The sequence below is a fragment of the Lysinibacillus sp. ZYM-1 genome, from assembly GCF_001308875.1.
Lineage (GTDB): Bacteria > Bacillota > Bacilli > Bacillales_A > Planococcaceae > Lysinibacillus.
This window is the reverse complement of the sequence record NZ_KQ465123.1, coordinates 1-57,088: the sequence shown is the minus strand read 5'-3', so window position 1 is coordinate 57,088 and position 57,088 is coordinate 1. Positions and strand designations below refer to the sequence as shown.

65 protein-coding genes, 1 pseudogene and 2 riboswitches (1 of these 68 cut by a window edge) are annotated in these 57,088 nt (G+C 37.3%); of the genes and pseudogenes, 21 read left to right on the top strand and 45 right to left on the bottom strand.

Features of this window, described 5'->3' with window-relative positions:
* The 3 genes from AO843_RS14925 to AO843_RS14915 all read right to left on the bottom strand — a co-directional run.
* Positions 1–756: the 5' portion of a CobW family GTP-binding protein gene (locus AO843_RS14925; protein ID WP_054611887.1), read on the bottom strand. It extends 147 nt beyond the left edge of the window; the window shows 756 of its 903 coding nt (coding positions 1–756); it begins with the start codon at positions 754–756; its stop codon lies beyond the left edge, outside the window.
* Between the two features lie 71 nt (positions 757–827).
* Positions 828–2,342, bottom strand: a complete 1,515-nt coding sequence (locus AO843_RS14920; protein WP_054611886.1) for a lmo1851 family serine protease — start codon at positions 2,340–2,342, stop codon at positions 828–830.
* 319 nt (positions 2,343–2,661) lie between these two features.
* Entirely contained in the window at positions 2,662–3,435 is a 774-nt protein-coding gene (locus AO843_RS14915) for a GNAT family N-acetyltransferase (protein WP_231630161.1), read from the bottom strand.
* A 128-nt stretch (positions 3,436–3,563) separates the two neighbouring features.
* Between AO843_RS14915 and AO843_RS14910 the strand changes: the two genes are divergently transcribed.
* A complete protein-coding gene (locus AO843_RS14910) occupies positions 3,564–3,839 on the top strand; it encodes a hypothetical protein (protein WP_054611884.1) in 276 nt (91 codons plus the stop codon).
* Positions 3,840–3,895: 56 nt separating this feature from the next.
* Here the strand turns inward: AO843_RS14910 and AO843_RS14905 are convergent, their stop codons facing one another.
* The 5 genes from AO843_RS14905 to AO843_RS14885 form a co-directional block, all read right to left on the bottom strand.
* Positions 3,896–4,642, bottom strand: coding sequence for a polysaccharide deacetylase family protein (locus tag AO843_RS14905; protein WP_054611883.1), 747 nt, complete (start codon positions 4,640–4,642; stop codon positions 3,896–3,898).
* Positions 4,643–4,894: 252 nt separating this feature from the next.
* A complete protein-coding gene (locus tag AO843_RS25170; protein WP_231630160.1) occupies positions 4,895–5,173 on the bottom strand; it encodes a hypothetical protein in 279 nt (92 codons plus the stop codon).
* The gene (locus AO843_RS14895; RefSeq protein WP_054611882.1) at positions 5,157–5,651 is read right to left on the bottom strand and encodes a hypothetical protein; all 495 of its coding nucleotides are present in this window, start codon (positions 5,649–5,651) and stop codon (positions 5,157–5,159) included. Before AO843_RS14895 ends, AO843_RS25170 begins: the two co-directional genes overlap by 17 nt.
* A 145-nt stretch (positions 5,652–5,796) precedes the next feature.
* Positions 5,797–6,222, bottom strand: coding sequence for a 3-hydroxyacyl-ACP dehydratase FabZ (fabZ, locus tag AO843_RS14890; protein WP_054611881.1), 426 nt, complete (start codon positions 6,220–6,222; stop codon positions 5,797–5,799).
* Between the two features lie 75 nt (positions 6,223–6,297).
* Positions 6,298–6,543, bottom strand: a complete 246-nt coding sequence (locus AO843_RS14885) for a hypothetical protein (RefSeq protein WP_054611880.1) — start codon at positions 6,541–6,543, stop codon at positions 6,298–6,300.
* 204 nt (positions 6,544–6,747) lie between these two features.
* Between AO843_RS14885 and AO843_RS14880 the strand changes: the two genes are divergently transcribed.
* A complete protein-coding gene (locus tag AO843_RS14880; RefSeq protein ID WP_231630159.1) occupies positions 6,748–7,020 on the top strand; it encodes a LysE family translocator in 273 nt (90 codons plus the stop codon).
* Between the two features lie 162 nt (positions 7,021–7,182).
* Here the strand turns inward: AO843_RS14880 and AO843_RS24865 are convergent, their stop codons facing one another.
* Positions 7,183–7,347, bottom strand: a complete 165-nt coding sequence (locus AO843_RS24865; RefSeq protein WP_197278933.1) for a hypothetical protein — start codon at positions 7,345–7,347, stop codon at positions 7,183–7,185.
* Positions 7,348–7,488: 141 nt separating this feature from the next.
* Between AO843_RS24865 and AO843_RS14875 the strand changes: the two genes are divergently transcribed.
* On the top strand, positions 7,489–8,331 hold the full coding sequence (locus AO843_RS14875) for a copper amine oxidase N-terminal domain-containing protein (protein ID WP_054611879.1): 843 nt from the start codon (positions 7,489–7,491) through the stop codon (positions 8,329–8,331).
* Between the two features lie 93 nt (positions 8,332–8,424).
* Positions 8,425–8,604 carry a hypothetical protein gene (locus tag AO843_RS14870; protein WP_054611878.1) on the top strand — a complete coding sequence of 60 codons (180 nt, stop codon included), beginning with the start codon at positions 8,425–8,427 and terminating at the stop codon, positions 8,602–8,604.
* 53 nt (positions 8,605–8,657) lie between these two features.
* Here the strand turns inward: AO843_RS14870 and AO843_RS14865 are convergent, their stop codons facing one another.
* The 3 genes from AO843_RS14865 to AO843_RS14855 form a co-directional block, all read right to left on the bottom strand.
* Positions 8,658–9,041 (bottom strand): VOC family protein, encoded by a 384-nt coding sequence (locus AO843_RS14865; RefSeq protein ID WP_054611877.1) that lies wholly within the window; start codon positions 9,039–9,041, stop codon positions 8,658–8,660.
* A 69-nt stretch (positions 9,042–9,110) separates the two neighbouring features.
* Positions 9,111–9,389: an ArsR/SmtB family transcription factor gene (locus AO843_RS14860; RefSeq protein ID WP_054611925.1), complete on the bottom strand. Its 279-nt coding sequence runs from the start codon at positions 9,387–9,389 to the stop codon at positions 9,111–9,113.
* A 183-nt stretch (positions 9,390–9,572) separates the two neighbouring features.
* Positions 9,573–9,896 (bottom strand): universal stress protein, encoded by a 324-nt coding sequence (locus AO843_RS14855; protein ID WP_255350378.1) that lies wholly within the window; start codon positions 9,894–9,896, stop codon positions 9,573–9,575.
* A 2-nt stretch (positions 9,897–9,898) separates the two neighbouring features.
* Between AO843_RS14855 and AO843_RS14850 the strand changes: the two genes are divergently transcribed.
* Positions 9,899–10,360, top strand: a complete 462-nt coding sequence (locus AO843_RS14850) for a helix-turn-helix domain-containing protein (protein ID WP_082389485.1) — start codon at positions 9,899–9,901, stop codon at positions 10,358–10,360.
* Positions 10,361–10,382: 22 nt separating this feature from the next.
* Here AO843_RS14850 and AO843_RS14845 read toward each other — a convergent pair whose 3' ends face one another.
* Complete coding sequence (locus AO843_RS14845) at positions 10,383–10,853, bottom strand: Lrp/AsnC family transcriptional regulator (protein ID WP_054611875.1); 471 nt, start codon at positions 10,851–10,853, stop codon at positions 10,383–10,385.
* Positions 10,854–11,055: 202 nt separating this feature from the next.
* Between AO843_RS14845 and AO843_RS14840 the strand changes: the two genes are divergently transcribed.
* On the top strand, positions 11,056–11,931 hold the full coding sequence (locus AO843_RS14840; protein WP_231630165.1) for a DMT family transporter: 876 nt from the start codon (positions 11,056–11,058) through the stop codon (positions 11,929–11,931).
* Positions 11,932–11,958: 27 nt separating this feature from the next.
* On the opposite strand, the gene AO843_RS14835 is transcribed toward AO843_RS14840, so the two are convergent.
* The 5 genes from AO843_RS14835 to AO843_RS14815 form a co-directional block, all read right to left on the bottom strand.
* Entirely contained in the window at positions 11,959–15,018 is a 3,060-nt protein-coding gene (locus tag AO843_RS14835; RefSeq protein ID WP_054611873.1) for a hybrid sensor histidine kinase/response regulator, read from the bottom strand.
* 211 nt (positions 15,019–15,229) lie between these two features.
* Complete coding sequence (locus AO843_RS14830; RefSeq protein ID WP_054611872.1) at positions 15,230–15,562, bottom strand: hypothetical protein; 333 nt, start codon at positions 15,560–15,562, stop codon at positions 15,230–15,232.
* Positions 15,563–15,706: 144 nt separating this feature from the next.
* The gene (locus AO843_RS14825; protein WP_054611871.1) at positions 15,707–16,900 is read right to left on the bottom strand and encodes an MFS transporter; all 1,194 of its coding nucleotides are present in this window, start codon (positions 16,898–16,900) and stop codon (positions 15,707–15,709) included.
* Between the two features lie 368 nt (positions 16,901–17,268).
* Positions 17,269–17,841, bottom strand: coding sequence for a histidine phosphatase family protein (locus AO843_RS14820; RefSeq protein WP_054611870.1), 573 nt, complete (start codon positions 17,839–17,841; stop codon positions 17,269–17,271).
* A 234-nt stretch (positions 17,842–18,075) separates the two neighbouring features.
* A complete protein-coding gene (locus tag AO843_RS14815) occupies positions 18,076–18,510 on the bottom strand; it encodes a hypothetical protein (RefSeq protein ID WP_054611869.1) in 435 nt (144 codons plus the stop codon).
* A 158-nt stretch (positions 18,511–18,668) separates the two neighbouring features.
* Between AO843_RS14815 and AO843_RS14810 the strand changes: the two genes are divergently transcribed.
* From AO843_RS14810 to AO843_RS14800, 3 genes are all read left to right on the top strand, one after another.
* Entirely contained in the window at positions 18,669–19,148 is a 480-nt protein-coding gene (locus tag AO843_RS14810; RefSeq protein ID WP_054611868.1) for a DUF6530 family protein, read from the top strand.
* 20 nt (positions 19,149–19,168) lie between these two features.
* Positions 19,169–20,545, top strand: a complete 1,377-nt coding sequence (locus tag AO843_RS14805; protein WP_054611867.1) for an MATE family efflux transporter — start codon at positions 19,169–19,171, stop codon at positions 20,543–20,545.
* Positions 20,546–20,908: 363 nt separating this feature from the next.
* Positions 20,909–22,087, top strand: a complete 1,179-nt coding sequence (locus AO843_RS14800) for a Ger(x)C family spore germination protein (RefSeq protein ID WP_054611866.1) — start codon at positions 20,909–20,911, stop codon at positions 22,085–22,087.
* Positions 22,088–22,114: 27 nt separating this feature from the next.
* On the opposite strand, the gene AO843_RS14795 is transcribed toward AO843_RS14800, so the two are convergent.
* Positions 22,115–22,675: an AAA family ATPase gene (locus tag AO843_RS14795; protein ID WP_054611865.1), complete on the bottom strand. Its 561-nt coding sequence runs from the start codon at positions 22,673–22,675 to the stop codon at positions 22,115–22,117.
* Between the two features lie 43 nt (positions 22,676–22,718).
* Between AO843_RS14795 and AO843_RS14790 the strand changes: the two genes are divergently transcribed.
* Complete coding sequence (locus AO843_RS14790) at positions 22,719–23,024, top strand: hypothetical protein (protein WP_054611864.1); 306 nt, start codon at positions 22,719–22,721, stop codon at positions 23,022–23,024.
* 119 nt (positions 23,025–23,143) lie between these two features.
* Positions 23,144–23,344 (top strand): hypothetical protein, encoded by a 201-nt coding sequence (locus AO843_RS14785; RefSeq protein WP_054611863.1) that lies wholly within the window; start codon positions 23,144–23,146, stop codon positions 23,342–23,344.
* 14 nt (positions 23,345–23,358) lie between these two features.
* Here AO843_RS14785 and AO843_RS14780 read toward each other — a convergent pair whose 3' ends face one another.
* A complete protein-coding gene (locus AO843_RS14780; RefSeq protein WP_054611862.1) occupies positions 23,359–23,835 on the bottom strand; it encodes a hypothetical protein in 477 nt (158 codons plus the stop codon).
* 155 nt (positions 23,836–23,990) lie between these two features.
* Here AO843_RS14780 and AO843_RS14775 point away from each other — a divergent pair, with 155 nt between their 5' ends.
* The gene (locus AO843_RS14775) at positions 23,991–24,686 is read left to right on the top strand and encodes a hypothetical protein (protein WP_054611861.1); all 696 of its coding nucleotides are present in this window, start codon (positions 23,991–23,993) and stop codon (positions 24,684–24,686) included.
* A 52-nt stretch (positions 24,687–24,738) separates the two neighbouring features.
* On the opposite strand, the gene AO843_RS14770 is transcribed toward AO843_RS14775, so the two are convergent.
* A complete protein-coding gene (locus tag AO843_RS14770; RefSeq protein WP_054611860.1) occupies positions 24,739–25,776 on the bottom strand; it encodes a serine hydrolase domain-containing protein in 1,038 nt (345 codons plus the stop codon).
* A 174-nt stretch (positions 25,777–25,950) separates the two neighbouring features.
* Here AO843_RS14770 and AO843_RS14765 point away from each other — a divergent pair, with 174 nt between their 5' ends.
* A complete protein-coding gene (locus AO843_RS14765) occupies positions 25,951–26,652 on the top strand; it encodes a DUF421 domain-containing protein (protein WP_054611859.1) in 702 nt (233 codons plus the stop codon).
* Positions 26,653–26,696: 44 nt separating this feature from the next.
* On the opposite strand, the gene AO843_RS14760 is transcribed toward AO843_RS14765, so the two are convergent.
* From AO843_RS14760 to AO843_RS14725, 7 genes are all read right to left on the bottom strand, one after another.
* Positions 26,697–28,250 carry a collagen-like protein gene (locus AO843_RS14760; protein WP_054611858.1) on the bottom strand — a complete coding sequence of 518 codons (1,554 nt, stop codon included), beginning with the start codon at positions 28,248–28,250 and terminating at the stop codon, positions 26,697–26,699.
* A gap of 165 nt (positions 28,251–28,415) precedes the next feature.
* Positions 28,416–29,054: a DUF2306 domain-containing protein gene (locus AO843_RS14755; protein WP_054611857.1), complete on the bottom strand. Its 639-nt coding sequence runs from the start codon at positions 29,052–29,054 to the stop codon at positions 28,416–28,418.
* A gap of 125 nt (positions 29,055–29,179) precedes the next feature.
* Positions 29,180–29,635, bottom strand: coding sequence for an HTH domain-containing protein (locus AO843_RS14750; protein WP_054611856.1), 456 nt, complete (start codon positions 29,633–29,635; stop codon positions 29,180–29,182).
* A gap of 19 nt (positions 29,636–29,654) precedes the next feature.
* Positions 29,655–30,068, bottom strand: coding sequence for a GNAT family N-acetyltransferase (locus tag AO843_RS14745; protein ID WP_054611855.1), 414 nt, complete (start codon positions 30,066–30,068; stop codon positions 29,655–29,657).
* 627 nt (positions 30,069–30,695) lie between these two features.
* Positions 30,696–31,259: a signal peptidase I gene (gene lepB / locus AO843_RS14735; RefSeq protein ID WP_054611853.1), complete on the bottom strand. Its 564-nt coding sequence runs from the start codon at positions 31,257–31,259 to the stop codon at positions 30,696–30,698.
* Positions 31,260–31,333: 74 nt separating this feature from the next.
* Positions 31,334–31,894 (bottom strand): hypothetical protein, encoded by a 561-nt coding sequence (locus tag AO843_RS14730; protein WP_054611852.1) that lies wholly within the window; start codon positions 31,892–31,894, stop codon positions 31,334–31,336.
* A 925-nt stretch (positions 31,895–32,819) separates the two neighbouring features.
* Positions 32,820–33,026, bottom strand: coding sequence for a hypothetical protein (locus AO843_RS14725; protein WP_054611851.1), 207 nt, complete (start codon positions 33,024–33,026; stop codon positions 32,820–32,822).
* A gap of 308 nt (positions 33,027–33,334) precedes the next feature.
* Between AO843_RS14725 and AO843_RS14720 the strand changes: the two genes are divergently transcribed.
* Positions 33,335–33,619: a hypothetical protein gene (locus tag AO843_RS14720; protein WP_054611850.1), complete on the top strand. Its 285-nt coding sequence runs from the start codon at positions 33,335–33,337 to the stop codon at positions 33,617–33,619.
* A gap of 11 nt (positions 33,620–33,630) precedes the next feature.
* Here the strand turns inward: AO843_RS14720 and AO843_RS14715 are convergent, their stop codons facing one another.
* On the bottom strand, positions 33,631–34,101 hold the full coding sequence (locus tag AO843_RS14715) for a GNAT family N-acetyltransferase (protein ID WP_054611849.1): 471 nt from the start codon (positions 34,099–34,101) through the stop codon (positions 33,631–33,633).
* 205 nt (positions 34,102–34,306) lie between these two features.
* On the opposite strand from AO843_RS14715, the gene AO843_RS25600 reads away from it, so the two are divergent.
* Positions 34,307–34,507, top strand: coding sequence for a YjcZ family sporulation protein (locus AO843_RS25600; protein ID WP_054611848.1), 201 nt, complete (start codon positions 34,307–34,309; stop codon positions 34,505–34,507).
* Between the two features lie 152 nt (positions 34,508–34,659).
* Here AO843_RS25600 and deoD read toward each other — a convergent pair whose 3' ends face one another.
* Entirely contained in the window at positions 34,660–35,367 is a 708-nt protein-coding gene (gene deoD / locus AO843_RS14705; protein ID WP_054611847.1) for a purine-nucleoside phosphorylase, read from the bottom strand.
* 111 nt (positions 35,368–35,478) lie between these two features.
* Positions 35,479–35,697 (bottom strand): YozE family protein, encoded by a 219-nt coding sequence (locus tag AO843_RS14700; protein ID WP_054611846.1) that lies wholly within the window; start codon positions 35,695–35,697, stop codon positions 35,479–35,481.
* A gap of 249 nt (positions 35,698–35,946) precedes the next feature.
* Between AO843_RS14700 and AO843_RS14695 the strand changes: the two genes are divergently transcribed.
* Positions 35,947–37,788 carry a methyl-accepting chemotaxis protein gene (locus AO843_RS14695; RefSeq protein ID WP_054611845.1) on the top strand — a complete coding sequence of 614 codons (1,842 nt, stop codon included), beginning with the start codon at positions 35,947–35,949 and terminating at the stop codon, positions 37,786–37,788.
* Between the two features lie 224 nt (positions 37,789–38,012).
* On the opposite strand, the gene msrB is transcribed toward AO843_RS14695, so the two are convergent.
* The 5 genes from msrB to AO843_RS14670 form a co-directional block, all read right to left on the bottom strand.
* Positions 38,013–38,441: a peptide-methionine (R)-S-oxide reductase MsrB gene (gene msrB, locus AO843_RS14690; RefSeq protein ID WP_054611844.1), complete on the bottom strand. Its 429-nt coding sequence runs from the start codon at positions 38,439–38,441 to the stop codon at positions 38,013–38,015.
* The gene (msrA, locus tag AO843_RS14685) at positions 38,434–38,967 is read right to left on the bottom strand and encodes a peptide-methionine (S)-S-oxide reductase MsrA (protein ID WP_054611843.1); all 534 of its coding nucleotides are present in this window, start codon (positions 38,965–38,967) and stop codon (positions 38,434–38,436) included. The genes msrB and msrA overlap by 8 nt, the downstream gene beginning before the upstream one ends.
* Positions 38,968–38,979: 12 nt before the next feature.
* On the bottom strand, positions 38,980–39,561 hold the full coding sequence (locus AO843_RS14680; protein ID WP_054611842.1) for a YpmS family protein: 582 nt from the start codon (positions 39,559–39,561) through the stop codon (positions 38,980–38,982).
* Positions 39,562–39,565: 4 nt separating this feature from the next.
* A complete protein-coding gene (locus tag AO843_RS14675) occupies positions 39,566–40,495 on the bottom strand; it encodes a GDSL-type esterase/lipase family protein (RefSeq protein WP_231630158.1) in 930 nt (309 codons plus the stop codon).
* A 301-nt stretch (positions 40,496–40,796) separates the two neighbouring features.
* Positions 40,797–41,639 carry a DegV family protein gene (locus AO843_RS14670; protein ID WP_054611840.1) on the bottom strand — a complete coding sequence of 281 codons (843 nt, stop codon included), beginning with the start codon at positions 41,637–41,639 and terminating at the stop codon, positions 40,797–40,799.
* Between the two features lie 274 nt (positions 41,640–41,913).
* Here AO843_RS14670 and AO843_RS14665 point away from each other — a divergent pair, with 274 nt between their 5' ends.
* On the top strand, positions 41,914–42,549 hold the full coding sequence (locus AO843_RS14665) for a PAQR family membrane homeostasis protein TrhA (RefSeq protein ID WP_054611839.1): 636 nt from the start codon (positions 41,914–41,916) through the stop codon (positions 42,547–42,549).
* A 45-nt stretch (positions 42,550–42,594) separates the two neighbouring features.
* On the opposite strand, the gene AO843_RS14660 is transcribed toward AO843_RS14665, so the two are convergent.
* The gene (locus AO843_RS14660; RefSeq protein ID WP_054611838.1) at positions 42,595–43,080 is read right to left on the bottom strand and encodes an HIT family protein; all 486 of its coding nucleotides are present in this window, start codon (positions 43,078–43,080) and stop codon (positions 42,595–42,597) included.
* A 57-nt stretch (positions 43,081–43,137) separates the two neighbouring features.
* Complete coding sequence (locus AO843_RS14655; protein ID WP_054611837.1) at positions 43,138–43,614, bottom strand: dihydrofolate reductase; 477 nt, start codon at positions 43,612–43,614, stop codon at positions 43,138–43,140.
* A 161-nt stretch (positions 43,615–43,775) separates the two neighbouring features.
* Between AO843_RS14655 and AO843_RS14650 the strand changes: the two genes are divergently transcribed.
* Positions 43,776–44,693 carry an alpha/beta hydrolase gene (locus AO843_RS14650; RefSeq protein ID WP_054611836.1) on the top strand — a complete coding sequence of 306 codons (918 nt, stop codon included), beginning with the start codon at positions 43,776–43,778 and terminating at the stop codon, positions 44,691–44,693.
* Between the two features lie 62 nt (positions 44,694–44,755).
* Positions 44,756–45,952 (top strand): class I SAM-dependent rRNA methyltransferase, encoded by a 1,197-nt coding sequence (locus AO843_RS14645; RefSeq protein ID WP_054611835.1) that lies wholly within the window; start codon positions 44,756–44,758, stop codon positions 45,950–45,952.
* An 89-nt stretch (positions 45,953–46,041) separates the two neighbouring features.
* Here AO843_RS14645 and AO843_RS14640 read toward each other — a convergent pair whose 3' ends face one another.
* From AO843_RS14640 to AO843_RS14630, 3 genes are all read right to left on the bottom strand, one after another.
* Positions 46,042–48,027 carry a S9 family peptidase gene (locus AO843_RS14640; protein ID WP_054611834.1) on the bottom strand — a complete coding sequence of 662 codons (1,986 nt, stop codon included), beginning with the start codon at positions 48,025–48,027 and terminating at the stop codon, positions 46,042–46,044.
* A gap of 70 nt (positions 48,028–48,097) precedes the next feature.
* Entirely contained in the window at positions 48,098–48,778 is a 681-nt protein-coding gene (locus tag AO843_RS14635; protein ID WP_054611833.1) for a precorrin-3B methylase, read from the bottom strand.
* A 51-nt stretch (positions 48,779–48,829) separates the two neighbouring features.
* Positions 48,830–49,825, bottom strand: coding sequence for an ABC transporter substrate-binding protein (locus AO843_RS14630; protein WP_054611832.1), 996 nt, complete (start codon positions 49,823–49,825; stop codon positions 48,830–48,832).
* 221 nt (positions 49,826–50,046) lie between these two features.
* A riboswitch (cobalamin riboswitch) is annotated at positions 50,047–50,233 on the bottom strand.
* Positions 50,234–50,408: 175 nt separating this feature from the next.
* Here AO843_RS14630 and AO843_RS14625 point away from each other — a divergent pair.
* Positions 50,409–52,349, top strand: a complete 1,941-nt coding sequence (locus tag AO843_RS14625) for an elongation factor G (RefSeq protein ID WP_054611831.1) — start codon at positions 50,409–50,411, stop codon at positions 52,347–52,349.
* A 151-nt stretch (positions 52,350–52,500) separates the two neighbouring features.
* Here AO843_RS14625 and AO843_RS14620 read toward each other — a convergent pair whose 3' ends face one another.
* The 3 genes from AO843_RS14620 to AO843_RS14610 all read right to left on the bottom strand — a co-directional run bounded on the left by AO843_RS14620 (position 52,501) and on the right by AO843_RS14610 (position 55,371).
* Entirely contained in the window at positions 52,501–53,259 is a 759-nt protein-coding gene (locus AO843_RS14620; RefSeq protein WP_054611830.1) for a hypothetical protein, read from the bottom strand.
* Positions 53,260–53,491: 232 nt separating this feature from the next.
* Positions 53,492–53,674: riboswitch (cobalamin riboswitch) on the bottom strand.
* 299 nt (positions 53,675–53,973) lie between these two features.
* Entirely contained in the window at positions 53,974–54,156 is a 183-nt protein-coding gene (locus AO843_RS14615) for a hypothetical protein (RefSeq protein ID WP_054611829.1), read from the bottom strand.
* 195 nt (positions 54,157–54,351) lie between these two features.
* Positions 54,352–55,371 (bottom strand): hypothetical protein, encoded by a 1,020-nt coding sequence (locus AO843_RS14610; RefSeq protein WP_054611828.1) that lies wholly within the window; start codon positions 55,369–55,371, stop codon positions 54,352–54,354.
* Between the two features lie 884 nt (positions 55,372–56,255).
* Between AO843_RS14610 and AO843_RS14605 the strand changes: the two genes are divergently transcribed.
* A complete protein-coding gene (locus AO843_RS14605; RefSeq protein ID WP_054611827.1) occupies positions 56,256–56,684 on the top strand; it encodes a hypothetical protein in 429 nt (142 codons plus the stop codon).
* Positions 56,685–56,799: 115 nt separating this feature from the next.
* On the opposite strand, the pseudogene AO843_RS24560 reads toward AO843_RS14605, so the two are convergent.
* Positions 56,800–56,979 (bottom strand): annotated as a pseudogene (locus AO843_RS24560) (PH domain-containing protein); the annotation flags it as partial.
* Positions 56,980–57,088 lie beyond the last annotated feature (109 nt).

The window sequence follows — 57,088 nt, the reverse complement described above, 5'->3', positions numbered from 1 at the left end:
ATATCCTTTCATACGATAAATCGTTTCAGGCAATGCTCGAACCCATTCTTCAAATTGCTCCTGGGTAAACTCCATACCCGCAAATTCCACTAAGCGTGAGCCAAGCTGCATGGAAGCAATAGGTGCTTTTACAATATCAGCTTTATCTGTCTGTGCCGTTGCCTTTAAACCCTCTAATAATGATAATGGTACACGGCCATTCGTCGTTTGCAAAATAAAGGCATTGGGATTCAAGCTTTGTAGCTCATAAACAATTTGTGCTTGCTCTGCCTCAGTTAATAGATCTGTTTTATTCGCTAACAATAAGTGTGCATGGCGAATTTGTTCCATAAATAATGAACGTACTTGCGGTGTAAGCGTGTCACGGTGAAGCCACAGCTTTGAATCTGCCACTGTCACAATCCCTTTGATGTTCAGCTTATCAGCAAACAATGGGGAATAAACCGCATCTAACGCCTCGACAGGATGGGCAGCACCGGTAGTTTCAATAATTAACACATCAAAATCACTATCTAATAGAAGAGATTGAATTTGTGCCTCCGTTTTTTCAGCACCTGAACAGCAAATACAGCCTTCTAGCATCTCTTTGAGCGGAATATCTTTCTCCACGGCCTGAGAGTCAAATGGTAGCTTACCAAGTTCATTCATAATAACCGCGGGTTTTAAATTCCTTTCTTTTAGTTGGCGAATCACATCTGTCAGCATGGATGTTTTGCCACTTCCTAAAAAGCCACTAAATAGGTATACGTCCTTCATTCTCTTCTTCCTCCTATAAAAAAAGCTGTCGCAGATGCCGTGAAAGACGACTGTTGCGACAGCTGTACTTGTTAGTTTGTAGTTCCCTCAGTCTTATCTGCTGTTCCTAAAAGAAGCTCTTTGGCTTTTAACAACTGAGGATCATCAGCTTTCATTTTTGCACGTAAAGCATCCATTAATGCATACGTTGTATTTCCTGTTAAAATACCTGTCTCTTCAAGATTATTCGCAGCTTGTAATTGTTCTACAGCATGCTCCGTATTGTCATCGTAAAGACCATCGATTTCACCAGGCTCGTACCCTAGTACTTGAAGCATCTCCTCTGCCGCCTTCACAGTTTCCGATTGCATGCCTGCCTTCATTTCTATAGAAGCATTCAAGTATGGTAATGCAGCATATGATGGATAGGCTACCTTGACATCAGGTTCAATTCCTTTTTCATTAATCCAGTTACCGTTTGGCGTTAACCATTTACCTGTTGTAAATTTCAGATTAGAGCCATCTTTTAGCGGTGTTACATTTTGGACAGTGCCTTTACCGAATGATGTTTCACCGACAACTTTAGCACCAACAGATTCTTTTAAAGCACCCGCTAAAATCTCTGAGGCAGAAGCACTACCACCATCAACAAGAACTGTAATTGGTAGGTTATACTTTTTACCAGCAATCGCATTTGTGATTTCTGGTTCTGCATCTTTTTCTTGTACCTGCACAATGGCTTTGCCTTCTGGTACAAATAAATTAGAAATATCCACTGCAGCCTTTAAGTAGCCACCAGGATTTTGACGTAAATCTAAAACTATGCCCTTCATGCCTTTGCCTTCGTACTCAACTAGGATTTTTTCCAGCTCTTGGGCAGATTGTTCACTAAACGATGTAATTTGAATATGGGCAATATTGCCATCAAGCATTTCACCATAAACAGTTTCTACTGGGATTTCATCACGAACAATTGTCATTTGAATAGGCTCAGTATTTTCGCCACGTTTCACCGATAATTTCACAGGCGTTCCCTTTTCCCCGCGAATTAACGCTACTGCTTCTGTGGCACTGAAACCTTGAATGCTTTTCCCATCAACCGTTAAGATGATATCTTTTGGTAATAAGCCTGCTTTTTCAGCAGGGGAATTTTTGATAGGTGACACAACTGTAATATAACCATTACGTTCTTGGATTTCTGCACCAATTCCTTGGAAGCTAGAAGATAAACCAGAATTAAATTGGTCCGCTTCTTCCTTTACCATAAAATCAGAGTACGGATCTCCTAAAGCGTCGAACATGCCATTTATTGCACCATCGACTACTTTTTCATCTTCAATATCTTTGTAATAGTTATTTTTCAGTAAATCAAATGCTTCATATAATTTCGTAAATTCCGCACGTTCTACCGGAACTTTCACTTCTACTACTTTCTTATCACCAAATGTTAACGCAAAAATCGTTAAACCGGCAGTAATAAGAATTGTAAAGAACATTAGCATGATGAACTTAAACGGTTTTAATTGTATAAATTGTCCTGCCGGCTTGATTTCAGCTGGCGTGGGCTCTTGCTGCTGTTCTGTACTTTCTTTTTTCTGTTCATCCATCTTGACTGTCACCACTCTCATATACACTAACTTGTTGTCACACTATTACCATCTTAACAGGTTATACAGAAGACGAAAAGAAAAAGACTGTCAAAATTTCATAACAGAGCTTGTCTCATCATGCCTCCAACCTTCTAGCATCCTAGTGCCCATGGATCCATCATTTCCCTATAGAAGCTTTAGGTATATAATGGTACTGCTTTTTAATTTTACTCATTTCCTAGTAGCAGTCAACTAAAAAATCAATTGAATCATAGAAATGCTATAAGATAATAACGTGCCAGTGACAAAAAAAGTTGCAAATCATGATCAAAATTTTTTACACAGGTTCTTCCATTAGCTTCTGAAGTCTCTTATAGACAGAATGAATGGTTAATCGATGGAAAGAAATGAGCTGTCCTTTATAGATAACCGAAAAGATCCCATAAGGGGTCGGCGATTTCTCCATCAGCTCTTCCCTGCTTTGAAGATCGATCAACTCGACCGAGATCCCAAGTTTATGGGCAGCCGCTAATATATTCTCCGTCGCGACTTCCACATAGGGACATTGAAAAGAACGGAGAATAGTCAAGTTTTGAAAACGCGTCAATCGCTCTTGCCAATTTTCAGGAAAATACGGGTGCGCACCATCATTATTAAATGGATAAACCAATAATTCAAAATGAAAGGGTGCGGTAGTTATTAGTTGGAATTCGTGCTGTAAAAATAAATCCTTACTAGGTGTCCATGAAGTTTGGTCATTTGTAAGCACAGCCACTCCTTTTTTGCCACGTTGTTTTGCATCTTCTAAACATTTTTTCAATAATTGTGTACCGTAGCCCTTGCCGACAGCGCTTACCCATAAACAATGAATGATTACATAGTCATCCGCATGTATAACCCTTGAGGAATACTCTGCGTCCGTATACTCTATAAAACCTACTTGTTTACGATCTTCCAATAATTGAAAATAACGTAAGCTCTTTTCAAATTGTTGATTTAGCCATTTATTTTTGCCTTTATAGCCTTCAGCATCTTTCTTGCTCCGTAAACAGTAACTGCCTATTCCCTCCAACAATTGTCCGTTCATTTCAACAATCTCTACATGTGTCAAAGGCCTCTCCTCCATTATTTAGTGTTTCTGCTAATTTTACCATTTCTTGCGAATCATATAAATCGTTCTCCTTTTCTCTTATTCATGCATATGATGCAAGTAATGACAAGTGTAAGGAGGAAGAAAATATGGGAAGAAATAATAAGCCCAGCCAAAACAATGATTCCCTCGAAATTTATGCAGCTAAGTTAGCCTATATCGGCGCTGCCATTTCAACACTTGGAGATGGCATACAAACCATTGCAGCAGGTCTTGCCCTAGAAGTACTTCAAAATGCTAATAACGATTCTTCTCAAAGTAATAATAATGGTGATGGTCAATCAAGCGTTCAAATTGATAATATGCAGAAGCAAATCGATTATTTAATTGGTGAGCTCAAGCACATCAAAAAAATGTTGAAATAACCTTTACATAAAGAGAAAGCGCAACGAAAAGTAGTGTTGAAAGAAGGCTCTCAACACTACTGCTTTTTTTCCATTTTTTTATAATTCATCTGTACTTCAAGCAATTCTGAAACAGTCACAAAGCGATAACCCTGTTTTTCAAGCTCCGGTAAAACTTGCTCTAGCGCCTTCACGGTTTGTGATCGGTTACCCCCACCATCATGAAATAAGACAATATTACCTGCCTTTACTCCTTTTAATACGGTATTTACAATTCGATTGACTCCGGGGCCTTTCCAGTCAAGTGTATCCAAATGCCAAGACCACATCACGACTTTATAGCCCTCTTTTGCGATTGCATCAATCATCGCATCTGAAAATTGACCTTCAACTGGACGGAATAAGGTCGGCCTAAAGCCGGTAATACTATAAAGAGTGGCATTGGTTTGATCAATTTCCTTCATTAAATTCGAAACATTTGTTTTTAAAGGGTGGGTAAATGTATGGTTGGCTAATTCATGCCCCTCATCGTACATTCTCGATATAAGTTCAGGATTTTTTTCCGCATTTTGACCGACAATAAAGAAGGTTCCTTTTGCATGATATTTTTCCAATACATCTAGAATATCGGCTGTGTACTTACGGTGTGGTCCATCATCAAAAGTGAGGGCGATGATTTTCTCATCTGTTTTGATTTCCCAAAGTATTTGGCCTGCTTCTTCATAATGCCTTCTTCCTTTATTGTCATATGAACTCGCTTTGACATAAAAAAACGAAACCGTAATCAGACATAGCGGCAGTAAAAACAGTAATAATTTTTTCAAATCTTCACGTCCCCAAATATTTTTTCGTACTTTATTATTTGAGGATTTCGAAAAAAAATGCTTAAGTTTCGATAAATATCATGGTTCCATTAAAATGTGCTTTTTCACATGGTGTTCCAAATGGTCGAGATAATCTTGGATAAGCCATTCAAGTGTGACCCATTGCGGTTGACCAATATCACATGTTCGAGATAAAGTTTGCGTTGTAAGTTTTTCCAACATTTCCATCATTTTTTTGTTTAAGCTCGTCCATCATAATAAAATGTCATCTATTGGAATTTTTTGATAGCCTTGTAGCTCGACCCATTGGACTTGGTCGTATGTAGTCACTACGTATGGTGAAGTTTCATACTGGATCTTTACAAATCGTTCAAGGTTGACGAGAGCAGAATCGCATAAATGACCTAAAAATTCTTTTTTAGACCATTTATTCGGAGCAGGTCGTTGGGTCATTTCCGTTTCTGTCATGACATGAAATGCTTCTGGCACTTTAAGGAGCCAATATTGTAATTGCTCAATTATGCTTTGCATGTTTGTCATCCCCTGCCTGATAAATTGTGATGTAATAATCTAATAACGCAATTACATCTTGCACTCTCTTATGTTCTTTTTCAATTTTATAGGAAATAAATAGAATGGCGACATTCAAACTTACTATAGCCAATGCCACAATTTGGACAAGCGAATGCCCCATCATAAATTTACTATTTATCGTAGCAGCAATTAACGTAAAAACAGACAAAATGACCCCACTTAATGTGATGAAAATAGGCTTTAATCGCAAAATTTCATCCGCCTGAAGCCTTAACATATGGATTATAAAGCTTAGCTCTTGCCTTGTATATTGTTGTTGAAAAATAACAAAATAAGAATGATATATATCTTGGTGAAGCTTTTTATGGAGAATCTGTTTATGCATTTTTTGTACAAAATGATCACAAAAATCGTTATCCAATGCTTTCTCTGGCCTTAACAGTTCTTCTTTACTTTCAAAAATGGCGACCCTCAATCCCCTTCATCCTCCCATTTTGTTTACTGTCAGTCCATTTATTATATGAAAGAAAGTTGGGGGTGTAGTACGCCTTGTGGAAAGTCTCTTGCTATTTTTACATGCCCTTTGAATCTTTCCTTTATCAGTTTATTCAGCTAATTGGTTAATTCCCAAACGCGAAAACAAGTTCCATTTCACAAACCAACTCTCCATCGACCGTTGCAATGCCCTTACCTTTACCGATTGACCCTTTTACGCGTGTGATATCTACTTCAAGACGTAATTGATCCCCTGGCTTCACTTGTTTTTTAAAACGACATTGATCAATACCTGCCAATAATCCGAGTCTCCCCTCATTTCCTGCCTTTGTCAGCATTATCACCGCGCTAACTTGCGCTAGTGCTTCCACAATCAGTACGCCCGGCATCACAGGATACTGGGGAAAATGACCATTAAAAAACTCCTCATTGATGGTCACATTTTTAAGCCCTACTGCTCGTTTTCCTTCCTCTAATTCATCAATACGATCCACCAATAGGAACGGATAACGGTGAGGCAAAATTGCTTGTATTTGTTGACTAGTTAACATGTTCATACCTCCAACTATTTTTATTACCTTATTCTATCACTAAATATTAGTAGTTGGTATTAAAAAATAAAAAGACTAGCCAAACAATGATTGACCTACAATCAAAAGTATAAAAATAGCAGTGCCAAATGAAAGAATACTAATCACTGATTTTTTGGCTCTTCGCCATTCTCTCAGACCGATGAGAAGGAAAGAAAATCCTACAAAAGCTAATGAAATTGGTAGTAACGTAAAATCTTTTGTTGAAAGACAATAAATGCTGATAATCAAGATGATCACACAGAATAATAGCTGTAAACTATAGGATAAATTCAATTTCATGACATCACCCACCCTCGAATATATTTTCTGAATTTTTTTTCATTCAATTTTCTTCGGTTTCGTGAGGAGCATTTGTATCCCTAAATACACAAGATAAGCTACACCAACATATTTCACCACTTCAAAGGCAGTGGCTGATCCAACATAACGAGCAATCTGTTACAGTCCAACTGCTAACACTGGGCATTACATTTGTTGTGATGAGTGCATCAACCTACTGTCGAACAAAGCCCTGCGAGTACCTCATTCCGCCAAGGCTTTCTAGCAGAAATATTAAATCCAAAAACGGCATTATTTTTCCTTGCCTTTTTACCACAATTTATCTTGTATACGATTCTACTAGCTATTGTAACAAGCTTTATTGGTGAAAAAATCTTTACTAAAGCAAGTGGAAGCTCCCGTTGGCTTGAAAAAACAGTTGGCTTTGTCTATATCGGTCTAGGCGTCCGACTAGCCTTACAAACACAAAGCAAATAAATTGCGAGAAGAACCCGAGTCGGTGTTCTTCTTTTTTTTGAAGGGAAATTGCCGAAGACTGCCAATATAATTCTAGAAACAAACTATTATATCAAACAAAGGATAATAATGTAAAAAATAGAAGCTTATAGATCAAAGCGATCTATAAGCTTTCGGCACCTCTTACTGTTTCGGTGTATTAGCTGTCAAAGGGTTAGCATTAGCCACTAATTGAACAGGTGTTGTCGTTTGTTGATAGCTATCCTTCTGTCCTTGGTTCGATTTCCCATAGCCTTTCATGACAGCAAAAAGAGCTGCACCAACTATTCCCCATGTTAAAAATTTCACAAAAAAACCTCCTTTCGAGCTTAGTATTCGATTTCAAAAACGCTTTATACACTGTTAAAAAATAATAAATAGTAAACTATCATTATAGTATTAGAATTTTATGGTAAAATAAGGTCACTAAAATAAAGGAGACTAAATACAATGAAAAAAATCTTCACAGGCCTATTATTAACATCTATATTATGGACGGCATCTCCTGCTGATGCGGCAACGACCCAAATCAAGATTGACGAAGTTGTAGTGAAAACAGATGCAACACCTGAGCTTAAGAACAATCGAACTATGGTACCATTACGTGTAATTAGTGAAAATTTGGGTGCACAAGTTCAGTGGAAGGATTCCAAAATCACCCTTTCAAAGAACCAGTCAACTATTATTTTAAATCTCAATAGCCAGACAGTGATTAAAAATGGTAAAACCGAGCATTTGGATGGAACGCCATACCTTAAAAACAATCGTACTTATGTACCAATCCGCTTTATTGCGGAAACATTTGGCAGTCAAGTTGATTACAAACAAGGTATTGTCAATATCGCAACGAAACCACTACTAATTGGCAATCAAAAAATAAAAGCCCTTCACTATGAATATCACATGACAATGGGTGGAATCATTCAGGAAATCAAGGGCAATAGCTATCACCATGATATGTTCGAAATCTTCCAACAAAAAGGAAACAAAGTAGAGGCTCCTAAGGACTATTCTTGGCAATTGAATCTTGACACACCTGGATCCTATTATAAGCTTGGACAATATGATTTTATGAATACTGACAATAAAAGTATTCAACAGTTCGACATCTATTCCTTAAACCAAGCATTCCCTGATGAATTATTAGAAGGTTTTCCAAAGGTTCTTCTCCATGATGTTAGCAACAACAGCTGGTATATATTCTCAGATAGTGCAGTGCAATCTATTCAACAGCTTATTAATCGTGCAACCAACAATGGCTTTAATAAAATCATTAGTAACACGGTCGTTTAATAAAAAATTTTAAATAGCAATGATACTAAACATAATCTGTATGAAAATGTGCAAAATATTCATATCAACGATTTATTGATGGAGGTTTGCCTCATGCAGAAATTACTGTCAGTTAGTCTAGTGTTACTATTTCTATTACTTTTAGCAGCCTGTTCATCCGAGGAAGCGCCACCAAGTGAAGAAGCTGAAGCTAAAGAACAGACCGTGAATGCCGTGCCAAAAGAAAATCTCGATCTATTGGATGATGACCGAGGTTTAGCAATACATGAATAGATAGAAAAAGCGTGTTTTGAAAATACCACATCAAAACACGCTTTAATATTGGATTACTTTTGGATAATCTGAATAAGGTTGCCACAAGTATCGTCCAAGACCGCTATTGTGACAGCCCCCATTTTTGTTGGGGCAATCGTAAATTTCACACCTTTTTCTAGTAAACGCTTATGCTCTTGATGAATATCCGCCACACCGAACATTGTGGCCGGGATACCATCAGCAAATATCCTCTTTTGATATTCCTTAGCCGCAGGATGCTCATCAGGTTCCAGTAAAAGTTCCGTTCCATCTTGATCATCTGCCGATACAAGTGTCAGCCATCTAAATTTCCCTAACGGCACATCTTCCTTTTTAACAAATCCTAGCTTTTCTGTATAAAATGTCAGTGCCTTTGCTTGGTCTGTTACGAATAAACTGTTAACGATAATATTCATTCGATTTAGCCTCCTATGCTAGTTGTAGTAAATGGCTTGTAAGCCCTACTACTGTTCCATTTGATAAAATTACTCTATCCATCTCTTCAGTAAATCTTTAAGTGGTTCATTGTTAAAAATAACAACTCGATATTTGCCCTTTCGTCTAGAAGTGACAAGTCCTGCCCCCTCCAAAACAGCAAGATGTTTGGCAATGGCTTGTCTCGAAATGGAAAGCTCATACTTCATGAGAAGACGTACCGTTAACTCATATAATGTCATCTCATTTCGTTCTGAAAGTTCGTCTAATATATGCCTCCGAGTCGCGTCTGCAAGTGCTTTGAATATAGCTTCTTTATCCCAATTCATATATTGATTATAGGCAACTACAAGGTTGCATGTCAAACATAAGCAACCTTCCAGTTGCCTGTTTGAGTGTTTACTTGGAATAGAGTGGGTTCTCACCTTTTCTCTCACGTTTGTTATATCACATTAAAAAAGCTGCCACCTACACGATTGTCATTCTAGACAACCTGTTGGGACAGCTGAGATTTATTTAACAATTAAAGCAGGGCATTGGACGCGTTTCATCACTTTATGGCTCACACTGCCCAGGACCATTTCCTGGAGACTATTTAACCCACGACTACCGATAACCACTAAATCCACTTGTTGTTCATGGGCATAGCGAATAATTTCCAAGCCAGGTTCCCCTTTTAATATCGTTATGTGATATTGGATGTTGGCTGCAAGTAATGCTTGTTCGACGGGGGCAATTTTTCGCTGACGTGCTAGTTCCACTTTTTCAATCGAACCTGCTAGTAAAAGCTCATTCTTCACTTTTTCGACATTGACTACATATACAACATCGACCAAAGATGTTAGAGGATTTATTAATGATCATCCAATCTGGAGATGAAATTGTCGTTGAAAATCTCGTTGTGCTAGCGGACTCCTTTCATCAATTATTAGATGTCTTAAACGTATTAGCAAAAGATCAGGTAAAGATCACTTTCCTAGAAGAACAACTTTCCAATACGACCCTTTTACAATTAAATTTAGTGGAGACCGTTGCGCTCTTTTCAAATCTGCAAACCCAATTGAAAAGCCATGCAACAACTTTTGGATTGGTTGCAGCAAAAAAGGCCGGAAAAACGATTGGACGACCCAAAAAATCAGATGAAAATTTACGTAAAGCATTTGCTATGTATCAAAGTAAAGCCTATTCACTAATGGACATAAAAAACGAAACAGGTATTAGTAAATCCACTTTATATCGTTATATTGATGATGTGACTAAAAGTTCAAATGAAGACGAAAAACACAGCAAGTTTGAGTAGGATACTCACACTTGCTGTGTTTTTATAATGGTAAAACCGTGGAATATTTGATCTCCCGTAAGGATAAATTTGTTTGAATTCTAGAGATACCTAACTTATTTAATTTTCGAATAAATTGATTTAATTCTTGACGATCCCGAACGACGATTTTTAATAAATAATCATAGGCACCTGTTAAACAATGACATTCTAATATTTCTGTCATCGTTTTTAAACTGGTTTCTAATTCTTCTAATTCCTTCGCTTGATGGATATCCGTACTCATAAAAACATAGCACAGTAAATCGAATCCTAATTTTTCCTGATTTAAAATGGCAACTTGCTGATCGATATATCCTTCATTTTCCAATCGTTTGACCCGTGTATGTGTGGCTGGTGGGGACAAGTTTACACGTCTAGCCAATTCGGCATTGCTAATTTGAACCTCTCTCTGCAAAATATCTAAAATTTGAAGATCCACACTGTCTAACGCTTTATTTTTTATATCCTCCATGATTTCTCCCCTTTTGATTATTTTTTGCCATATATCTATAAAGGACTTTTTCCGAAGATTATTCGTAAAAAATCATATTATCTTTCATTAATTTTGAAGTTTTTCACTTCCACAAAATATTATACAGTCAAATCACCAATAGTGCTATGATTCTTGGTATACATAAGTTGAAAGGGGTGTTACGACCTTGGTCAAATTTTATATGGGTCTAATGCTTATCACAAGCTTGCTGTGGGGAGGGAACTTTGTTGTTGCTAAGACGCTTGTTGCACATGCTTCTCCATTGACGTTGACAATGGTCAGATGGTTGATTGCCGTTATAGTCCTTGTGCCTTTGGTCTGGTGGAAGGAAAGAAAATTAGTCCCACCTAAACAAGCAATTGTTCCGTTAATGTTCATGGGTGTAACAGGGGTTGCACTATTCAATATTTTCCAATTTTTAGCTTTGGAGCGCACTACATCTACCAATGCTGGTCTTATCTCTACCATGAATACAATATCTATTGCACTTTTTTCGTTTATCTTGCTAAAAGAAAAAATTACTGGATGGCAGTTGTTAGCGATGCTTCTCTCCTTGTTCGGGGTGGTACTAGTTCTTTCTAAAGGCGATTGGCATTTGTTGCTGGATTTTCAATTGAATACAGGTGATTTATGGATGTTAGCAGCCGTGTGCGTATGGGGACTTTATTCAGTATGTAGTAAGTGGGCAATGCAAACAACCTCGCCATTAATGGCTACCCTATATGCAGGCATATTCGGTGTACTGATGCTCGCACCATTTACAAGTACGGATTTTACCTTCACCAATATCAATACATCTTTCATTCTTTCGATGCTCTATACAGGTATAATCTCAACTGTTGTTTGTATGGTTTTTTGGAATATCGGCGTACAGAAATTAGGTGCGACAACTTCTGGTATTTTTTTAAACTTCAATCCTATTTTCACTGCCCTTCTCGCATACCTGTTTATTGGCGAAAATATGTCCTGGCTGCAAGGAATTGGTGGTCTCATTGTCATTGTGGGATGTTATTTATTCACTCATTTTAAAACCAAAGTACCACAGGTCATCATGTAAAGAAAAGAAGCATGACACCTCTTTGTGTCATGCTTCTTGTTTTACAGTTTTTTTGGCCAGAACTACAAAAGAAACGGATGTTCCTTCATGTAGCTTACTCGAAATGTGCAAGCCTTGTCCGTAATGCTGTTGAAGCCGAATATGGGTATTCATTAAGCCAATACTTCTAGATGGCTGATTTTTTGGCTGTAGTAATTGTGCCAATCTTTCTTCATTCATGCCAACGCCATTGTCCGAAACGGAAATTTCTAGATGCGCTTCACTTTCGATAATACGGATATGGATGGTTCCCCCTTCTGAGCGCTTTAAAATACCGTGTTGTAAGGCATTTTCTATTAAGGGCTGAATGGTTAATGAAGGAATAAGCACATCCGTTGGTGCCTCTAAATCCCATTTAACCTGAATTCGATCACCAAAACGCTCCTGCTGAATATAGAGATAAGCTTGAATTAATGTGAGTTCATTTTCTAATGGTACAAGTGCTTCAACATTTTGAAAATTGTAGGATTCTCTTAAAAAATCACTGAGTGCCTCTACTAATCTACTTGTTCGCTCACTATCCATTTCACTCAACGTTAAAATTGCATTTAAAGTGTTGAAAAGAAAATGAGGTTCGATTTGTGCCTGTAGCCAAGCTGCCTCCATACGATGACGTTCTTGAATGGATCGCTTTACTTTCGTTAATGCTGCTACTCGTGATCGTAGCTCTAAGGCGTCGACAGGCTTGACAACATAATCATTGGCACCTGCTAAAAAACCATTTTCAAGATCCTGAGGTTGACTACGCGCTGTTAGCAATAATACAGGTAAATCGGTGATCGAGAATTGCTTCCGTATGATACGCACTAATTCATACCCAGACATTTTCGGCATCATTACATCTGAAATGACTAAATCCCACTCCCGGGATTGCATATATGCTAGTGCTTGTACACCACTTGTCGCTGTGACGATGTCATAATTTTCATTTGCTAAAATTGTCTCAACGACCCGCAAATTAATGGGCTCATCATCCACTACCAAAATACGCGGACGATTCCACTCTGTCATCTGATCTTGCTTCTTGTCTGACTGTATACTTGTTCTTTCTGGGCTCTTGCTGCTTTGTCGCACCATTTCATGGGACTCATGGACACCCGCTTCATCCGCTAATGGCAATGTAAAGGTAAAGGTCGAACCTTGCCCTACCACAGATTTCACATCTAAAATTCCTCCATGCAATTCAATAAGGCGCTTACAAATATTAAGCCCTAATCCAAACCCACCTTCCACCATAGTTTTACTAATCGTACCTTGCTCATAAGGCTCAAAAATTCGTCGCATAGTTTCTGTATCCACGCCAATACCTGTATCAGTAATAACAATTTTTGCCATCTCTTTATTCGTATCCCCTGATATCGTAATAGACCCTTCATTGGTAAACTTCACGGCATTATGCACTAAATTAAAGATAATTTGAATCACACGATTTTCATCTGCTAGTACGCTTGGGAAATTTTCTGGAATTTCCAGTACAAACTGAATAGGCTTCCCTTCAATCATAAATCGCAGCATATCGAATACACCATCAACAATGGAATGGATTGAAACCGTGCTTAGTTGCAGTTTTTGTGTATTGTCTTGTAAGCTCATCACATCCAACAAATCATTCAACAACAAAGACATTCGTTTACCAACAGACAGGACAGTTTCTAAATCATTCACACTTTTTACAGACAATGCATCCGATTCACGATCTAATACTGCTTTTGACATATTGATAATGCTATGAAGCGGATTACGTAATTCATGGGAGGTGCTTGCCAAAAATTCGTCCTTAAGTTTATCGGTTTCTTGCAGTTTTTGGGCAAGTTCCTTCGTATCGGCATGTACCTTTGCGTAATCCTTAAACCACAATGTCGCTAAACAGGCAATCGTCACAATCAAATCAAATGGATAAGAAATGATTTTGATCCCCGTAATCACTAGCATGCCATCCCAAATGAGACTATTCACAAAGGCCACTATCGCCAATAGAATAAAAACATTGTTACGTATATCCTTTATCGATTTTCCGAGCATCATCATCAAGGTAATAACTATTGGAACACCTAAAATAAATATATAAAAGGAATGTATGGAAATGAGATAACGTATAGGCAAAGTAAATGCTAATATGATCGCGACTATACACAAAATAGCGAATAGACGTTTGTATATCTGGATATGTTTCGGTAACCAGCGATCAATACATTGAAGCAATGAGTAGCCAATGCCTACTATAGAAAGATGGACTAATATAAAGCCCCAGTTATAATTAATCGGAAACCAAAATGAAAGAAGTTTATCATCACTCCCTAGTAAATAATAAAACATAATACTTACGGTTAAGACTGAAAAAAAAAGTAAGCGTTTATCTTTATTGCCAACTAAATAGAGAATGACAGAATAAATGGCATGTAAGACTAAAACAACGGCCACTACCATCTGCATTGTAATGGACAATTGAGTCTCCCGATTGATTACATCTTCTTGTCCAAATTTTATAGAACGAACGATCCCTCCATTACGCGGATCTTGAAAGTTGGCTACTTGAATAATCAGGTCGATTTCACTTTCTCCTTTTGTTTCAAAAGAGGCAGTAAACGGAACATTTTTCGCAACCGTTTGTGCACGATTTTCACCTAGCTCCCCTGACTTCGCAATTAAGCGATGATTCACATATATTTCTGCAGCACTACGAATACTTGGAACTCTCAGGCTAAAAGTATTTGTTTCTTCCGGATTAACCAGTATTTTCAATTGGTAGGAGCCGTATCCAAATGGCGTCAGTTCGCCTTCATGAAAGACTTTGTCCCAACCATCTGGAACTTGTATGTATGTGTGGTTGGAGGGTTGATTATCCATCAACCATTGAGATGAATGGAAAGTCCACTCGCCATCAAGTGTCAATGCACTATGTTGAAAATCAAAATCACGTACATCAATTTGACCTTTCACTGCGTATGGTTGATCTGGTTGTATAAATAAATGAAGCCACAACAAACGTGAACCTGTTAACAAGAAAATAAACAATGTAATAATGACGGCAATCTTTCTATGTTTCATAAGTGGATTGTCTAAACACCTCCTAGGTCTAGTTGGTAGAGTAATCAAAGAACCCATCTATTCTACCAATCAGACCTATACAGATTCTGAACAACTTCCTTTTCAACCTAAAAAATCAAGACAGCCGAAAGACTATCTTGATTCCTTTAAACAACAATTTGTTATTGACATGTATTTTTAAACAGTCTATCCCATCCATTAGATTTTATATCTATTGTGGCGGAATAATGCCCATAATGAGTAAGATAAAGAACACCAACCCTATGAGAAAAAATAGGAGCGAAGCCAGAAATACTGGACCAGCTTTAAAGTTAAATCTTTCTCGCTGCTGGATGATGCCTTTCTGGGCACTGGCTTGTGAGGCATAAAGTCTTGACATAGCTCCACCACTACTCGTAAAGTAGAGCGTCCCTAATGTAAAAGCAATACCTGTAAAAAACATGACTTCAATAAATCTGACAGAGAACATGGAGGCAATCCAATAAGTCAGAAAGATTTCCACAATAAATGCAATGACCATAATAATATAATGTTTCCGTTTCATTTCTAAAGCCCCCTTTTTTCCTTTCATTTTTTTCTACGCACAGGATTGTAAAAAGTTTCATTATTCTAAAAATACTGGACATTTTTATGAAATAGAAAAAAAACCCTTACTTTGCTGATTCAAAGTAAGGGCTACAATTACCTACTACCCAAAAAGGGTCCTATTTTTAAAGGCTAGGAAACTAACTAGCAGGAGCATGATAGCTGATAGGAAAAATACAATTCTTACCCCATACCATTCAGACAATATACCCATCGCTAATGAAGAAAGGCCAAATACGCCAGTAGTAATGACATTCAATGATGTATAGACTGTTGGCAATTTTTCCTTTGGCACACTTGTTTGAATAATGGTTTGCTGTGGAATATTTTTTAACTGTCCACACAAGCCAATTAGGAGAGAACATAGTAATGCCAGTAATGGTAGGTAATTTAGCGCAAAGAACAAGGTGAAAATGGCTGACAATAAAGAGCCTACAGTGATCAGCACAGCTTTTTTACGCTCTACAAAGTTGGCCCATTTTAAACAAAGCGTACTTCCAATAATCATTCCGATAAAGAAAATTCCATTTATATAACCCCACCATTGAGAAGAAACCTGCAAAGCTTCTTCTACAAAGACGAGTAAAATTGCGGCGACCCATACAGCCCCTGCAATCGACTCTAATAAGTCCATTCTTGCCGCTACTTTCAGCAAAGGCGTATGTCGAATGGGTTGCCAACCTTCTACCATTAACAAACGCTTTTTTATATGTGTACGTTGTATAATGGGCACATCTGGTAGCTTTAATAAAAGAAGTGTAGCAATGAAAAAGAGGCCTACTACATACCATATAAGTTGCAAGGGTGTGAAGACCAGTAACAATGAACTGCCTACAAACCAGGAACCTACTTGGATCGATTGAATCACCGTTTCTACTATACTATTTGCCCGTAATAAATCCCTATCTTCAACATAGAAAGGTAACAAGGATTGGCGAATAGGGTTGGCACAGCCATCCAAAAAGGCAATAATGGCCATGAATAAATAAATAACTATAATGGCTAGCTGATCACCAGCCCACACTAAATAGCAAGCGAGACCTACTAGAACGGCCGTTTTAAAGCCTTGTGAAATGGTTAGCACACGATTTATATGACCTTTCGATGTAAGGATCGGTGTAAGCAGACTTGAAACCAACATACAAGAAGTAATAATAAATGGCACGAATGCCGCTGCAATCGCTGAATTTGTCTTCTGATAAATGATACTAATAAGGCTTACTATATATAAAACATCTCCAATATCCGCTAGAGATTGACCTGTCAATAAAAGTGAAAAAGAACAATTTTTATACATTTTTTATCCCCCATTAAAAAGATTTAGCTTTTTATGTGGGGGTGTTTAAATTGGACTAATAAGCATTAGTGGACTCCCTTATGACACATGGTTGAAAAAACATTGGGGGAATTCGTTTTTCTTTTTCCATGCGCGATTTTGTAAGAAATTTCTAAATATTTATTCTATACTAACATGAAACTCAACCAAATTACAGGCAATTTATTCTCTAAACACAAAAAGATCAGGATACTCACATAGCTGGGAGTCCTGATCTTTTTGTGAAAAGTGAAAATTTACTACTTTGCTTTAATCTTTTGTATCCTACTATTACAGTAGTCGTGTCCACTTTGTAAAAGTTACAGCTTTACAAAAAAAATTTTAAAAAATCAAAAACGAAGATACATTCTTTGAACTTTTGTCAGCTTTTTACCTACAAAGCTTAATTGGTAGCTATCTGGTTTCGTTGTGCTTTTCCAAAAATCAAAGCCATATTGGGCATCGAAATAATTCATCACGATTGTCATAATGTTTCCATGTGTACCGACGACAATTGTCTTTCCTGGATACTCCTCCAAGAGATGTATCAATTCAGGTATGGCTCGATTTTGAACATCTCTTATAGATTCTCCACCAGGCAAATAAAAATCAAAGTCTTGGAAGGATTTTTTGATCGCCTCATCTATTTCATATGCAGGTAATGGATAGGCACCTTTTAACTGTCTTTCCCTGAAACCTTCAATTAAAAGGATTTCCATCTGATGATGTGTCGCAATTCCCTGTACGGTTTGAATTGCTCTCGTATACGGACTGGAAACAATGACATCTATTTTAGCTGAAAGGAGAACTTCAGTTACTATTTTAGCATCCCGTTCCCCTTTTTCTGACAATCCTCTGGTCCGCTCTTCTCCAAAAATGAAAGGAGAATCTGCATGTCTAATCATTAGAATGGTGGTCTCCATTTCTCCCCCTCCTCAAAAAAATGTTTGTAGTGGCATCACACAAAAATGAATCATACTTTAACAACATTCCAATAATACCCTTTTTTAGGTATGATTTCTATCTGCATAAAAAATTTTGAGGGGGATTATGATGCAAGTAGAATGTACACGATATCGCGTAAAACAAGGAAAATCTACAAAGGTAGATGAAAGGTTACAGTTTTTAAGGGTTGAGAAATAGGCACTACATTTGTTTCAGCTCCAACTTCCTTTACGAGCGATGATGAGTATAGCAATGATTATGGATATGCCGATGATCCACAAGACGTAACTAAGAACACTAAACATACTTTTGGAATATGTATATTCCCCATCATTTACTGCTTTTACATATTCCCCATCGGCTGTTTCTACCGCTATGGCAATATCCGTATCAATATCCTTTATTGTAAAATATTTTGTTCCTTTTGGATAAATATTAGAAAAGTTTCCCCCATATTGTTTCATATCTGAATATTTCGTTACTGCTCCAATTTCATTTTCAACCTTTTGCACATGCTCATCACTGACAACATACATATTACCGTTCCACACAACAAAGTGATTAGCCCAGCTTGTGGCAGATGTTTTTAAAGGAAAAAACAGCAGTAAGCTCAGGTAAAACACAGCCATTAGTTTATAAACATTCATTAAAATCCCCCCTATTAGCCTAGTGTATCATTATTTTCTGGCAAAAAAAGGTTATTACCTCCGATATTCTGGATTGACTTATTCAGTCTCCAATGCTAAATTTACTAAAGCAGTAATTTACTAAATTACTAAATCCGAATGATGAGGAGCTTTTTAAAATGAACATCCCAACACATTTAAAACATAAACCTGTAATCGTTGCTGAAAACTATGCCAATATTGATGGGCGTACAGCTTATCAAACTGATGCTCAAGGGCTTTCTCTTGGCTTGGCACAATGGAATGACCGAGGAAAGGTGGATATTTCAGCGAAAGTTTGGCGCCATACTGGTGGCAAATGGTCACGTCAATCAGAAGAACTTCCCTTACATCGTGTGCTCGACCTTGCTATTTTAGTGTGTGAGGCGCAACTTCATTTTAAGGAGGCATACCGCTACGAGCATTTATATGATGAAGAAAACCCTGTTATTAAACGCGTAGGCTTACAGGGAGATGCCATGACTGTGGAAGTTTGCACAGAAAATGAGCAAATTAATGAAGATATTCAACTTTTTCAGCAAGCCTTAAATAATGATGGCGAGCTAATCGGTGAACGCCTACGCACATTATCACGAATCTTAAAAGAAATGGGTTATTAAAACTCAAGAGGATTATAATTATGAATGAACAAATGTTACAAGACGATCAAAAACTTCGAAAGGCCTTTTTTAATTTCTTAATTCCGGTTATGTTAGCAAATGTACTGCAATCCGTTGGCCAAGTTTTTGCCATGTTTTTAGTGGGGCGCAATTTAGGTGTAGATGCACTGGCGGCCATTTCAGCATTTTTCCCATTTTTCTTCTTTTTAATGGCCTTTGCAATTGGCATTGGCTCGGGTAGCTCCATTTTAGTTGGGCAAACCTTTGGGGCTGGTAATCATGCTAAGATGAAGGAAGTTGTTGGAGTAACACTCGCCTTCACAACGATTTTATCCATTGTTGTAGCGATCTTTGGTGGCTTTTTTATTGAATGGATTCTACGCTTCATGCAAACACCGGCTAATATTTTAGAAATGAGTATTAGCTATGCTCAAATTTTATTCTTCACGTTACCAATTATGTTTTGGTATATGGTGTATACAACATTTATGCGTGGAGTCGGTGATTCGAAAACACCATTCTTATTTTTAGTTATCAGTGTTGTGTTAAATATCGCCTTCCTTCCACCATTACTGTTCGGCTGGTTTGGCTTACCTGCATTTGGCTTAAATGGTGCTGCCTATGCATCTGTATTATCAAATCTAGTGACAATGATCTTGTTACTGGCATATTTGCATAAAACCAAGCATTTACTGCGTTTAGACAAATCGATTTTACAACATTTTAAATTAAAGAAAGATATTTTATCTTCTTTATTAAAGCTAGCGATTCCAGCCAGTATTAGTATGGTGGCTATCTCTGTCGCGGAAATAGCTGTTATTGGCTTTGTCAACGTCTACGGTTCGAATGCGACTGCAGCTTACGGCGTTGTTAATCAGGTAGCTAGTTATGCACAGGTACCTGCGATGAGTATTGCCATTGCCACATCTGTCTTCGTGGCTCAGGCATTAGGCGCGAATTCTACAGAAATGATTAAAAAAATTCGTCAAATGGGTGTACGTATCAATTATCTTCTAGGTGGCGCAATTATACTCATCATGTATCTATTCGCTGAGCCAATCTTGGCTTTCTTTATCGATTCTCATGATACCGTGCTCATTGCCAAGAATTATTTATATATCGCCTTTTGGAGTTATTTAATTTTCGGTCATACACAAACGGTGTCAGCAACGATGCGTGCAACAGGTGTCGTTTTATGGCCTACTATTTTCTTAGTCATTACCATTTGGGTAGTAGAGGTACCATTAGCCTTCCTACTATCTCACCATAGTTCTCTAGAATTAAACGGTGTTTGGTTAGCCTACCCAATTACCTTCTGTGTACATTTCATTATGCAATTTGCCTACTTCAAGTTAGGCTGGCAAAAACGAACATTAAAAGCTATGCTTAACGATTAAAGAACTGAGGACATGCAACGAGCGCATGTCCTTTTTTTCATAAAACAAAATGACCAGGAACTCAGAAATTGAGCCCTGGTCATTTTGTGAAAAGTGAATCTTACTACTTTGCTTTAGTTTTTTGTATTCTACTATTAGAGTAGTCGTTTCACGTTTTAAAAAGTTACATTAAAGTTAAAAATATTTTCTAGTTTTCCTGCAATTTTTTTTGAAGACGATTTAGCTGTTGAAAATCCTAACCATAATAAAGAGATAAAAATAGTAAATGTTTTTCCACTTCTCCTTTCCTCTTCAAGCTCTTTATAAAAAAGCCATCTTTTGTCCAAGCTAATACTATAAATTAGCTATCTGAGTGGAGATACCATGAAAACAACCATAAAATTTTTAGTGATGATTTTTCTAACAACCCTGCTCACTGGATGCTGGGACATTACTGAACCACAAAGAATGTACTACATCAATGCGGTTGGGGTTGATTATGTCGATAACGAATATGAAGTATTTTTACAAATTATCAATTTTGCTGATGTCGCTAAATCTGTTCAACCCAGTTCAAATGCTGCACCTGCGGACGTTGGCCGTGCCAAAGGAAAAACAGTAGAAGAAGCGATCTACAAATTATATCGGTCATCGGATCAGGAAATTTTTTGGGGGCATATGAGGTATTTAATCTTCTCAGAGCGTGCCATGGAAAACGAAAGAGCTATCCCCGTCATTGATACGTTTATTCGTTTTCGGGACACAAGATATCAAATATGGATATATTGTACAACAAATCCGGTGAACGAAGTCTTGCTCGTGTCACCGATTTTAAAAAATTCGCTGTCTTCTTCAAAATTAAGTAACCCTATTAATCCAACAGAACAAGAAACGTTTGTTGAACCAAAAAATATACGCGAAATTGTGATTGGCTTAAACGAACCCAATCATGAAGTGACAATACCTTATGTATCCATCAAAAAAGATTGGCAAACAGATGAAGAAAAAGTAGAAGAAACCTACTTTTCAGGTGTTGGCATTTTGTCAAAAGATGGCTTTAAAGGCTTTGTGAAAGATGAAGCTGCTAGAGGGAATCAATGGATGCATAATTACACAAACCAAGGTGAAATTACCTTTAAATTAACAACAGACGGTAAAGAGGATTTGACTGTTAATATTGATAAATTGCATGTAAAAGTATTACCTATTGTGAAAGAAGAAGATGTTTATTTTGAAGCTAAATTGAGAATTAATGCGACGGTTGACGGCTATAAAGGAAAAGTAAATGAAAAAGAACTGAAAAAACATATCATTAAAGAAATTCAAAAAGAAATTCAAAATACCTATAAAGTAGGATTAAAATTAGATGTAGATATTTATCGTTTATCAGAATATCTCTATCGGGACAACGTGAAAGCATGGAAGAGATTAGAGAAGGATGGAAAAATCCCACTTAAAGAGGATTCTATTCGTAAAATTACGATTGACGTTTCGCAAATAAACCCAGGCCGCAAAACGTTTTCGGAAATCATCAAAATTAAAAGGACAAATTCCTCTGAATAAAAAACGCTTGGGTTCCAAGCGTTTTTTCTATAAATGAAAATGTTCTTGTACTTTTTTCGCAACCTCTTTTGCACTTAGATTTGTATTGTCAATTTTTATATAGTTTGGGAATTGAATTTCATCATCTAAGGAATTCAATCTATATTCCTCTATGGCATTTAGCAAGTCATTTTCAGACCATTCAAAATTCCCTTTCGATGGCTTATGTTCAAGTCTATTAGAACTTTTATTACGCTCAAGTCTCTCCTCTAAAGCAGCTTCTAGTTCAACATAGTACACAATGCCACCCTTAGATTCGAAAATCTTTGCGACTTGTTTAACATAATCCCAATCTGATTGAAAATCGAACGCCCATACATAAGTAAAAATCAATCCATATAAATGACTAGATGAAACTTCTTCAAAAATCTCCTGTCGAAATAAATTTACTAATCTCTTCCCTTCTTTCGTGCTATAGTCAAAAAAATGACTAACCAAATCGATCGTCATATGATTATGAAATAGCTTCAATTCAGTTATTTTTGCTAATTCCTGTCCCACTGTCATTTTCCCAACAGCTTGAGGACCAAATATAAGAACAAACTTCATTAGCTCCCTCCTATGAACTCTTTTTGAAAATCGAGGTGATAATATGGAACATTTTCCACTTATACATACGAAATTTTTGGATGCAGTAATTGCCGTTCCAGTGGTGATGATTCTGACACAGCTGATTAAGAGGTTGTGTCATATTAAATCTTTTTGGGTTCCCTTCATCACTTTAGTCATCGGCTTATTGATTTCCATTTTCATCAGCCATCGTCACAATCTATTAGCTGGCCTATTTATGGGATGGTTTTATGGCTATGCAGCAATTGGTAGTTATGCCTCTTTGAAAACATCCTATACCACTTACAAACAGAAAAAATTAATAAATCAAAATCGTTTTTCTCCTTAAATAGTAATGGTAACTATTGCAGCTTGACGCACTAAATCATATACTAACAAGTAACAATTTGCGTATTGTGAACTTATTTTATTTTTAGTAGTATCTTAGATTTATTGGAGGAAGCGTACATGTGTAAAACAATTACTTTTGCAGTTGACACAAAATATGAAGATAGAATACAGGAAACATTTACTTTCGAGCAGCTCGGGTTAGATAACGATTTACCGAGTGATGAAATGAACAAGCAAATCGAACTCATTTTTAAGAACTGGGTCTGTGATCGACTGACTATTTCTTACAGCATCGTTATCGAAACACCTAACGATTGACCCATCTACATACTTTAACTGCCATGAAAATTCATTACCTCCGCTCGCAAGAGGTTAACGAACACATAAATTTGATCCAGTGAGACAGTTAAACATAATGCTGGTCCACATTCCCTTGACCCAAGGTTATTTCTCTCATATGCATCTAATACAAACATTAATTTATAAAGTGGTTCTTCTACCTCCTCTTCAGGAAATTGTAAAATGCCACGGCCAGGCACAAAATATGGTCCATAGCGGGGAATATGATAAATGCATAGCCCAGGATCATGGGGCTCTATCATACTAAGATGCGTATGATCCAATTGCTTTAAATCCTCTAACAATTGAAAAAAGTCTCTCTTTATACAAAGAATTTCAGTATGTATTGTTGGAAAAGCAGTCCCAAAGCGGAAATCAATTCGAAATCTAACACTTCCCTCATTGACTAATGTAATCGTTAGCTCAACTTCACAACCAGGGTTGCTTGAATACTCTTTTAATATAGCCATTGCTAACGCCCCCTTTCTTTACTTTAATAGTTTGTTGCTCCTTCATTTGAATATACTATGAATTTATCATCTTTTCCAAATAAAAGAAAATTTTTCTATTTATGCATGTTATAATCATTGTAAATTTATTCATTAATTAAAGTGAGGTGAAAAGGTTGAAGAAATTTTGGCTTATAAGCGTTGTACTTGGCACCATATGGCTGACGGGCTGTGAGAATGCAAAAGAGGACAATCATGCACCACCAAAAATTTCAGTGGATAAACAGAAAATCGATAAAGAAAAGATGACAACTACTGAGCATGACAATGCCCCTATTCCATTAGTTTTAACGCAAGAACAGAAAGAACAGTACTACAAAGAATATACTTCCATTGTCAATCAAATAAACGGAAAATATCAAACAGATTTTGAGATAAATCCCATTCACACATTTTCGGGAGACGATTGGCTTGAACTGAAAGATTTTGAGGACATGTTAAAAGGAAGAATTGACTCTTCATTTGTCATGGTCGATAACAAAGAAGTCCATCCACCAGGTGCGGCGCCAAAATTGGTGGAATTACATATAGGGAAAAATAAAACAATCATTCGTATTAATGGTTCATTTGACACTCAGTTAAGTGCCAATACGCCTGAGGGAAGACAGTTGTTCTCAGCTTTGCATGCCTTAACTTCTGAAATTGAACAAGGTGATGGCAAATGGACGCAAACAGGCTATGATCCTCTCATGATAGACGAGGGCCGTGTCTACTATATAACTGTAGGTGGCTACTATTCTTTTAACGGTGTCTCTTCTCCTCATAATTTTGAGATAGAATATTATTGTAATGAGAACGGTGGTATTACTTAATATGAATAATCAGAGCTTGTGTGTAAAATTCTACTCACAAGCTCTATTTACTTTACATAATTTTGGCGGAAATCAATTCTGCTTCTATTCCTCTCATTATATCAATCGCTCCATTTGATTTGTTTGAACAGATCACAACCTTGATGGAGCTTTCTGGATAATATGCTGCGTGGAAGCATACACCTGGATCGTACCCCATAACATGATATTTCAAAATAGAGCTTTTACTATCTTTCTTAATCCATACACCATGCCCGTAACAATCGCTCTCATTCATTTCTACATGAGGCACTAGCAGGTAATTTGTTAAATCCTCATTTAAAAGTTCAAAGTTCATCAGTGCATGCCATAACTTCGCCATATCATGAACTGTTACAAATGCTCCCCCATCAGAACCACCTTTTACAGGTAATGAGTAGATATTTGTTTTCCATGTACCATCCGGGTTGTCTATGTAACCTATTGCCGTATTAGATGGAAGAGAATCCAATGAAAAATAGCCAGATTCCGTCATATTCACTTGATCAAAAATATATTGTTGAATATAATCAGAATAATCCATACCAGATGTTTGTTCGATAATTAATCCCAATAAAATATAGCCCGCATTGTTGTAATGAAATCTATCACCTACTTTATATTTCATTGGTCGATTCTGAAATAATGGTAAAAAATCACTTAATTTTCGAAGGTGATAGATTGGATTTTCAACCCACAACTCTTCAAAATTCTCCATTTCTTCCTCATCAAAATAATCTGGTATCCCTGAAGTATGCGTTAGTAGATGCTCAATGGTTACTTGCTCATCAAAATGTATAAAATGATAATTTAAACATTCACTTAATTTAGTGTTAAAAGAAAGCTTCCCTTTTTCTATAAGCTGACAAATAGCGATTGCCGTAAAAAGTTTACAACCAGATGCAATACCGTAACGAGTTTTCACATTATTTTCGATTTGTTCTGACCGATTAGCATAACCAAAACTTTGATTGACTAAGGCAACCTTCTCTTGATCTTCCACTAGTACTGTACCTGAAAAATTAATCTTCTGTTGAATTTCCATTATAATATTTTGTAATTTTATTTCCATAAGCATTCTCCTGATTTTCTTAAAATTACTAAATAATAACTCTTTCTACTTTAACAATATCGATTTGTTCGCATTTATACAAGTCTATTTAGTTCCTAATGCTCGAATTTATCGTGAATATTCGCATAATCGTGTGGGGTAAGGAGATAATAAGAAAAAAGAGGATGTGTCATCGTGGACTTCTTTCATAGTCAAGAATCACTTACTGCCATTCAATGGATTCTTAGAGCAATTGTAGCCTTTTTCTTCTTACTCTTTGCGACAAAAATTATGGGGCAGCGCTCTATTTCTCAACTTAGATTATTGGATTTTGCTATGGCCATCACTCTTGGTAATATTATCGCCCATCCCTTATCTGATGAAGGGTTAGGAATGAAGGGTTCCATGATTACCATAACCGTTTTAGTATTTTTATATCTCATTGGTGTTTTTCTGAGTCTAAAATGGCTAACATTTCGACATTTTATCGACGCTCCCCCGATCCCCCTTATTAAAGACGGAAAAATCATATCCAGAAACTTACGTAAGGCTAGAATTTCAGTGGATTTTTTATTGACTGAATTGAGAAAAGAAAAAATAGAAGAGGTTCAAAATGTTGCGCTTGCATTATGGGAACCAGACGGATCAATCTCTAGTTTTTTACACACACAACACCAAACAACAACACGTACAGATTTGAATCTAAGTCCCCAGCCGTTTTTTCTACCGATTATTCTTATTAAAGAAGGAAAAATTGATTATCATGAATTACAAAAAACTAAACACACGGAGGAATGGTTACATGAGCAACTAACGACAACTCATAAAGTAAATCTAAAAAATATACTCTTAGGAACCATCGATCAAAATGACAATTTGCAGATTTTCCTATATTAAATGTTTCTCAATGAACGTTTGATGGACCCCCTCATAATTTTTCTCTAAACAGTGGTCAAGATGATGGTTGCAGAAACCCCATTTGAAAATGCTCCTCCAGTTGTATTCACTTGCACCGAAAGAAGTGTACAACTATTTATGGAATAGTTCGCATTTGCCTTTGCACAACTATTTGGAGTTGTTATTGAGCTTGGTCCTGTCACTGTCGCAATAATCCCAGTTGCTATTGGAGCAGTGAAACCACCATTCGTGCTTATAAATACTTGTGCAGAGGCGGTTTGTCCTGCATTTAGTGAATGATCACGTATATTCAAAGTTAAGCTTCGAATAATAGCATTTTCAGGAATAACGATTGAACTTCTGACAAAAGAAGCTGATGAATTGCCAGTTCCAAGAAAATCATTATTGCCAACTGATTGATCTGTAGATAAGTATACTTCCATGAGACCTGAACCACTTGAACCCGTAGATCCAGTAGTACCCGTTGTACCAGTAACACCCGTGGTGCCTCTTGCACCAGTTGCTCCCGTTACCCCAGCGATTCCTGTGATTCCAGCTGCCCCTTGTGATCCTGTAGCTCCTGTATTTCCTACTAGCCCTCGGGGTCCCGTGGCTCCTGTGATTCCCGCTAGTCCTTGTAATCCTGTGGCTCCTGTGATTCCTACTACCCCTTGAGGTCCTGTCGCACCAGTATTTCCTGTTACTCCCTGTGGACCTATGGCTCCAGTATTGCCTGTTACTCCCTGCGATCCTGTTGTCCCAGTTACTCCTACCATTCCTTGTAATCCCGTGGCTCCTGTGATTCCCGCTAGTCCTTGTAGTCCTGTGGCTCCTACTATCCCCTGCGGTCCTGTCGTTCCAGTATTTCCTGTTACTCCCTGCAGGCCTATTGCTCCAGTATTGCCCACTACTCCTCGTTCCCCTGTGGCTCCTGTGATTCCTACTATTCCCTGCGGTCCTGTCGTACCAGTATTTCCTGTTACTCCTTGCGGACCTGTGGCTCCAGTATTGCCTACTAATCCTCTATCTCCTATGGCTCCTGTGATTCCCGCTAGTCCTTGTAATCCTGTGGCTCCTGTGATTCCTACTACCCCTTGAGGTCCTGTCGCACCAGTATTTCCTGTTACTCCCTGTGGACCTATTGCTCCAGTATTGCCCACTACTCCTCGTTCCCCTGTGGCTCCTGTCACATCTGTTAGTCCTTCGGGTCCCATTGCCCCAGTTATCCCCATTTCTCCTTGTTGACCTATTGCACCTTGTAACCCTGTAGCACCAGTTATCCCTGCTAATCCTTGCGGGCCTGTTGTACCTGTAACTCCTGCCAATCCTTGTGGTCCCGTTGCACCTTGTAATCCCTGTGCACCTTGTGGACCCATTGCGCCAGGAACACCTGCCAACCCTTGTGGTCCCACCGCTCCCGGTGGCCCTTGTGGACCTGTGGCACCAGTAGCTCCTGTTACACCCATTGGCTCTTGGATTCCAGACAGATCATATGGATAGCCATTACAACCAAATTCATTACATTTATATTTCATTGGATAGTTACATTTGGAATCACATTTGAAATTATCAAAATTACGGCTGTAACTAAACCTCAAACATTTCACCTCCTATTCCTTTTGCATCGTATTCAAAAGTTTAGTAATGGAGATGATTAATGCACCTAGATTATAGATCAATTGGTAAATTAGTATGTGAATACCTTTATTTTGGCATAAAAAGGGCATTAGGCTCTATTTAGAACCGAATGCCCTTTTTATGTTTCAGTGTAAATTAATAAGACTTTGTCCAAGTTTACGCTGGATCAACCATTCCATCACTAATAAATTCGGGACCCAACATATCCAAGCAATGATGGCATAATAATACTGAAAATTTTCATAGCCAAACACGACTGTAAACAAAGGTAGCCAAATACGTAAGGTCACCGCTGCAAAAGTTAAAGCATAATTTCTTAGCATCCAGTTTTGATGACCTTGAATATTTCGATCTTTGATTTTCACCAGTGCTTGAAACATTGTCAATAACCAGCATATTGATAATGAAGCAAAGCCAAATTGTGACACCCACCCACCTGTGGCGTTAGATGCTAAATAAAGACCTGCAACACCGCCAAATAAAATACCAGCGCAATAGATCTTTCCCAACCTTCGATGACGTTTCACATTTTTTTCTCTTAACTTTGAAGACAACGCAAAAGGACCGATTATTAAGGCTAACACCCCAAAAATAATATGAATGTATAGCATGATGTACCAAAATGAATTTATAGTAGCACTTAGCATCAGTTTTAATTGAACAAATCCCGCTTGATGTGCATCCAGCACAAAATATTGAACGACTGAATAGCCCGCTATTAAAAATGCTAAGACGGTCATAAGCAACCACGTTTTCTTTTTCATCGATGTAGCTCCTTTCTATCCAAGCGTAACATGGATCTGTACTACATTTTCACACCAACGAATAAGTGGTAGAAAAATGAAGATAAGTGGACTGTATAAGCTATTAACTGCCACAACGTTATATGTCAGCTTTTATGTAAAACATAATTTAAAATCATCACATTCACACCGATTTGTAAGTCAATGTCGTTGTCTAGTGTCCGCCCTTTTTGAAAATCAATCAGCTTACTTTCTTCTATCTTTAGAATATTCGACAGGATTTCCGTCGTTAACTCAAATTCCGTTAGCAAAGTATTCATGATAACTTTGACTCTTTCCCTCGCATCAAAACCCTCAAAGCCAAAATTGAGCATCACTAGTCTATCTTCAATGTCCTCTATTTTTTTAGTCGGCAAATTATTGTCTACATTCAAAGTATTTACCAAATCCTGCTGAGAAATTTCCAACATGTTAGCTAGCTGGTGATACTGTAAATTGAAGTGTTGCATAGCCTGTTGCAACTGAAGTGCAAAATGCTCTTTCCATTCATTTTCATGTCCCGTTAAGAAAACTGCTTCTGCTCTATCATTATATTTACTCATCTATTTATCCTCTCTTATCCTATGTAGTGCGGTTTAATATACATGCAAATCGCTCCACCCCTGGGTATTTTTCACCTAAACTCCTAATGAGAAATCCAACATTTTTATAAAAGGTCACAGCGTCTTGATCTGTTTCAGCATAAATAATAGAAAATGAATAATGCTCTTCAATAAAACGAACCATCTCACGTCCAATTTTTTTCCCTCGATAAGTTGGCGATAGGGCAATATGTTTAATTTCACACTGATTTGCGTCTTCCTTTACTATTCCAATACAACCGACAATGTTTTGATCGATGTAATAGCCATATAACACTCTTTCCGGGGATTCGATATACAAAAGGTACTCACTATTCACTTTCTTTTCTGAAGTGGCATAGGATAATAATGTTTTCACCTCGGGTTGAATTTCGTTAGATTGAATCATTTTCATTGAAATCTGCCTTTCTTGATTACCATGATTTATACTTTTTAGGATTGTAAATATTTCGTTATAGTTTCCGAGCTGGTAACTTAAGCTCCACTACACTTTCAAATTGTAAAATTGATTTTCATCTTTAGTTAATAATTTTTATATCATCTTTCAACACTTCCGCTTTATGCTTAATTAATGACTGTTATGTTATGATGTTTTAAAAGTATAGGAGGGAGTTTTTTGCTAGTTAAAGGATATAGATTTAGTTTACCTATCTTTTATTGGTTTCATTACATACCAATCTTTTTACTGACGAGTTACAAAGCATTATTTTTTGATTGGCAAATACAAAATTTTTATTTTAATGAATTAGAAGATTTCGGTCGTTATGTAATGGTACTAGCAACGAGTTTTATAGAAGCGTTTATATATCTATTGATTATCCGACTAATTGTGTATTTGTGTCAAAAAGTAGTTAAAAAGTCATAAATTCATCGGAATTAAATATTTCAAACTAGGATCAATAACTTTCGATAGCGCTTAAACTATCCTTATTTAAGAACAAGATGTTCCCGTATTGTTAATGTACGATATGTTCGTTATTGTTCATTCAAAAACCACTCCATCGAGTGGTTTTTAAGTGATTTACTTAAAAAAACTTATTTTGTCAAAAGGATAAAAGCGAAAATCGGCTTTTCCTATAACCTTATTTAATGATATTAACCCTACTCTCGGGTCCCTACTGTCAGAACTATTTCTTCGATTATCCCCTAATACAAATACATAACCATCTGGAATCGCTAACTCCCCAGTATATGCCTCCAGTGTAAAATCTTCAGTTAGTGTTCCGTTATCAATTAGTTTATTTTTGAATTCTTCTAGATATGGCTCAGCAAAAGGTTCTCCATTCACATATAAAAGATCATCTTTATAGGCGATATGTTCACCTGGTAGTCCAATTACACGTTTTATGTAATTCTTATTTTCCATTGCCTCAAAAACTATGACCTCAAAGCGTTCATATTTCTTCATTTTTTTACTGATTTTATTAACAATGACCTTATCTCCGTCTTCAAAAGTCGGCATCATCGAGGCGCCATCTACTAATACCGGTGTTAATATATACGTACGAATTGCTACAACAAAAATAATAGCGATAACAATTGCTTTAATCCATTCAAAGACCTCATTTTTCTTCACTCTTTTCAATTTATTCTTTACTCTCCAATCTATTCAAAGCAGCACTTTAAATTAATTTCTTCTGCTCAATTTAAAATTCTTACTTAAATTTGATCCCACGTAATAATTTCCACATCATTCACATTTACATGACCTAGGCTTAAAACGTGAGGGATATAAGCAAAAACACCAAAGTTCTTCCCTTTCTTATTCTCCATTCCGTAATAGTCAATAGTTTCTTTAGGGATTTGTTGTATCTCTATAAATTCATCTATAGCAAAAGGTATAATATCCTCAGTAGCTAATTCACCTGCTGGTCCTTTATAGTTTTCTTTTGAATACAAGTACATCACATTTTGATTATGTGCTAGTTTTTGAATAGGAATTTTATAAAACAATAGCTTTTCTTTCGTTTGAATGTCTAACTCTGTTAGCACATTAAAAATATGATAAGGATGTATTGGCAAGAAGTGTAGGACATCATTCCATAAACAATTTAGTTTTGGGATTTCCTTGGTTAACAGCTTCGGTCGCTCAGGATGATCGAAATATTTCTTAGCGTATCTTTCATATAATTGTGGGAACATTTCCCTTAGCTTATTTAAAGGCATCAGCTCCTGACCAACCATCACCCGCGGAACCATATGATAAATATATTCCTGCATAAAAATCACCTCCGAACAAATAATTCTTCATATACTCGAAAGATCCCCTTTATGTTACAATTATTCTAAAAATTGAAAGAAGGTTTCATAATGGGCTTATTATTTGCTATTCTTATTTTTGTCGGAATATTCGCGATATACGATGCCATTCGACGAGTCAACAATAATATTCTGGAACAAACCAGTGAAATCAAGAAGTTACGCGAGGATATAGAGCAAATAAAGAAAAATTCGATTTCCTCCTAAAAGATACTAAACACATATTGCCACAAATCTTGTTCAAATTAGGCTGACTCAACCGTTTTATAGCCGACTTCAGACAAAAATTCTTCGAAAGGCTGTGAAGGTTCCCTTTGTGCTGCATATATAAAGTCATTGGTGGGAACAAAAATTAATATACTTATTATTCAAAATCCAATAAGAACAGTTTTATTCATTACACCGCTCCTATGTCTTGCTTCGACATATTTTCACCAGTTTAATTGGAATTATCAGTGATTCCTAACTAAAATAATTTTAAGCGTATGCATGATGATATTTGCTTTAAATACCTCTTTGTATACCTTTAGTTGAAAATATTCTTTTGATTTAAGATCATCTGTTCTTTCTTTTATTCCACAAAACAAAAACAATCACAATAACAAATAGAATGATCAACCCCATAATAATGATTGAAAGAGGATCAATAATGAAAAAATGGCTGTCTCTTACTTGATAGTTGTTAGTCATGGAAAACCTCCTCAAAACGCTGGTATATGTTAGTAATCTACTTTATTCTTGTAACGAGAATAGCTGATGATTTAGGTGTGATATATATTTCTGTAGCCGTTAAATGGGGGTGATTGATATAAAGGTAATTTTATCCATTTAATCATTGTTTGTCCATAAAAAAAATCAACCCATTAAAGAGCTGACTTTTAAATCTTTAGTTTTTATTCAATTTTAAAATAGCTAAATCATACACTTTAAATAAAAACTTTATTGTAATGAATCCAGCTAAGTTTAAAATAATGATATAAGTTGAAAAATAAATCAAACTTTTGACATCACTTATCACAGGCGGGTTAACAAACGTAATAGCAATTACAAATGCCAAAATAAATATAAAAAAATTACTATCTAAAAGCTTCATAAGTAAACCCTCCTTAGTTATTAATATCATATCATTCCTATATATACCAATTCAATGGTAATTTAACGCCATTTTTTGCCGTTCAAAGCGCCACTTTATTGGCGTGTTTTTGATAATCACGCCAAAAGGCGCCACAAACAACACCATTTTTTTGCCGTTCTACATATTTTTATTTTCAGCTACCTCTTTGCAAAATTCTGTTACATAATTCCAATTTTTTTAAATCCAAAAAGGAAAAACAATTGGAAATATGTTACACTAGAACAAAAACTGGATAATTAGTGATGGGATGACTAGGAGGTTTTAATTTGGCAATTGGATTAGTTGTTGTAGCTTTGGCGTTGGCCGTTTCTGTTGTTTTTATGATAAGTCTAGGTATGTCAAAGAAAACGAAATTGATTATTTGGGGAATCACTATTATGGTCATCATATCCCCATTGTTAGCTTGGGTGGTTTCTATTTTTTATGGCATAAAAGTAGGTGATGGTTTTGCAGCAGCAGGTCTCATGGTCATCTTGTTCCCATTTCTATTTCTCATCGGACTGGTTACACTTCTTGTTGGAGTTTTCAAAAAGAATAATACACATGAGTAAATCTTTAATATCTAAATTAAAAACTTCTCAAAACTTTTGATAACTTTACCTTCGTAATTTCTCTCGTCAAACTGCATATAACCAAGTGCAGTCCAGAAGTTTAAAGCATTTTTATTGGTGGAGTGAACTGCGATATGAATACAGTCTACTTGTTTGGTTTTCATTAATTCCTCATACATCGTATATATTTTTTTGGCAAATCCTAATCCTTGATATTTCTTGTGTACCGCAAGTAAACTTATCCAAGGCTTTTGATGACGGGGGCTTGACATTCCATAATCCAAGATAGCTATATAATCATCCCCCTTCTTTACTAAGTACCTTTCAATCTGCAATGCTGCTGTTTCTTCGTATGTATCTATAATATCTTCATTTCCAAGGACCTGTTTATCATAGGCAATTAAATTGTATTCCCAATTCGAGTTCATAATTTCCTTTTCTATTTCCATCAATTTCAAATCGTTTCTAATGAAAGTAAACATTTTTAATTCTCCTATTCTTTTAGAAAAATGTGCTTATGTTGTGAGCTTAATAGTACCTCATATTTAATTTCTTTGAAGTTTATTTTTGCCCCCTCAGCTTATCACTTTTATGTAAGTGACTCTTTTTTTAGCTTTGATTAGACGAATACCCCACTTCCTTCAATGACAAATTACATACTATAAACTGAAGAAAGGAGAGGTTTTCATGGGATATTACGGAAATGCAGGTTATTATGGTGGTGCAGGTAATTACAATTGTTGTTATAGCGGTTATGGTAATGAGTATAGCATGGGTTACTGCATGGATCATGGCAAGGGGAATAGTTCAACATTCGTGTTAATTGTTATTCTATTTATTCTTCTCATTATTGTTGGCGCAACGTTCATGCAAAAAGAAGATTATTAATAATTAGTATTTAAAAAACTAATTACCATACCCCCTTCTGTCAACGATTCAAGGGTCACATCCAGCCTAGTGGCCCTTGGATTTTTCCTCCTATTATGCAAAAAAGAAAAGCAACCGACTAATTTTAGCTCGGTTGCTCAATGATTATTAAACTATTCTTGAATAGCTGCTTCTAACGCAACAAGCATCATGTCATTGAATGTTGTTTGACGTTCTTCTGATGTTGTTACTTCACCAGTTAGAATGTGGTCACTTACTGTTAGAACAGAAAGTGCTTTACGGCCAAATTTTGCTGCTAATGTGTAAAGAGCTGCTGATTCCATTTCTACTGCTAGTACGCCGTATTGTGCTAATTTTTCATTTTGATGCTCGTCTGAGTAGAACAAATCTGCTGTGAAGATATTCCCAACTTGTAAGTTAAGTCCTGCATCTTTACCTGCGTTGTAAGCTTTTAATAATAGGTCAAAGTCAGCGATTGGTGCGAAGTCAATTGCACCGCCCCAAATGATTTGGTTCATACGTGTATCAGATGTTGCTGCTTGCGCTAAAATCACGTCACGCACTTTCACATCTTTTTGAATTGCACCACAAGTACCTACACGAATTAATTTTTGAACATCATATTCTTGCATTAATTCTGTTACATAGATAGAAATAGATGGCACACCCATACCAGTTCCTTGTACAGAAATACGTTTGCCTTTATACGTACCTGTATAACCAAACATATTACGTACCTCGTTGTAGCAAGTTACATCTTCTAAAAATGTTTCCGCGATGTATTTTGCACGAAGTGGATCTCCTGGAAGTAAAATTGTGTCAGCGATTTCACCTTTTTTTGCATTAATATGAACACTCATACTGCAATCCCTCTTTTCTGTCAGTTATCACTATAAATAATACTGTGTTTCTGACATTTACGCAATGCTAGACGTCTAGCAACTGAAAAATTATTTATAGTTTTCATACAATTATGCCTGTTCCTCATATTGCGTCCACAAAGTATCAAAGGCTTCGATTGTTAGATTTTCCGTAGCATAGGATTCAATGTAGTCAGATAGCTCATTAAAGTCTGTGCTTTGCTTTGGAAAATTATGCTCATGAAACATTTCCTCGGCAAATCGTACCTTAAGGTCCGACCAGTCGCCCCCACGATATGTTAGGACATATAAATAAAAACTTTTTTTCATCACACAATTTCCCCTTTTTTGCATTTACTTTTCGATAGTGTATCAAAAAAAACGGCATTCGTCATAATTTCCACCACTAAGATATATTACCTATTCATGATTTTAGAACTATTTCCTTGGACAATCCTGACTTTTGTCACAGTTGTTTTTATCTGAAAAATTTTAATTTTTAGAAAAAATAATAGAAATATCTAGTAAAATAAGATAAAATTGAAATCGATTACTTAAAAAAATAGGAAGGTGATGGCGATGAAAAAGACTAAAAAAACTCATATTGTAGCAAAAAAACGCCCTTCTCTCTTTATTTTTAGCTTTTTTAAGAAAAAGAAAGCTTCTAAACAAGAGGAATCCGGGATCAATCCCCCTCCTATTAAAGAAAAACGACAACGTTTTTACCATTTAATTCGAGGCAAAGTGCTTATTATGTTCGCACTTCTTATTGTAATTAACGGTGTCATGGGTATATTGTCTTATGTCAATATACAGAAACTTCAGCAGGAGATGGAAGATTTCACTAAGAAAAATGTCTTAGAGCAGTTAACTGTCAACCAACTTGCGTACGAGATAGCAAGACTGACAAATTTGGAACAAAGCTACTTAATTACAGGTAATGGCATTTATTCTACTTCTTATCATTTAAAAATTGATACCATTAATAAAAAATTAACGGCATTAAATGAACAATTTCAGGATCGACAAGTAGAGCTTGGCCATATGCAGGCCATTGAACAATATTATAAAAATTACCTTGATTATTCAAAAAAAGTAATGACCATGCGTGATGAACTTGGTCTTGAGCAAGCCCGTAAGCTTATGATGGGTGCTACTGGAGAAACAATGAAAACGCATATAGATAATAATATTGAATCCATTAATATGGTGATGGATGATTCGAATAAAGCAAAGTTAGACAAGCTTAATCAGCAAGTGAATCTTTCTATTACTACATTCTTTATCGTATCCATTGTAGGCTTTTTAGCTATCATAATTTTTGGTTTTATGTTGTTTAAATCTTTGAAACGTAATACGCAGGCGATTAACGACTCCATTCTTGATATTGCTCAGGCAGGAGGCGATTTGACTAGACGTGTGAAAGTACGAAATCGCGATGAATTTTCTATTATTGCAGCATCTACAAATACGTTAATCGAGTCAATCTCCAATTTAATTCGACGTGTGAGTGAACTGGCTGATCATGTTTCGAGTAGTAGTCAGGAACTAATGTCTTTAGCAGATGAAAATGCTCGTACCATTCAAGATATTGCAGATGCGACAGCTGACATTGCAAGTGATAGTGATAACACGATTTCCAGTATGAATAGTGCGCAACAAAAAATGAGCGACTTAGAACATTCTATGCATCAATTAAACGAACAAGCCAGTGCCGTACATCGTGCCTCTGTAGCCATGCAGCAAGCAGCCGATGAAGGAAGCCGTTCTGTGGAACAATCTTCGCTCGTCATGCAATCCATCGAAGAAACAATGGCCTCCACTACCTCAACGGTAGAGGCATTAGGTCGTAAATCTGCTGACATTACATCGATAATTGGTACGATTACAGCCATTTCCGAGCAAACAAATCTACTAGCTTTAAATGCAGCCATTGAAGCGGCCCGCGCTGGTGAACATGGACGAGGCTTTGCGGTTGTAGCGGATGAGGTTCGTAAACTAGCAGAGCAATCTCAAAGTGCTGCGAAGGAAGTAACAGCCATTGTGACATCTATTCAAGAAGAAGTCACATCCATCATTGCCCAAAATCATGAAGGAGTCACTACTGTCATCCGAGGCGTTGAAGTGACCAATGAAACCAACCAATCCTTGGCCAACATTTTAGCCCATACACAAGAAACAACAACGATTATTGCAGCTATGGTAGATAAAATTACGACAACACTGGACTTTAGCAATGCCGTAGCAAGTGACTTCATTCACGTCAATGCCTATGCAGAACAATCCGCGGCCAACACCGTGACATCCGCCGCTGCAGCCACACAGGGCTCCGCTTCCATGCAGGAAATCAACGCAGCAGCCACTGAACTTGCCCAACAAGCAGACAGCCTGCGTAATCTAGTGAGTGAGTTTAAAGTTTGAGTTTTTTCTAGAGGTTATTGCAAATTTATGGGGGATCCTTTAATTGGAGGGATTCCTTTTTTTGTGGGGAAACCTTGGGGCTATCCGTCAGCTCGTTTTATCCCTCAGTTTTTGGGTTTTATCCGTCACTTTTAGATCTCTATCCGTCACTGTTCACTTTCTATCCACCACTAAGGGGAAAACCTAAAAAAAAACCCTAGCAAGATTGCTCTTGCTAGGATTCTTTATTTAAATAATGATAGAAAGTTGCCGTACCCTTCTTTTTCTAAATCTTCTTTTGCTACGAAGCGCAGGGATGCTGAGTTAATGCAGTAGCGTAAGCCTCCCAATTCACTTGGGCCGTCTGGGAAGACATGTCCTAAATGGGAATCCGCTTCTTTGCTGCGTACCTCTACCCGACGCATACCGTGGGTTGTATCGAAGTGTTCTGTCACTTCTTCTTTTTGGATAGGCTTGGCAAATGCTGGCCAGCCACAGCCAGAGTTGTATTTATCCAGAGAGCTGAATAATGGTTTCCCAGAGACTATATCTACATAGATGCCCTCTTCAAAATGCTCATCGTATTCATTGCGGAATGGTGGCTCTGTGCCATTTTCCTGAGTCACATAATATTGTAAGTCTGTTAATTCTTTTAAACGTTGTTCTTTATTCATGTTTGTTCCCCCAGTGATGCTCTTGATACGCTCGGCGACCACTGCCAATCGAATAGCGTTCATAGTGCATTGGATTTTTCTTATAATAATATTGGTGATAGTCTTCAGCCGGGTAAAACGTGCTGGCTGGTAGGATTTTCACCATTATTGGTTTATCAAATTTTCCAGAGGCTTCTAAATCCGCCTTTGATTGTTCTGCTATCTGACGTTGTTCTTCATTATGATAATAAATGGCCGTTGTGTAGGATTCCCCTCGATCATAAAACTGGCCACCTGCATCTGTTGGGTCTATCAGGGTCCAATAGATCGACAGTAATTGCTCATAACTATAAAGGTCATCCTCAAATACGATTTGTACGGCTTCTACATGGCCAGTTGTTTCCGAACAAACTTGCTCATAGGTTGGATTGACAACATGTCCTCCTGTATAGCCTGATAGCACCGATTGAATGCCAGGTGTTTCGTCAAAGGGCTTGACCATACACCAAAAACAGCCTCCCGCAAATGTTGCATATTGCTTTGTCATTCATTTCACTCCTTATTCACCTGGAACAATAATTTCTAATAAAATTTTGTCATTTGGTAAGTCCAATTCTTTGGCACGGACGCGTGATCCAGATGCAATGTTAATGCGCGATAAATCAATATAGATTTCTGCTTTATTCGGATTCACGGTAATCCATGATGGGAATTCCACCGAATCCCGCATAATTTTCATGGTCGTCTCCGGTGGAATGTTTAATAACCCTACATTCATACCTGTCTGCTTTAAGATAATATTGCCCTTGTCATCCACAATGGGTTCAAAATTCATGGAAATCGGGATTTCCGTATAAAACACCGTGAGTTTACTTCGTAATTGAATATCATCACCGATTGTAAAATCAAGCGGTAAAGGTGAGCCCTTCGCTGCATCCTTTAAATACTTTTTCGATATCGATTCTAATTCCTTTGTTGTGGTTTGCACAACGAGTACATTCCCTTTGCTTTCACTTTCACCTGCTGAACTCTTCGCAACATTAACTCCATCTACTGGTCTAGTTGCTAAAAAAACGACGAGGAGGATTGCAAAAAGTACTGTGCCCGCTAAGGCGAAAAACGCGACTTTCCATTTATTCATTTTGTCACTCCTCGAAGCCTATTGCCTTGTTAATCTTTTCTTCCATACCACATTGCTCCATTGCTGCTAGTATACGCTCTGTCATTTTGTCATATCCTTTTGCATTCGGGTGGAAAAAATCTGTATGATAGACGAGCTCTTCATTTGAATCAAACAAATCTTCCACTGATACATAGCAAGCATTTGAATCTTCACTCGCTACTTCTTCAATTACATTATTCCATTCTGTGATAATCGTATCAAATTCATTCGCCTCATTGGTCACGATAGAAAATGGATTATAGAAACCAATGAGTAAGATGGGCACTGTCGGATTTTTAGCGCGAATCCCTGCAATGATTTTGCTGTAACGTTTTTTATAAGTTAGCAGTTCTTTATCAAATGCGTCACGCTTCAAATTAAACAAATCCTGTCTAACAACCTTCATGACATCATTGCCACCCATTGTTAAAGAAATGAGCTGTGCTTTCTGCAACTCTTCATCATAATGCCCTTTTTTCACTAATTTTAGTAGTTGATCACTACGTCTGCCTCGTTTGCCACGATTATCAACATCTACCTCAGAAATCGAGGGCCACGTATGCAATGAATCTGCTAATCTTCCTACATAACCGTCTTGACTATATTCATCACCGACACCATCTGTTAATGAATCTCCCAGTGCCAAGTAATGCAGTTGCTTTGCATTTTCTTCATCAATTTGCGATAAATCGTCTGCTGCTGGCTCAAAAAAATGTTCAAAAATTTGCGTCAACATATTCTTGGAGGTTTTTTCCTCTTCTATTGTTTGTTGCTCATCCTGCGTCATCTCTTGCTCCGTTCCTACTTGCTCACCGTCAGGCTCTGCTTGAGGATTCGGTTCATCGATTGATATTGCACAACCACTTAGTACTAAGACGGTCAAACATGACAACAAAAATCGCCAAATGTCCATTTGACCACCTTCCATCCCTTTCTGTTACTTCTATTATAGAATAGTTCATACCCCAATGAAAAGTGACTTACCCTCAGTTCACCATAATTTTGTGCTCTTACCAAATTTCCTCACTTCGCTATGGTGGCAAACCGATCAAATCGGATGTGAATCCACTCGATAATACTGCCCATATGATTATAAATCGTGTAAAAACGCTCAAACATCCAGCCAAAGCGATCGACATGCAAAAGATTCCACTCTATATTGTTTTCTAAAATAAAAAAGCCACTACATTTACTTATGTAGTAGCTCCTCACTATTATTCTGCAAAATAAATAAATCCGATGGCACCAGGTCCTGTATGTGTCGAGATAATCGGAGATGTGAAGGCAATTTCTACCTCATCAAAACCAGTACCTTCGATTAACTCTTTTAATGGGTTGCCCATCGTGATGAGGCCATCTGCATGAGAAATTCCAACGGCTTTGACTGTTTTCCCAGCCGTATCTGCTTGGAATTGTTTAAATAGGTAATTGACTACCTGTTTATGGCTACGTACTTTAGAAACAGGATTGTAAACGCCACCTTCTAAGTTAGCAATGACTTTGATGTTGAGCAATGAACCGATAAAGCCAGTTCCTTTACCAATTCGACCACCTTTAATTAAATTTTCGAGTGTATCTACAATCACATACAAATGTGTGTTTTCACGTACTTTGTCCAGGCGTGCAACGATGTCCTCGACCGTTGCTCCTGCATCACGCATTTTAATAGCCTCACGTAGCTGGATAGCTAACCCAATAGCAATAAAGCGCGAGTCAATCACTGTCACATCAGCGTCAGTCATTTGAGCAGCTTGTCGTGCTGACTCCACTGTACCACTCATGCCACCTGTCATATGGATCGAGATAATTTGATCGCCATCTTTGCCCAGCTCATCATATAATTCCTTAAATTTCCCCGGGGCAGGCTGTGAACTTTTCGGTAAATTTTTGGCAGTTTTCATTAAGCCTAAAAAAGGTTGCGGGTCTAAGTCCACACCATCTATATATGTTTCACCATCAATTTGAATTGTTAAAGGCACGATATGTATACCATGCTGTGCTACTTCTTCTTTTGTTAAATCACAAGTTGAGTCAGTTACTATATGAATTCGTCCCACTTCGACACATCCTTTTACTTCATTAAAATTTATTATATAGACTAATGAATCATTATGTAAACATGACATTTGTCATTAGGCAAAACCTTGACCTATCTGGATTGTAAACGCTACCTTTGATACTATAGCGTTTCCTTTACCTCTTGTCTATCAATGCCCCTAAAAGAATATGACAGCCTTATGACATTTTTGATATGAAATATATGACAAATGTAAATGTTCATGTATAAATTATTGGGGTATAGTAAATGTATGAACGAAAGGAGTGTTTTAAATGATTGATTCATTTGATTATAAATCTTGGAAGGAAGAGCTGTGGAATGCCATTACACACGGTATTGGTTTTATTGTAAGTATTCCAGCATTGGTTGTTTTACTACTAACAGCTGTACAAACAGGAAATGCCCTACATATTACTACTTTTAGTATTTTTGGTGCCTCTGTCATCATCCTGTTTTTAATGTCTACATTGCTACACAGTATGCCAGAAAAATATAAACACTTTTTCGCTATTTTGGACCACTCGTCCATTTATATTTTAATTGCCGGTACGTATACGCCGTTTTTATTAATTGCCGTAGGTGGCTCTTTAGGCATTACTTTATTAAGTATTATTTGGTCACTCGCAGTACTAGGGGTTCTGTTTAAATGTTTCTTCATCAATCGCTTTGAAGTACTATCTTTAATATTTTATATTGGCATGGGCTGGTTAATTATTTTTGCTATTAAGCCTGTTTATCTATACTTAGGATTTTACGGTTTTGCTTTACTACTAGCAGGAGGGTTGTTCTATACGATTGGAGCCATCTTTTATGCGTGGCGCTCTCTCCCTTATAACCATGCAATATGGCATCTTTTTGTGTTAGCTGGCTGTGCCTCCATGTACGCTTGTGTATACTTCTATTTATAAAAAAATCGCTCCCTTTTTGGGGAGCGATTTCCTAATTTATTTTAGTCATTTCATTAGTTCTTTCCTTAATAATTGAATCGCATGGATTACCGCTCGCTCATTTTCATCAAGATTCAATTTATTTTTCGCATGAAGTAATACTGGCCTTAAGGATTCAACGGAACGCCCAAATTCATTCATCCACTCATAGCGAGGAACCATCCAAGTATGGAAATGGTGTGTAGTATCTTCATTGTAAAAGTAATAAACATAATCAATACCCAATACTTCCCTTTGAGCTTTTCTGATTCTTGTTAGGAGTTGGATGTAGTCCATCTTTTCTTCATTGTTTAATTCGTCAAAGCAATGAATATGACGTTTGGAAGCTAGTATAATTAAACCTTTTATTGGATATGCAACATCTTGATGTGCGTGAAAAAAATCAGTTTCTGTGACGATGCCTCCGGCAGGTTCTATCTGTCTACTTGTGATCGCACAGCTCAAACAATCAACATTTACAGTTTCTCCGCTTGATAAACTTATTTTTCGCATCTTATCCTCCTAAACGAAAAATAAGCACAGTCCCTAAAACCGTACTTATTCTTCATGCTATTTTCGTTCAAAAATTTGATATTGGAAAGTATAGCCTTCTGATGCTGTTTCAGGCTGTTCTGCAGAAACCTCTACAAAATCCTCTTCATAGCTTGGGAAATATGTATCTCCCTGAAAAGAATGATTGATTTTTGTAATGTATAAGCGATCTGCCATTTCCATGGATAAACGGAAAATTTGCTCACCACCAATAATCATGATTTCTGGAACATCCCCAGCTAATGCTAATGCTCCCTCTAAACTTGTCACTGTTTCAATGCCCTCTGCACGATAATTTTCATCCCGTGTAATGACAATATTGCGACGTCCTGGGAGTGGTCGACCAATGGATTCAAACGTTTTTCGTCCCATAATCATTGGCTTGCTCATTGTTTTATTTTTGAAATACTGCAAATCTCCTGGTAAATGCCACGGCATTCCGTTATTATAACCAATTACATGGTTGTCATCATGAGCCACAATTAAAGAAATCATACTGTCCCTCCAAATACTTTCTTCCCTTTTATTATAAACACAATTCGTTGATTTCACCTCATTTATGAAAGAATTTTCTTTTTCTAAAATTAAATCCTAGTAAAATTATATGAATAGTTTATAATATAAGTAACAAACGTCACGATAAAGGAATGATGAGGATGACTACTTTAAGAAAAGAAGCTGTTCATTATATTCAAGCTCAACATGTTGCTACACCTTACTATCAAGTCACACCACAGGAAGCTCGTGCCATGCGTGCGGTTACGCAATGGCAGTCACCGCAGCAACCAAAACTAGCGTCGATTAAGGATCAAAAAATCACCGTGCGTGATGGTGCCCAAATTACACTTCGTCTATATACACCGATCTTTGACCAACCATTACCTGTCATTGTTTATTACCATGGCGGTGGCTGGGTATATGGCAATTTAGAGTCTGTTGATGCAGGTTGTCAGCTATTAGCAAATCAAGCACAAGCCATTGTCGTTTCAGTGGATTATCGTTTGGCCCCAGAATATCCTTTTCCGATCCCATTGCATGATGCCTACGATAGCTTAGTATGGGTGCATGACCATATTGAAGCATTTGGTGGTGATGCTACTCGGTTGACAGTTGCTGGGGACAGTGCTGGCGGTAATTTAGCAACTGTAGTGGCCTATTTAGCTACTACTTCAGGTGGACCGAATTTGCAAGCTCAAGTACTCATTTATCCCGTTACCAATGTGGATTTTACGACGGTTTCCTATCAGGCTTATGGTGAAAATTTCGGCTTAGATAAACAAGGTATGCAGTGGTTTTCTCAACACTATACAGACGAATCAAACTATATAAACCCGTTCGTCTCTCCCTTACATCTTAAGGATGTAAGTCATATGCCTAAAACCATAATCATTGCGGCTGAGGCAGATGTTCTCTTTGACGAAGGTTTAAGCTATGCCCACAAGCTGACGACTGCTGGGGTAGCTGTGGAGCATATTACAATGTCTGGTTTAATCCATAGCTACTTTAGTAAGATGAATTATTTTGAAGATGCGACAATCGAAACGGTGGCAATAATTGCTGAATTCCTGAAATAAGTTTGGCTATCCCATTCAAACAGTGCGATAATAAAGCAAAACGTTTTTTAAAGGATGACAACATGACAAATACAATTGCACTACAACTAAAACAGCCTTTTGCTGATCAATTAAAAAAAGGCTATCCACTAATTGCAAAAGATGCCGTTGATGTACGACAACTGCCTTCTCAGCAAGGGACACTACTCAAGCTGATGGATCATCATAACCGTTTTATTGGTACAGGTTACTACGGTATTCAAAATAAAGGGATTGGCTGGATGCTAACGACTGATGTAAATGAAACTATCGATAAAGATTTTTTCATTAAAAAGTTCAAAAAAGCAATACAGCTTCGTGAAGCATTCTTCCAGGATGAAAATACAACTGCTTTCCGTGTTTTCAATGGCGAGGGCGATGGCATCGGTGGTCTAACTATCGACTTTTTTAATGGCTACTATATGGTGAGCTGGTATAGCGAAGGCATTTACTCATTAAAAGAAGTTGTTTATGAGGCGCTAGCTGAAACCGTCAACTACCAAGCCATTTATGAGAAAAAACGATTTGATAGTAAAGGGCAATATATTGAACAGGATGATTTTGTCATGGGTACCCCAGGCGAATTTCCGATCATGGTGAAGGAAAATGGAATGACATACGCAGTCCATTTAAACGATGGTGCCATGACAGGAATTTTTCTTGATCAACGAGAAGTGCGATTGGCTATCCGTGAGCGCTATGCGAACAAAACAAATATGCTCAATACATTTTCCTATACAGGCGCATTTTCTGTAGCAGCCGCACTTGGAGGAGCCCTAAAAACAACGAGTGTCGATGTAGCGAAGCGAAGTCTAGCTAAAACGATTGAGCAATTTAGTGTCAATCAAATTGATTACGAAGCGCAGGATATTAAAGTAATGGACGTTTTTCACTATTTTAAATATGCACAGCGTCACGAATTGAAATTTGATCTTGTTGTGTTAGATCCACCAAGCTTTGCCCGTACAAAGCAAATGACGTTCTCCACAGCGAAGGACTACCCTAAATTACTGAAGGATACTATTGCGATTACAGCAAAAAATGGTGTGATTGTTGCTTCTACAAACAATGCAAGCTTTGGCATGAAAAAGTTTAAGAGTTTTATCGACCAAGCATTTAAAGAGACGCATACACGCTATAAAATAGTAGAAGAATATGGTTTGCCAAAGGATTTCCGTGTGCCGCGAGAATACCCTGAATTTAATTATTTGAAGGTCGTTTTCATTCAAAAAATCGACTAACTGATTTAGAATCACACGTTGCTGTGATTCTTTTTTATGTAAAAAAAATGGTCTAAGAAGTTCTTTCACTTCTTAAACCATCTGGATTTTTATAGATATTCTACAAACCAATCTCTTATATATTCGAGGCGATTAATTCTTAACGTTGGTTTTCCGCTTCTTGACAGTTCATGATTCGATTCAGGGAAGCGGACAAATTTCGTTTCTTTTTTGCGATACTTCAAGGCGATAAATAATTGCTCCGCCTGTTCAATCGGACAACGATAGTCTTTTTCACCATGTAAAATCAACAATGGTGTCTCCACATTGTCTACATACTTCAATGGTGAATGGTGCCATAGCTTCTCTATATCATCGAGCCCCGCTTGAATTTGCCAGTCTGTAAAGTAATAACCAATATCACTAACTCCAGCAAAGCTAATCCAGTTCGAAATCGAACGTTGCGTAACAGCCGCTTTAAAGCGATTCGTATGGCCTACAATCCAGTTCGTCATAAAGCCACCATAGCTCCCACCTGTCACACCAAGTCTGTCTTGATCAATGTAATCATAGTGCTCTAAAGCATAATCCACAGCGGCCATGAGGTCTTGATAATCATTGCCACCATAATCACCACGCACTGCGTCTACAAACTTTTGACCATAGCCATGACTGCCGCGCGGGTTTGTATAGAGAACTGCAAAACCTTGAGCAGCAAGGATTTGGAATTCATTAAAATAAGTATTGCCATACATCGCATGCGGACCACCATGGATTTCAAGAACAAGAGGATACTTCTTCCCTTCTTCATAGCCAACCGGCTTCATGATCCAGCCGTTTACCTTCCAGCCTTCTGCTCCTTCAAATTCAATACTTTCTGGAACAGACAATACTCTCGTCTTTAAAAATTCTTCATTGATTGTCGTCAGCTGTTCTTTTTCACCCGTCTTTAAGTTGACGTAATATAAATCACCCGGATTTGTTGTCGTACTAATAGCTACAACCGCTTGATCATTTTGTGAATCAAGTGAGAAACCATAGACATACTGATCATCGTGAATAGCAGGATATATTTCGCCATCTACATTACCGAAGTAAATCCCCGCATTGCCGTGATCTGTTACTTGGAAGTAGAAGCTATGATTATCGTTCATCCACTGTACACGTGGTGCAGCCACACTTTGGAGGAAATCACCGATGACATAATCACCTACAGGCGCATCAAATTCACTTGTTACACAGTTAAGCACACTTTGTTCCATGTCATAGATCCATAGTTTCGCTTGTGTGGCATTTTCAAATTCACGTTTTCCTCCTACGAAAGATAGGAAGCGGCTATTGGGAGACCAGGATGTTTGGTAATACGCGCCAGTCCCTTCCGTTATCTTGCGACTCTGTTTTGTTTCTATATCTAATAAGTAGATATCAACATTAAAAGAAAAATCTAAATCCTCAGCTTTATCTGCTAAGTACGTAAGGTATTTGCCATTCGGCGACCATGTACCCAGAAGGAAATGCTCTTTTCCTTCTGTCACTTGCTCTAACTCTCCGGATTTCAAATCGACGATGGCAATATGGGTAAACTGGTCCATATCAGCAAATCCACCCGCATCCGATTTATGTTTCATCTTCTCGATTTCTAGTGGTTTTAGTTCCTTCTCTTCTTTCTTATCATCAGCTTTATCTAGGATTGTTTCATCTTTACCTAACATGACCGAAAAGGCAATTTTCTCTCCACATGGAGACCAAACGGGTGTTGACGCACCATTTTTACAATGCGTTACTTGTTTCGCCTCTCCCCCTGCTTTTGAAAGTACAAAAATTTGTGGCTTACCAGCTCTTGTAGACGAAAACGCAATTTGACTACCATCTGGCGACCACACTGGAGAGTTTGTTCGATGTTCACCATATGTCCATTGCTGAGAACGTTTATCTTTCAAATTTATATAAAATAAATTAGATATATAGTCTTTTTTCTTCTCGTCAATATATGTTTCGACATAGACTACCTCAGTACCGTCAGGTGATAGTTTTGGATCTGCTACTGATTTTAAGTGATAAAGATCTTCTGGTTGAATCCCTTGTTTCGATGTCATTTACTTGCTCCTTTGTTTTGAATTTTCACTTTCTTATACCAATACTTCGACACCCTAAGTATTATTCCTGCTAATCTATCAATTTTTTTACTTGTTCCCAATCATCATTGGATTTTGTTCTGCGATAAAATTTATAAAAAGGCTCATTTGATCGAGCTTGTTCCTGATAGAGACGAATGATTTGCAGCAAAAAACCTTCAATATGGTGGACGCCTACTCGTTTTGCAAATAAAGTGCCAGCCTGTGCCTTCGCCCCCATTGGAATGGCACCTAGGTAAACATCAAAGCTCTCGTGTTGATAGACAAGGCCAATATCATCAAAGGTAGGATTATAACAAGCGGATGCACAGCCATTCACATTGACTCGTACTCTTGCAGGTACGGTTATACCGTCCAAAGCGTGATAGAGCTGTTCTGTTTGAGGGACTGCCTCCATTTTTTCACCATCACAAAAATCACATGCTTTCATGGCAATGTGAGATGATCCTGATGGAGCTACAAACAAGCCAGCCTCCTGAAGGGCATGCATAGCCTCTGTCAGTTCACTAGATGGGATCGATAATAAAATGCTATAGGAAGCTGAATATTTAATGGCTCCTTTCTCCCCCACAATCTCCGCTATTTTTTGAAATTGGGTTGGTGTGTAATGCTTATTGATAATGCCAGGGCTGACCGCTAGTCGTGTAAATTCGCCTTGGTGGTTGAGGGTTTCAAACGTTTTATCGGGTATGTTTTTATGAAATGCATTCATGGGAATCGCTCCTTATGAAAAAGGAGCTAGCAAATCGCTAGCTCGAATTTTTTAAAAGTTTTCTGGGTAGAAGCCCTTGGCTAAAATTTGAATAGCCTCTGCCGCACGTACTCCTTCAGACGCTGCAGAAAGTGGTAGGATCACAAAGCGATCATTTTTGACTGCTTCCATTTCCTTCAATGCTGGATCTTTTTTCAAGAATTGTATCTTTTGTTCGGCAGTTGTTTCCCCGTAATCAATTACGACAACAACCTCGGGATTACGATCTACTGCATCTTCCTTCGACACGGTTGTCCATCCAGATTCCACATCCCCAAAGATATTTTGACCACCGGCGATCGTCACTAGCTCATTCATAAAGTTTTGACCAGCCGTAAATACATCTTTATCACCACTGTCAAAGACTAATACACGTAAATTTTCACTGTCTTTTGGTAATTTAGCTTGAACTTCCCCTACATCTTTTGTCATTTTCTCAATTAATGCTTCGCCACGATCTTCCACGCGGAAAATCTTCGCGATATGACGAATATCAGTGAAAATATCCTCTAATGTTGGCTTTGTCATATTGGATGCCGTATGTAAATACGTATGAATTCCTAATTCTTCTAGCTCTTCTGGTGTCCCAACGCCCTTTTCACCAAATCCACTTTTCCAACCTGCATATAAGAAATCTGCCTCGGCATCAATCACCTGCTCCTTCGTTGGATATTGATCTGAAAGCACAGGGACTTTATCGTAAGCTGCTTGAAGCGGCTCATAGATTTTGTCATCTAAATAAGCTGTCCCTACCATTGAATCCTCTAAGCCTAACGCCAGCATAATTTCTGTCACATGCTGATTTAAGCTGATTGCTTTCTTAGGTGCTTCCTTGTATGTTTGGGTTGTTCCATTATTTTCAATTGTCACTTCAGTTGTTGCAGCCTCAGAAGGATCAACTTTTTCAACTTGCGTTGCTGAATCGGTCTTGTCCTTTGCGTTACATGCTCCTAATACTGCGATTAAGGCGATGACCATCATCAGCCACATACTTTTCCATTTTTTCATGTCCTTTTCTCCTTTGTTAGATAAATATAGAAAGAAATCAGAGACTTCCTTGCTACTGAATTTTGAAGAGGGTTATCCATTTATCGCTGGATCTGTATCCGTAGGCCAGCAGCTTGATCTTTATTCAAATGAACATAAAAAAACCCTCTTGTCGCCAAGAGAGTAGCATAGTGAAATAATGGTATGGTCACCTTTATCACTATCCCCATCCTCGTGGTTCTTAGTTACACATACATATTGGCAGGTATCCTGGCTTAGGTTCATCATCTATACGCCTTCCCATAGTAAACTACAGTGGCATGCTGTATAGACTCTCCATTTACAGTTGCGGGACAGCATCGGATTTGCACCGATTTCCCTTTTAAGCAAATGACAAATGCCATTTGCACCAATATGTTTTATTCATTCTATTGATAGACTAGCAGATGATTCATTAAATCGTAATCAGTAGCGAATACGAAATCTATAATCATCATTATATTAGCACTATTTCGACAAAAAGACGAATCATTTTACAAGAAATAGTTGTGCTAGTATTCTGATACAATGAGAAGATAGTCACCTATAGAAACGAGGATTTATTATGTACAAGACGATTGGGGTTCTTGCTCATGTCGATGCAGGGAAAACAACCTTTTCTGAGCAAGTGCTTTATCATACAAATAGTATTCAAGCGCGTGGCCGTGTCGATCATCAGGATGCCTATTTAGATAACCATGAGCTGGAGCGCAAGCGGGGCATTACGATATTTGCCGAGCAAGGTCGCATGTTTATTGATGACGATACATATACGTTGATTGATACACCAGGGCATGTCGATTTCTCCCCAGAAATGGAGCGTGCCATTCGTGTCATGGATTATGCCATTATTATTATCAGTGCCGTAGAAGGTATACAAGGTCATACTGAAACGGTATGGCAGCTTTTACGAAAATACCATGTCCCTACCTTCTTTTTTGTTAATAAAATAGACCGCGAAGGCGCAGATGTGGAGGCTGTTATAACTCTGCTCCATAAAGATTGCTCGGAACATGTTTTATTCATAGATGAACCACTGCAGGAAAACTATGTTTCTAGCAGAATCATGGAATGGCTGGCAGAGCGTGATGAAGAACTGCTAAATGCCTTTCTGAATGAATCATTGGAACCTGAAGAGTGCCTGACTCAACTACAGGCAATGATTCAAAATGAAAGTGCCTTCCCTTGCTTTACAGGCTCTGCCTTAAAGGATGAAGGCATTCAGGAATTCCTTGCTCAGCTCCCGCTCTTAACAGGTACCCATTTTGATCAGGATGCACCATTTCAAGGAGAGGTCTTTAAAATCCGCCATGATGGGCATCAGCGTTTAACATTCATCAAGGCTATAACAGGCAAGTTACATGTAAGGGATGAGTTTACCTTTGGGGATCACACTGAAAAAATAACAGAAATTCGACTTTATAATGGCAGCCGATTTGAGACTGTTAAGCAGGTTGAGGCTGGAGAAATCTTTGCTGTTAAGGGGCTAAGTCAGGCAAACATCGGAGATCGAATTGGCTGTAACAAGTTATCAGAACCCTATGAACTTGTCCCTACATTACAGGCGAAAGTTCAATATGAAGGGGATCAGCATATCAAAGAGGTATTAAAGATTTTCCATCTGTTAGAAGCCGAGGAACCTTCCTTACGTGTCGTTTGGCAGGAAAAATTCCAGGAAATCCATGTGCATATTATGGGCGTGATACAGTTGGAAGTCCTTGTTGAAGTATTGATGAAGCGTTTTGCATTAAACGTTTCTTTTGGAGAGCCGAAAATATTATATATGGAAACGATTGCGACGACAGTCACAGGCTATGGACATTTTGAGCCACTCAAGCATTATGCGGAAGTCCATTTATTAATGGAGCCGAATGCACGTGGAGCAGGCATTACATTTAGCAATGCTTGTCATGCAGACGATTTATCGTTAGGTAACCAACGCCTCGTAGAAAAGCACTTGTTTGAACGTGATCATCATGGATTACTCACAGGCTTTGCAGTAACAGATGTTCATTTTACGCTCTTAACTGGACGTGGACACAATGAACATACATCTGGTGGTGATTTCCGAGAAGCATCCTTCCGAGCATTGCGCCAAGGGCTGGAACAAGCACAGAATGTCCTACTTGAACCCTATTATCGCTTTAAAATGAAGGCTTCAAATGACTTTATCGGCCGCATGATGACTGACATTCAACAAGCTGCCGGCACATTCGACGATCCTGTACTAACCGAAACGGACGTCGTGTTAACAGGAAGAGCACCTGTTGCGACCTTCATGAGCTATAGCACGACATTTGCCGCCTATACTAATGGCAAAGGCGCACTTACACTCCAATTTGATGGCTATGATGTATGCCACAATGCAGACGAAGTCATTGCGCAGATTGGCTACGATAAAAATGCCGACCCTGAATATAGTTCTTCCAGTATTTTTTGTGCAAAAGGCAAAGGCTATTCTGTCCCTTGGCAAGAAGCACAAGCAGCCATGCACTGCCTGGAGTAACTGATGTATTTGCTTTGCAGGTGTGATTGCTTGAGTAAGGGAGATGCGGCTTGCATTTTAGTTGAGCGCGAGTGGAGGCTCCTTTCTAGCGTAATTCCTTGCCTACTTCATTAGAATGAAAACAAGCCCTCCGTTTCGGAGGGCTTGGATTTTATAGTGCACCCACAGCTTTCTTTGAGGGCTTGTGCACCTGATAGGCAGGTTCTACCATAACATAGCTATGCGTATTGCTGAAGTCTATTAATACTTTACCAGGCTGACTTTTTAAAATTTGTAGATGATCAATCAAATTTAACAAAAGCTCGTGGCCGTTTCCACGCGGATGCCAGTTATAGTGATAATCATTTAGTTCTTGAACAGCTTGCATAAATTGCTTATATTCCTGCTGCGCAAAAGCAATGAGTTTATCTTGATGAGGAATTGGCTTTAAATCATCGATATATGTTTCATAAAAACGCATGACGATCGTGCATAACAAATCATTAACCCGTGCTGCGCTTAAAACGGGCTTCGGCTCTTGTGAAAGACGATCAAGATTAGGTTTTGCTCGTGTTGAATCAATGCGTGTAATTAAGTGGTACGGCTCGCCATTCACCTCATAGACAATAGGATTCGTCGGCATATACATCATAAAGCTATTCGTCTTCGTTTTGAGTTGATCAGTTAACGTTGCCTTAGCAAAAAGATGGCCGTCCACATCCCCATTTTGTATCCAAATAATCTCTTTATTAAATAAAATTTGCTCGAAAAAGCGATCGTTGCGAACCAACTTCGTTGCTAATAATTGATCAATCAAAGATTCAACCACCATTCTTGTTTTCGCTTTCTTAGCAACTTCTGTGCGTGGCAGCTTACAAATTGTCATATCTACAAAAGGCGTTTCCTGTGTTGTCGTTGCATGAATATTCATCCTATGTGCATCCCCTTTTCGTACATATTTTCAAAACAAAAAGGACTTCCTTCAATATTTGAGGAAGTCCTTCGCTTTATTGTGATTCATCACACAATGCCAAACAAACCCTAAGTAAATGTGAACGAGCCCGAAAATGAACCCTTTCATGAACTATGGGCGTTTGACGTACTGTGACGAACAGAGCATTCTGTTTTGTCAACATGCCACCTCCTATTCCTCGTAGGTTTATGGTGTGTACTCGTAACTAGGCAGGTATCCTGACTCATGATCATTGCTTCTTTCTCCTTCCCATCGTTTGACAGTGGTATCTGAAAGTCGCTCACATTTACAGTTGCGGGACAGTGTCGGATTCGCACCGACTTCCCTTTTAAGCAAATTGCACGCAATTTACACCTATTACTACACGCTATTCAGTTGTTATAGGAATCTAGTGTACTCCACATTCCTATTAGATTATTAATCTCAATTGTAAAGTAGTGTATTTCTAAAGTCAAATATCTCAATATTTTCCAATTTATCATTATTTGCCTTCTATTCGTTTTAATAGAAAGGCAAGCAACGCTGCTTTAATCAGTTGTTCTTTCATCATTCCACACCTCTCAACAGGAACGTTCGTTTGCATTATTTTAGAGCAAATGTCTGTACTTTAGCAATAATAGAAATATAAAAAGTCCAGACTCAAAATTAATTGAGTACCTGGACTTGGGTGTTTTAACTTTTTTTATTTACTTTGTAATCTGAAATAAAGAAAACGAGTGAAAGTACTAGTAAAATAACTGGAAGGAAAAAGAATCCTGCATCATACTTGATTGAATGTTCCATTTTTAACCCAAACAAATAGATGAATAATGTAAATGAAAAACATAATGATATTGTTCCTGCTATACTTATCATTCAAAGCCTCCTTTTCATATTATCTTTTTTCCAATATATTAATATGTAAATATCAATATAAACAGAAGTGGTTATATGAATCAAATTAATGCTAATTATAAACATTCTTATTATTCGTTCAGTTAGGATTACTAATTTCAAATAAACTTTCTCTTCAATTTCGGGGAATTATTGTTTACTAAAGTGCTAATTTTCTTAGAATAATTTCAAACTGTAGAATTGTCCTTCATAATTAACAACTTCATAATACGTTGTTAAGTCTAAATCAGTTAAAAGGAAAGAATCTTTTGCGACTAAATAATTATGAATCGATAAAGAGGCTTTATAATAATCTTTAAAAGTCTCTTCGTTTAAATTGTTTTTATACTCTGAAAGTATATGTTCATATTCTTCAATAGTTTTCAATTGACTGATGAATTCATAATCTTTTTTAGCATATTTATTTTCTAAGTTATCTTCTAAAATTGCTTTCACATCACTTGTATATGCTAATAAATCGGCATATTTCTCAGGTGGTAACATTGGTTTGACGGTTATATTCCATATATCTTCTGAATGAAGAGCGTATTTGTCTTTTAATTGTGTCGGAATCATTTTTTTATATTCTATGAACTCCTTCACATCTTCTTCGGAAATATCAAAAGTATTCACGATAGCAATTTCCAATCGTAAAATATTTTCTTTTTCAGCATCCATTATTTTGATGATTTCATTTAACAATTCTTTGTAACGAGTCAAATCTTTTTCTGCAGGTTCTGCTTTAAGCATAAGACCGTATCCGCCATCTTTAAAAACTTTAGGTTCTAATTCAATTAGCTCTAATTTCTTCTCGTTTAATTGAATCGCAGCGTCCTTTAAAGAAGCCTGATAATTTTGCAATATTTCTTCATCAATCGTGCTTAGATTGCTTAAGTGTTGATAAATTTGTTTCTTTTTTTGTGTACGCTCTTCTTCTGTTAATACTTTAGCATTTTCAAAGACTGTCGTGTTTTCAAAATTGTAACTCCCGTATCTTTTGTAATCCCAAACAAAATCAAGCAAACTGTTTCTTAAATTACTTAATTCCACGACTTCCTGATTTGTAACTGTTTCCTGAGAAAGTTCGGATTGTGTATCGGTTAACTCTTTCCCATCTTTTTTTTCGGTATCTGAACACCCTACAAGTAATGCAGCTCCTAAGCCACTTAATATTAAAAATTTGCTTTTGAATTTCATAATCGTACCCCTCTTAAATATTTAACGAAAAATGTTTCTTCTTTCACTAGCATATCCTTTAGTAAAATAACTAGTATTGTATAAATTTTCTATGTATTTCTAGACCACCTAAAAAGAAATATAGTAAAATCATTGCTGCATAGCTTTTTTTGGAAGTTTGTTGTTTTATTTTCATCAACAATCATAAATAAATCGATTAAGAAAATGTTAACATCTTAAAACCCCAAGATTAATGCTGAAATAAGGAACTTTTTTATTCACTTGCTACTCCCCTATGTAATAAAACCTTTTCTTCTTTCACTAACCTGATTCGTTAGAAAAAAACATCCTCACTTGCTGGGGAAATGCCACCGTTCCAATTTCATTCTATAGAATACTTTACCTATCAAATCTTAACAATGTATTACCTTATTTTATATATGTAATTTTTTCCTCTTTTAACTAAACTCCACCGTAGTTGAAGAGCAACAATTTTTTCTTTCTAAAACAGCCAAAATAAAAAAGGTCTCTCGTAGTCATCTTTCTGCTTCTTCGTATAGGTCATGTTTAAACTCTGCTGTAATCTACGTCTACTACTTCTAAGAAACTCTCTCGAATAATGTTCGCTCATATGCTCATATTGACGTTCTAGTTCGCAAGTCTACGTACTATAACTCCCGAATTAAAACTGTTTTTGCCACGTTTATAAAAGCAAATGGAGACGGTATTCTTCCTTAATATTTATACCTGATCTTAATTCCCATTTCGGACACCTTTATTCAAATAATATTATGGAATAATAATCCTGTTTACCATGTTATGAAAAGAACGATAAAATACTATATTGTCAGCTTTTAAAATAGCTATAGGTAAATATTCAATAGATATACATAGGAAGTGAAAAATTGTATTATACAGTACTCTCAATTGGATTATTGCTTGTTCTCTCGCAAGCTTTATTATTAATTTTTATGTATCAAGACAAAGAATTGCTATCTTTTGATGGATTTAAGTCTCTTTTTGGTTTTTTAATAGGTGTATTAATTTTAGCGGTGACTCTACCTAGTCTAAAATCTAATATTCTAAAAGATTATGATGTTATTAGTGGGAATTGTACGATCGAAGTTGATTCATTCGGACGTTCTGCATCAGCAACTTTTGAAATGGTCGAAACTGGTGAACAATATGACTTTTATGATATCCCTGAACTGGATGCTTATGGTAGATCAATTCCTTACTATTGTAAGGTGACCGTTACAAAAGATCATACCTTTAATATAGGTTATGAAATTTATGATGCTAATTCACGAAAATTAATATTAAAAAAAAACTAGTGACGACCGCAACCGACTCTTGTTTTTTTGATTAATGTTAGGAATAACAGACAGCTCAATTACAACAAAAAAAGCCTCGCAATAAGCGGGCTTTGAAAGTGTTTTGCAAATATCACTACAAGCCTAAAACATACTGTGCTAAAACACTTTGTACTTTATAATTATTTGTTGCCTTATTGAAGTTTTTTTGAATTGGTATTTGACTACCAGACACCCATATTTTTAGCTCTGCATCCAAATCAAAAGTCCCAGCTGTTTCCACTGAAAAATGCACGATATTTTTATAGGGAGAGGAAATCGAAAGCAGGCGTCGTTAAGCCAAATACGTCAACAGCAACGCTATTCAGCGATTCAAGAATTATATCGAGAGGAAAAACTTTCGATTCTTTTACTATGTGAAATAG

What these genes read in the sequence shown, in the direction of transcription:
- AO843_RS14920 (WP_054611886.1), bottom strand. Translation starts at nt 2,342, where the DNA reads ATGGATGAACAGAAAAAAGAAAGTACAGAACAGCAGCAAGAGCCCACG.
- AO843_RS14910 (WP_054611884.1), top strand. Translation starts at nt 3,564, where the DNA reads ATGGGAAGAAATAATAAGCCCAGCCAAAACAATGATTCCCTCGAAATT.
- AO843_RS25170 (WP_231630160.1), bottom strand. Translation starts at nt 5,173, where the DNA reads ATGCAAAGCATAATTGAGCAATTACAATATTGGCTCCTTAAAGTGCCA.
- fabZ (WP_054611881.1), bottom strand. Translation starts at nt 6,222, where the DNA reads ATGTTAACTAGTCAACAAATACAAGCAATTTTGCCTCACCGTTATCCG.
- AO843_RS14885 (WP_054611880.1), bottom strand. Translation starts at nt 6,543, where the DNA reads ATGAAATTGAATTTATCCTATAGTTTACAGCTATTATTCTGTGTGATC.
- AO843_RS14875 (WP_054611879.1), top strand. Translation starts at nt 7,489, where the DNA reads ATGAAAAAAATCTTCACAGGCCTATTATTAACATCTATATTATGGACG.
- AO843_RS14870 (WP_054611878.1), top strand. Translation starts at nt 8,425, where the DNA reads ATGCAGAAATTACTGTCAGTTAGTCTAGTGTTACTATTTCTATTACTT.
- AO843_RS14865 (WP_054611877.1), bottom strand. Translation starts at nt 9,041, where the DNA reads ATGAATATTATCGTTAACAGTTTATTCGTAACAGACCAAGCAAAGGCA.
- AO843_RS14860 (WP_054611925.1), bottom strand. Translation starts at nt 9,389, where the DNA reads ATGAATTGGGATAAAGAAGCTATATTCAAAGCACTTGCAGACGCGACT.
- AO843_RS14850 (WP_082389485.1), top strand. Translation starts at nt 9,899, where the DNA reads ATGTTAGAGGATTTATTAATGATCATCCAATCTGGAGATGAAATTGTC.
- AO843_RS14845 (WP_054611875.1), bottom strand. Translation starts at nt 10,853, where the DNA reads ATGGAGGATATAAAAAATAAAGCGTTAGACAGTGTGGATCTTCAAATT.
- AO843_RS14840 (WP_231630165.1), top strand. Translation starts at nt 11,056, where the DNA reads ATGGGTCTAATGCTTATCACAAGCTTGCTGTGGGGAGGGAACTTTGTT.
- AO843_RS14835 (WP_054611873.1), bottom strand. Translation starts at nt 15,018, where the DNA reads ATGAAACATAGAAAGATTGCCGTCATTATTACATTGTTTATTTTCTTG.
- AO843_RS14830 (WP_054611872.1), bottom strand. Translation starts at nt 15,562, where the DNA reads ATGAAACGGAAACATTATATTATTATGGTCATTGCATTTATTGTGGAA.
- AO843_RS14825 (WP_054611871.1), bottom strand. Translation starts at nt 16,900, where the DNA reads ATGTATAAAAATTGTTCTTTTTCACTTTTATTGACAGGTCAATCTCTA.
- AO843_RS14820 (WP_054611870.1), bottom strand. Translation starts at nt 17,841, where the DNA reads ATGGAGACCACCATTCTAATGATTAGACATGCAGATTCTCCTTTCATT.
- AO843_RS14815 (WP_054611869.1), bottom strand. Translation starts at nt 18,510, where the DNA reads ATGAATGTTTATAAACTAATGGCTGTGTTTTACCTGAGCTTACTGCTG.
- AO843_RS14810 (WP_054611868.1), top strand. Translation starts at nt 18,669, where the DNA reads ATGAACATCCCAACACATTTAAAACATAAACCTGTAATCGTTGCTGAA.
- AO843_RS14805 (WP_054611867.1), top strand. Translation starts at nt 19,169, where the DNA reads ATGAATGAACAAATGTTACAAGACGATCAAAAACTTCGAAAGGCCTTT.
- AO843_RS14800 (WP_054611866.1), top strand. Translation starts at nt 20,909, where the DNA reads ATGAAAACAACCATAAAATTTTTAGTGATGATTTTTCTAACAACCCTG.
- AO843_RS14795 (WP_054611865.1), bottom strand. Translation starts at nt 22,675, where the DNA reads ATGAAGTTTGTTCTTATATTTGGTCCTCAAGCTGTTGGGAAAATGACA.
- AO843_RS14790 (WP_054611864.1), top strand. Translation starts at nt 22,719, where the DNA reads ATGGAACATTTTCCACTTATACATACGAAATTTTTGGATGCAGTAATT.
- AO843_RS14785 (WP_054611863.1), top strand. Translation starts at nt 23,144, where the DNA reads ATGTGTAAAACAATTACTTTTGCAGTTGACACAAAATATGAAGATAGA.
- AO843_RS14780 (WP_054611862.1), bottom strand. Translation starts at nt 23,835, where the DNA reads ATGGCTATATTAAAAGAGTATTCAAGCAACCCTGGTTGTGAAGTTGAG.
- AO843_RS14770 (WP_054611860.1), bottom strand. Translation starts at nt 25,776, where the DNA reads ATGGAAATAAAATTACAAAATATTATAATGGAAATTCAACAGAAGATT.
- AO843_RS14755 (WP_054611857.1), bottom strand. Translation starts at nt 29,054, where the DNA reads ATGAAAAAGAAAACGTGGTTGCTTATGACCGTCTTAGCATTTTTAATA.
- AO843_RS14750 (WP_054611856.1), bottom strand. Translation starts at nt 29,635, where the DNA reads ATGAGTAAATATAATGATAGAGCAGAAGCAGTTTTCTTAACGGGACAT.
- AO843_RS14745 (WP_054611855.1), bottom strand. Translation starts at nt 30,068, where the DNA reads ATGAAAATGATTCAATCTAACGAAATTCAACCCGAGGTGAAAACATTA.
- AO843_RS14730 (WP_054611852.1), bottom strand. Translation starts at nt 31,894, where the DNA reads ATGCAGGAATATATTTATCATATGGTTCCGCGGGTGATGGTTGGTCAG.
- AO843_RS14725 (WP_054611851.1), bottom strand. Translation starts at nt 33,026, where the DNA reads ATGAAGCTTTTAGATAGTAATTTTTTTATATTTATTTTGGCATTTGTA.
- AO843_RS14715 (WP_054611849.1), bottom strand. Translation starts at nt 34,101, where the DNA reads ATGTTTACTTTCATTAGAAACGATTTGAAATTGATGGAAATAGAAAAG.
- AO843_RS25600 (WP_054611848.1), top strand. Translation starts at nt 34,307, where the DNA reads ATGGGATATTACGGAAATGCAGGTTATTATGGTGGTGCAGGTAATTAC.
- deoD (WP_054611847.1), bottom strand. Translation starts at nt 35,367, where the DNA reads ATGAGTGTTCATATTAATGCAAAAAAAGGTGAAATCGCTGACACAATT.
- AO843_RS14700 (WP_054611846.1), bottom strand. Translation starts at nt 35,697, where the DNA reads ATGAAAAAAAGTTTTTATTTATATGTCCTAACATATCGTGGGGGCGAC.
- AO843_RS14695 (WP_054611845.1), top strand. Translation starts at nt 35,947, where the DNA reads ATGAAAAAGACTAAAAAAACTCATATTGTAGCAAAAAAACGCCCTTCT.
- msrB (WP_054611844.1), bottom strand. Translation starts at nt 38,441, where the DNA reads ATGAATAAAGAACAACGTTTAAAAGAATTAACAGACTTACAATATTAT.
- msrA (WP_054611843.1), bottom strand. Translation starts at nt 38,967, where the DNA reads ATGACAAAGCAATATGCAACATTTGCGGGAGGCTGTTTTTGGTGTATG.
- AO843_RS14680 (WP_054611842.1), bottom strand. Translation starts at nt 39,561, where the DNA reads ATGAATAAATGGAAAGTCGCGTTTTTCGCCTTAGCGGGCACAGTACTT.
- AO843_RS14675 (WP_231630158.1), bottom strand. Translation starts at nt 40,495, where the DNA reads ATGGACATTTGGCGATTTTTGTTGTCATGTTTGACCGTCTTAGTACTA.
- AO843_RS14665 (WP_054611839.1), top strand. Translation starts at nt 41,914, where the DNA reads ATGATTGATTCATTTGATTATAAATCTTGGAAGGAAGAGCTGTGGAAT.
- AO843_RS14660 (WP_054611838.1), bottom strand. Translation starts at nt 43,080, where the DNA reads ATGCGAAAAATAAGTTTATCAAGCGGAGAAACTGTAAATGTTGATTGT.
- AO843_RS14655 (WP_054611837.1), bottom strand. Translation starts at nt 43,614, where the DNA reads ATGATTTCTTTAATTGTGGCTCATGATGACAACCATGTAATTGGTTAT.
- AO843_RS14650 (WP_054611836.1), top strand. Translation starts at nt 43,776, where the DNA reads ATGACTACTTTAAGAAAAGAAGCTGTTCATTATATTCAAGCTCAACAT.
- AO843_RS14645 (WP_054611835.1), top strand. Translation starts at nt 44,756, where the DNA reads ATGACAAATACAATTGCACTACAACTAAAACAGCCTTTTGCTGATCAA.
- AO843_RS14640 (WP_054611834.1), bottom strand. Translation starts at nt 48,027, where the DNA reads ATGACATCGAAACAAGGGATTCAACCAGAAGATCTTTATCACTTAAAA.
- AO843_RS14635 (WP_054611833.1), bottom strand. Translation starts at nt 48,778, where the DNA reads ATGAATGCATTTCATAAAAACATACCCGATAAAACGTTTGAAACCCTC.
- AO843_RS14630 (WP_054611832.1), bottom strand. Translation starts at nt 49,825, where the DNA reads ATGAAAAAATGGAAAAGTATGTGGCTGATGATGGTCATCGCCTTAATC.
- AO843_RS14625 (WP_054611831.1), top strand. Translation starts at nt 50,409, where the DNA reads ATGTACAAGACGATTGGGGTTCTTGCTCATGTCGATGCAGGGAAAACA.
- AO843_RS14620 (WP_054611830.1), bottom strand. Translation starts at nt 53,259, where the DNA reads ATGAATATTCATGCAACGACAACACAGGAAACGCCTTTTGTAGATATG.
- AO843_RS14615 (WP_054611829.1), bottom strand. Translation starts at nt 54,156, where the DNA reads ATGATAAGTATAGCAGGAACAATATCATTATGTTTTTCATTTACATTA.
- AO843_RS14610 (WP_054611828.1), bottom strand. Translation starts at nt 55,371, where the DNA reads ATGAAATTCAAAAGCAAATTTTTAATATTAAGTGGCTTAGGAGCTGCA.